Source organism: Streptomyces sp. WM6386 (genome assembly GCF_000972385.1).
GTDB lineage: Bacteria > Actinomycetota > Actinomycetes > Streptomycetales > Streptomycetaceae > Streptomyces.
Genome location: NZ_JXTE01000026.1, coordinates 1 through 57,671, shown reverse-complemented (window position 1 = coordinate 57,671; position 57,671 = coordinate 1). Strand labels below are relative to the sequence as shown.

Annotated in this window: 46 protein-coding genes and 2 pseudogenes (1 of these 48 running past the window's edge); 25 read left to right on the top strand and 23 right to left on the bottom strand. The window is 70.8% G+C overall.

All coding sequences use genetic code 11. The features are described from left to right. Together TN53_RS18180 and TN53_RS18175 are read right to left on the bottom strand one after the other, a co-directional pair. Positions 1–479, bottom strand: the 5' portion of a protein-coding gene (locus TN53_RS18180; protein WP_046259576.1) for a pyridoxamine 5'-phosphate oxidase family protein. Its footprint begins 406 nt before the window's first position; the window shows 479 of its 885 coding nt (coding positions 1–479); its start codon is at positions 477–479; the stop codon falls past the left edge of the window. A 2-nt stretch (positions 480–481) separates the two neighbouring features. Further along, a complete protein-coding gene (locus tag TN53_RS18175) occupies positions 482–925 on the bottom strand; it encodes a VOC family protein (RefSeq protein ID WP_046259575.1) in 444 nt (147 codons plus the stop codon). 110 nt (positions 926–1,035) lie between these two features. On the opposite strand from TN53_RS18175, the gene TN53_RS18170 reads away from it, so the two are divergent. Both TN53_RS18170 and TN53_RS18165 read left to right on the top strand, forming a co-directional pair. After that, positions 1,036–1,563 carry a CGNR zinc finger domain-containing protein gene (locus TN53_RS18170; protein WP_046259574.1) on the top strand — a complete coding sequence of 176 codons (528 nt, stop codon included), beginning with the start codon at positions 1,036–1,038 and terminating at the stop codon, positions 1,561–1,563. A 239-nt stretch (positions 1,564–1,802) separates the two neighbouring features. Then, entirely contained in the window at positions 1,803–5,120 is a 3,318-nt protein-coding gene (locus TN53_RS18165; RefSeq protein WP_046259573.1) for a S8 family serine peptidase, read from the top strand. Between the two features lie 68 nt (positions 5,121–5,188). Here TN53_RS18165 and TN53_RS18160 read toward each other — a convergent pair whose 3' ends face one another. The 3 genes from TN53_RS18160 to TN53_RS45180 form a co-directional block, all read right to left on the bottom strand. After that, positions 5,189–5,941 (bottom strand): hypothetical protein, encoded by a 753-nt coding sequence (locus tag TN53_RS18160; protein WP_052745243.1) that lies wholly within the window; start codon positions 5,939–5,941, stop codon positions 5,189–5,191. Position 5,942: 1 nt separating this feature from the next. Beyond that, positions 5,943–6,488, bottom strand: a complete 546-nt coding sequence (locus tag TN53_RS18155) for a sigma-70 family RNA polymerase sigma factor (RefSeq protein WP_199924600.1) — start codon at positions 6,486–6,488, stop codon at positions 5,943–5,945. Between the two features lie 395 nt (positions 6,489–6,883). Beyond that, entirely contained in the window at positions 6,884–7,087 is a 204-nt protein-coding gene (locus tag TN53_RS45180) for a toxin-antitoxin system HicB family antitoxin (protein ID WP_095046566.1), read from the bottom strand. Between the two features lie 73 nt (positions 7,088–7,160). On the opposite strand from TN53_RS45180, the gene TN53_RS18150 reads away from it, so the two are divergent. Continuing rightward, the gene (locus tag TN53_RS18150; RefSeq protein WP_234441624.1) at positions 7,161–8,417 is read left to right on the top strand and encodes an RNA-guided endonuclease InsQ/TnpB family protein; all 1,257 of its coding nucleotides are present in this window, start codon (positions 7,161–7,163) and stop codon (positions 8,415–8,417) included. Between the two features lie 387 nt (positions 8,418–8,804). Continuing rightward, positions 8,805–9,821, top strand: a complete 1,017-nt coding sequence (locus TN53_RS18145; protein WP_046259570.1) for an aspartate-semialdehyde dehydrogenase — start codon at positions 8,805–8,807, stop codon at positions 9,819–9,821. Here the strand turns inward: TN53_RS18145 and TN53_RS18140 are convergent. Next, positions 9,818–10,291 (bottom strand): DUF1203 domain-containing protein, encoded by a 474-nt coding sequence (locus tag TN53_RS18140; RefSeq protein ID WP_046259569.1) that lies wholly within the window; start codon positions 10,289–10,291, stop codon positions 9,818–9,820. The two genes, TN53_RS18145 and TN53_RS18140, sit on opposite strands and share 4 nt — an antisense overlap. A gap of 260 nt (positions 10,292–10,551) precedes the next feature. On the opposite strand from TN53_RS18140, the gene pepN reads away from it, so the two are divergent. Further along, the gene (gene pepN, locus TN53_RS18135) at positions 10,552–13,161 is read left to right on the top strand and encodes an aminopeptidase N (RefSeq protein WP_046259568.1); all 2,610 of its coding nucleotides are present in this window, start codon (positions 10,552–10,554) and stop codon (positions 13,159–13,161) included. Positions 13,162–13,347: 186 nt separating this feature from the next. Here the strand turns inward: pepN and TN53_RS18130 are convergent, their stop codons facing one another. From TN53_RS18130 to TN53_RS18120, 3 genes are read right to left on the bottom strand one after another with little or no spacing between them, the layout of a single operon-like run. Beyond that, complete coding sequence (locus tag TN53_RS18130; RefSeq protein WP_046259615.1) at positions 13,348–14,256, bottom strand: LysR family transcriptional regulator; 909 nt, start codon at positions 14,254–14,256, stop codon at positions 13,348–13,350. A gap of 10 nt (positions 14,257–14,266) precedes the next feature. Next, positions 14,267–15,166: a DMT family transporter gene (locus TN53_RS18125; protein ID WP_046259567.1), complete on the bottom strand. Its 900-nt coding sequence runs from the start codon at positions 15,164–15,166 to the stop codon at positions 14,267–14,269. Between the two features lie 35 nt (positions 15,167–15,201). Beyond that, a complete protein-coding gene (locus TN53_RS18120) occupies positions 15,202–16,143 on the bottom strand; it encodes an EamA family transporter (protein ID WP_046259566.1) in 942 nt (313 codons plus the stop codon). 138 nt (positions 16,144–16,281) lie between these two features. On the opposite strand from TN53_RS18120, the gene TN53_RS18115 reads away from it, so the two are divergent. Continuing rightward, positions 16,282–16,803: a MarR family winged helix-turn-helix transcriptional regulator gene (locus tag TN53_RS18115; protein ID WP_046259565.1), complete on the top strand. Its 522-nt coding sequence runs from the start codon at positions 16,282–16,284 to the stop codon at positions 16,801–16,803. A 260-nt stretch (positions 16,804–17,063) separates the two neighbouring features. Here TN53_RS18115 and TN53_RS18110 read toward each other — a convergent pair whose 3' ends face one another. Continuing rightward, positions 17,064–18,515 carry an FAD-dependent monooxygenase gene (locus TN53_RS18110; protein ID WP_046259564.1) on the bottom strand — a complete coding sequence of 484 codons (1,452 nt, stop codon included), beginning with the start codon at positions 18,513–18,515 and terminating at the stop codon, positions 17,064–17,066. A gap of 127 nt (positions 18,516–18,642) precedes the next feature. Between TN53_RS18110 and TN53_RS18105 the strand changes: the two genes are divergently transcribed. After that, on the top strand, positions 18,643–19,263 hold the full coding sequence (locus tag TN53_RS18105; protein ID WP_046259563.1) for a TetR family transcriptional regulator: 621 nt from the start codon (positions 18,643–18,645) through the stop codon (positions 19,261–19,263). 79 nt (positions 19,264–19,342) lie between these two features. Here the strand turns inward: TN53_RS18105 and TN53_RS18100 are convergent, their stop codons facing one another. From TN53_RS18100 to TN53_RS18055, 10 genes and pseudogenes are all read right to left on the bottom strand, one after another. Further along, positions 19,343–19,609 (bottom strand): hypothetical protein, encoded by a 267-nt coding sequence (locus TN53_RS18100; protein WP_046259562.1) that lies wholly within the window; start codon positions 19,607–19,609, stop codon positions 19,343–19,345. Between the two features lie 97 nt (positions 19,610–19,706). Continuing rightward, on the bottom strand, positions 19,707–21,794 hold the full coding sequence (malQ, locus tag TN53_RS18095) for a 4-alpha-glucanotransferase (protein ID WP_046259561.1): 2,088 nt from the start codon (positions 21,792–21,794) through the stop codon (positions 19,707–19,709). Next, positions 21,795–21,992 carry a hypothetical protein gene (locus tag TN53_RS18090; protein WP_199924603.1) on the bottom strand — a complete coding sequence of 66 codons (198 nt, stop codon included), beginning with the start codon at positions 21,990–21,992 and terminating at the stop codon, positions 21,795–21,797. It abuts the gene before it with no gap. 229 nt (positions 21,993–22,221) lie between these two features. Next, complete coding sequence (locus TN53_RS18085; RefSeq protein WP_052745242.1) at positions 22,222–23,493, bottom strand: MFS transporter; 1,272 nt, start codon at positions 23,491–23,493, stop codon at positions 22,222–22,224. 50 nt (positions 23,494–23,543) lie between these two features. Then, positions 23,544–24,803: an ATP-grasp domain-containing protein gene (locus tag TN53_RS18080; RefSeq protein ID WP_046259559.1), complete on the bottom strand. Its 1,260-nt coding sequence runs from the start codon at positions 24,801–24,803 to the stop codon at positions 23,544–23,546. Positions 24,804–24,867: 64 nt separating this feature from the next. Next, positions 24,868–26,124: an ATP-grasp domain-containing protein gene (locus TN53_RS18075; RefSeq protein ID WP_234441623.1), complete on the bottom strand. Its 1,257-nt coding sequence runs from the start codon at positions 26,122–26,124 to the stop codon at positions 24,868–24,870. An 8-nt stretch (positions 26,125–26,132) separates the two neighbouring features. After that, entirely contained in the window at positions 26,133–27,374 is a 1,242-nt protein-coding gene (locus TN53_RS48360; RefSeq protein ID WP_420719108.1) for a cysteine synthase, read from the bottom strand. A gap of 3 nt (positions 27,375–27,377) precedes the next feature. Then, positions 27,378–28,001 (bottom strand): annotated as a pseudogene (locus TN53_RS48355) (ATP-grasp domain-containing protein); the annotation flags it as partial. Between the two features lie 454 nt (positions 28,002–28,455). Then, positions 28,456–29,064 carry a serine O-acetyltransferase EpsC gene (epsC, locus tag TN53_RS18060; RefSeq protein ID WP_046259558.1) on the bottom strand — a complete coding sequence of 203 codons (609 nt, stop codon included), beginning with the start codon at positions 29,062–29,064 and terminating at the stop codon, positions 28,456–28,458. 60 nt (positions 29,065–29,124) lie between these two features. Next, positions 29,125–33,210: an amino acid adenylation domain-containing protein gene (locus tag TN53_RS18055; protein WP_234441622.1), complete on the bottom strand. Its 4,086-nt coding sequence runs from the start codon at positions 33,208–33,210 to the stop codon at positions 29,125–29,127. 650 nt (positions 33,211–33,860) lie between these two features. Here TN53_RS18055 and TN53_RS18050 point away from each other — a divergent pair. From TN53_RS18050 to TN53_RS18040, 3 genes are read left to right on the top strand one after another with little or no spacing between them, the layout of a single operon-like run. Beyond that, complete coding sequence (locus TN53_RS18050) at positions 33,861–34,394, top strand: PadR family transcriptional regulator (protein ID WP_046259610.1); 534 nt, start codon at positions 33,861–33,863, stop codon at positions 34,392–34,394. Further along, a complete protein-coding gene (locus tag TN53_RS18045; protein WP_046259556.1) occupies positions 34,391–35,077 on the top strand; it encodes an ABC transporter ATP-binding protein in 687 nt (228 codons plus the stop codon). The genes TN53_RS18050 and TN53_RS18045 overlap by 4 nt, the downstream gene beginning before the upstream one ends. Then, a complete protein-coding gene (locus TN53_RS18040; RefSeq protein WP_420719107.1) occupies positions 35,074–36,489 on the top strand; it encodes an FtsX-like permease family protein in 1,416 nt (471 codons plus the stop codon). The genes TN53_RS18045 and TN53_RS18040 overlap by 4 nt, the downstream gene beginning before the upstream one ends. Positions 36,490–36,575: 86 nt before the next feature. Here TN53_RS18040 and TN53_RS18035 read toward each other — a convergent pair whose 3' ends face one another. Further along, complete coding sequence (locus TN53_RS18035; RefSeq protein WP_046259555.1) at positions 36,576–37,112, bottom strand: HNH endonuclease; 537 nt, start codon at positions 37,110–37,112, stop codon at positions 36,576–36,578. Between the two features lie 291 nt (positions 37,113–37,403). Here TN53_RS18035 and TN53_RS18030 point away from each other — a divergent pair, with 291 nt between their 5' ends. Further along, entirely contained in the window at positions 37,404–38,498 is a 1,095-nt protein-coding gene (locus TN53_RS18030; protein ID WP_046259608.1) for a mechanosensitive ion channel family protein, read from the top strand. Between the two features lie 296 nt (positions 38,499–38,794). Here TN53_RS18030 and TN53_RS18025 read toward each other — a convergent pair whose 3' ends face one another. Further along, positions 38,795–39,367, bottom strand: coding sequence for a hypothetical protein (locus TN53_RS18025; RefSeq protein ID WP_159038148.1), 573 nt, complete (start codon positions 39,365–39,367; stop codon positions 38,795–38,797). Beyond that, a complete protein-coding gene (locus TN53_RS18020) occupies positions 39,364–39,957 on the bottom strand; it encodes a hypothetical protein (RefSeq protein ID WP_046259553.1) in 594 nt (197 codons plus the stop codon). Before TN53_RS18020 ends, TN53_RS18025 begins: the two co-directional genes overlap by 4 nt. Before the next feature lie 240 nt (positions 39,958–40,197). On the opposite strand from TN53_RS18020, the gene TN53_RS18015 reads away from it, so the two are divergent. The 14 genes and pseudogenes from TN53_RS18015 to TN53_RS49565 form a co-directional block, all read left to right on the top strand. Then, entirely contained in the window at positions 40,198–41,031 is an 834-nt protein-coding gene (locus TN53_RS18015) for a hypothetical protein (RefSeq protein ID WP_046259552.1), read from the top strand. A 185-nt stretch (positions 41,032–41,216) separates the two neighbouring features. After that, positions 41,217–42,410: an ROK family transcriptional regulator gene (locus TN53_RS18010; RefSeq protein ID WP_046259551.1), complete on the top strand. Its 1,194-nt coding sequence runs from the start codon at positions 41,217–41,219 to the stop codon at positions 42,408–42,410. A 72-nt stretch (positions 42,411–42,482) separates the two neighbouring features. Continuing rightward, the gene (locus TN53_RS18005; protein ID WP_046259550.1) at positions 42,483–43,817 is read left to right on the top strand and encodes an ABC transporter substrate-binding protein; all 1,335 of its coding nucleotides are present in this window, start codon (positions 42,483–42,485) and stop codon (positions 43,815–43,817) included. A 2-nt stretch (positions 43,818–43,819) separates the two neighbouring features. Further along, complete coding sequence (locus tag TN53_RS18000) at positions 43,820–44,761, top strand: carbohydrate ABC transporter permease (protein WP_046259549.1); 942 nt, start codon at positions 43,820–43,822, stop codon at positions 44,759–44,761. 3 nt (positions 44,762–44,764) lie between these two features. Continuing rightward, entirely contained in the window at positions 44,765–45,658 is an 894-nt protein-coding gene (locus TN53_RS17995; protein ID WP_046259548.1) for a carbohydrate ABC transporter permease, read from the top strand. Between the two features lie 87 nt (positions 45,659–45,745). After that, positions 45,746–47,011 (top strand): 6-phospho-beta-glucosidase, encoded by a 1,266-nt coding sequence (locus TN53_RS17990; RefSeq protein ID WP_046259547.1) that lies wholly within the window; start codon positions 45,746–45,748, stop codon positions 47,009–47,011. Next, positions 47,002–47,973: an N-acetylglucosamine kinase gene (locus tag TN53_RS17985; RefSeq protein ID WP_046259546.1), complete on the top strand. Its 972-nt coding sequence runs from the start codon at positions 47,002–47,004 to the stop codon at positions 47,971–47,973. Before TN53_RS17990 ends, TN53_RS17985 begins: the two co-directional genes overlap by 10 nt. A 256-nt stretch (positions 47,974–48,229) precedes the next feature. Further along, entirely contained in the window at positions 48,230–49,651 is a 1,422-nt protein-coding gene (locus TN53_RS17980; protein WP_046259607.1) for a hypothetical protein, read from the top strand. Between the two features lie 14 nt (positions 49,652–49,665). Beyond that, positions 49,666–50,763, top strand: coding sequence for a glutamate ABC transporter substrate-binding protein (locus TN53_RS17975; RefSeq protein ID WP_046259545.1), 1,098 nt, complete (start codon positions 49,666–49,668; stop codon positions 50,761–50,763). A gap of 62 nt (positions 50,764–50,825) precedes the next feature. Next, on the top strand, positions 50,826–52,160 hold the full coding sequence (locus TN53_RS17970; RefSeq protein WP_046259544.1) for a hypothetical protein: 1,335 nt from the start codon (positions 50,826–50,828) through the stop codon (positions 52,158–52,160). Then, positions 52,157–54,685 carry a serine/threonine-protein kinase gene (locus TN53_RS17960; protein ID WP_095046564.1) on the top strand — a complete coding sequence of 843 codons (2,529 nt, stop codon included), beginning with the start codon at positions 52,157–52,159 and terminating at the stop codon, positions 54,683–54,685. Before TN53_RS17970 ends, TN53_RS17960 begins: the two co-directional genes overlap by 4 nt. Continuing rightward, positions 54,686–56,038: a PP2C family serine/threonine-protein phosphatase gene (locus TN53_RS17955; protein ID WP_046259542.1), complete on the top strand. Its 1,353-nt coding sequence runs from the start codon at positions 54,686–54,688 to the stop codon at positions 56,036–56,038. Between the two features lie 100 nt (positions 56,039–56,138). Then, positions 56,139–57,485 carry a vWA domain-containing protein gene (locus tag TN53_RS17950; RefSeq protein WP_046259541.1) on the top strand — a complete coding sequence of 449 codons (1,347 nt, stop codon included), beginning with the start codon at positions 56,139–56,141 and terminating at the stop codon, positions 57,483–57,485. A 58-nt stretch (positions 57,486–57,543) separates the two neighbouring features. After that, positions 57,544–57,671 (top strand): annotated as a pseudogene (locus tag TN53_RS49565) (phosphopeptide-binding protein); the annotation flags it as partial.

Sequence of the window (57,671 nt, the reverse complement as noted above, 5' to 3'; positions counted from 1 at the left end):
TGCGGCGCGCCGCCGCTCCGCGCGTCCACCACCTCGTACGACTCTCTCCTCTGCAGGTATTTGGGGCAGTTGGCGAACACCTTCTCCGCCGCCACCGCGAACCCCCGTTCGGTCGGCCGGAGTCGGCCGTTCAGGCGCATACGGCGGCGGGTGCGGGGGTCCAGGGCGATCGTGCCGACGGGTGTGCCGGGGGTGGCGAGGGCGGTGGCGAGCGGGTCGGTTCCCGGGACGCCGCCCGTCACCGACATCTGGTGGGGGCCGGTGGCGCGCACGAAGCCCGGCGGGCCGGTCAGCACCGACGCCCACACCCTGCCCGTCGCCGGGTCGCCGGCCCCCGCCACCAGGAACGGCTGCATCTCCAGGAAGGCCGCGGCGACCGGCTTGATGCCCTCGCCGATCGCCCGCCCCACATGGTCCGCGGTCCCCCGCACGCCGACCCGGTCCTGCACGGCCCGCGAACCCGCGTGATAGACGCCCATGACTAGAAGAAGCCGCAGGTCGGCGCCGACTCGACCGGCGCCGGCGCGCCCTGGGCGCCACTCGGCACGGAGATCTCCAGGCGCGTGCCGTCCGGGTCGTGGAAGAAGATGCCGCCCGAGGCAGCGCCCTCTCGATGGGCGACGAGCCCCTCGTAGGCGAAGTCCACTCCGTACGTCCGCAGCGCCTGCTCGTACTCCCTGACCCGGTCGATCGAGTCCGCTTCGAAGGCGAGGTGGTGCAGTCCGGCGCGGTCGCCCTCGAAGCCCTTTGCGGCCTGTTGCCAGAGCGTGAGGACGAGGCTCTCGCCGTCGCCCAGGAAGGCGTAGCGCCGGTCCTCGTCCTTGCCCTCGCCGATCGCCGCGAAGCCCAGGACGTCTCGGTAGAAGGCGAGCGAGCGGTCGAGGTCGGTGACGTTCAGACCGATGTGGCCGGTGCGCAAGGTCATGGCTGTCCCCTTCAGCAGATCTAACCTGTCAAAACAACATTAAGGGTTATATGCAGTCGGTGCAACCAGTCACGTAGTCTTGAGCGGTTAGCACGGAAGGGAGCCCTCACATGTCCGCCGACCCCCGCCCCCTCATCGGCGAGCCCCTCGCGCTCGACCTGCTCAACACGCGGTGGATGCGGGAGGGGGCCGTGCAGGACCTGCTGACCGGCATCGACGGGCTGGCGGTGTGGCTCGGAGCCAACGCGCTCGACGGGCGGTTCGAGGCGGACGCACCCACTCTGCGGCATGCGCTCCAGGCGCGGGACGCGCTGCACAAGGCCGTCCACGAAGCCGCCGCGGCACCCCTCGACGCCGTCCTCGAGCACGGCCGGATCCGGGCCACCCTCACCACGGAAGGACCCGGCGAGGTTCCGGAGTTCCGCGACCCCGCCTGGGGGCCCGCCTGGCTCGCCGCACGCAACTACCTGGAGCTTCTCAGCACCGCGCCCGACCGGATCCGCGGCTGCGCCCACGAGGCGTGCATCCTGCACTTCTTCGACACCTCACGGAACGGCACGCGCCGCTGGTGCTCGATGGCGGCCTGCGGAAACCGGGCGAAGGCGTCGCGGCACTACGCGCGCACCAAGGAAAGTTGAGGGCTCTACCAGAGGAACCTGGGAGACGGCAGGGCGAGTTGTCCCTTTAGTCACTCATATCCCTAAAGGGGATCGCGGGTTTTCCCCATCTGCCCATATCGATTCGGTCAACTCTCCCTAAACATCCTTCCCATGCGTAAAGCTGTGCGATCGTCCGGGGTCGCATTTCCGGACCTTCGCGGTCAGGACCGATCGGCCCCGGCCGCTACCGCACGTTCCTTTACCTACAAGGGATGCCGATGACCCTCACCCCCCAGCGCGAACCGATATCGGGCGGCGCGAGACGCGTGGTGCGTATAGCCGTGGCCGCCGGTCTCGTGGCCGCGCTCTCCGCGGCCGGGCCGATTCCCATGGCCGTCGCCGCTGCCGACGCGCCCGCCGCGGCCGACCCGGGCGTCAAGTCCGCTCACGAGAAGCTCGGTTCGGACGACGCGGACCTGCTCGCCGAGGCGAAGGCCGACGGCGACAAGAACATCTCGATGATGATCGCGACCGCTCCGGGGCAGACCGAGCAGGTCGCCAAGCAGCTGGACGCCGTGGCCGGCGGCCTCGTGGGCCGCACCTTCGACAAGGTCGGCTACGTCCGCGCCACCGTCCCCACCGCGAAGGCGGACTCGGCCATCGCCGCCGCCGTCAAGCTCTCCTCCGTGCACGGCATCGACCTGCGCCAGGAGATCCCGCTGGACGACCCGACGCCGAGCGCGGACACCTCCAAGGGCGCAGCCGTGAGCAAGGCGGCCACGCCCGCGGCGCCCGGCAAGAAGACCCCTGCCGAGAACCCGTACAACCCGTCCTTCGAGACGGGCGCCGTCGACTTCGTCGAGGACCACCCGAAGGCGGACGGCCGCGGCATCACCATCGGCATCCTCGACTCGGGCATCGACCTCGGCCACCCGTCGCTGCAGAAGACCACCACCGGTGAGCGCAAGGTCGTCGACTGGGTCACCTCCACCGACCCGGTCTCCGACGGCGACCTCTCCTGGCGGCGGATGCTCACCTCCGTGGCGGGCCCGACGTTCTCGGCGACCCCCGCGGGCGGCGCCGCCGAGACCTTCAAGGCGCCCGACGGCTCGTACAAGTTCAACTACTTCTACGAGTCCGTGACCGCCGGCGGCGACCAGCTGGGCGACGTCAACCGTGACGGCGACACCACCGACGCCTGGGGCGTGCTCTACGACGCCGCGGCCGGCACCATGCGCGTCGACCTCGACGACGACCACGACTTCACCGACGAAGAGGCCCTGAAGCCGTACAAGGACGGTCACCAGATCGCCTACTTCGGCACGGACAACCCGGCGACCGAGGTCTCCGAGCGCATCCCCTTCGTCGCCGAGATCCGCAAGGACGTCGTCTACAACGCCTCCGGCGCCAGGGCCGACTACGTCAACATCGGCATGATCTCCAGCGAGCACGGCACGCACGTCGCCGGCATCACCGCCGCGAACAGCCTGTTCGGCGGCAAGATGAACGGTGCCGCCCCGGGCGCGAAGCTCGTGTCGTCCCGCGCCTGTGTGTTCGGCCCGGGCTGCACCAACATCGCGCTCACCGAGGGCATGATCGACCTCGTCGCCAACCGTGGTGTCGACATCGTCAACATGTCCATCGGCGGTCTGCCCGCGCTCAACGACGGCAACAACGCCCGCGCCGAGCTCTACACGCGCCTCATCGACACCTACGGCGTCCAGCTGGTCATCTCGGCCGGCAACTCCGGCCCGGGTGCCAACACCATCGGCGACCCCGGTCTGGCCGACAAGGTGATCTCCGTCGGCGCCTCGATCTCCAAGGCGACGTGGTACTCCAACTACGGCTCGGCCGTGACGAAGTCGTACGCGATGATGCCGTTCTCCTCGCGCGGCCCGCGTGAGGACGGCGGCTTCACGCCGACCCTGGTCGCCCCGGGTGCCGCGATCAACACGATCCAGACCTGGATGCCGGGCGCCCCGGTCGCCGAGGCGGGCTACTCGCTGCCGGCCGGCTACGGCATGCTCCAGGGCACCTCGATGGCGTCCCCGCAGGCCGCGGGCGCCTCGGCGCTGCTGCTGTCCGCCGCCAAGGCGAAGGGCCTCGCGCTCACCCCGCAGAGCCTGCGCACCGCGCTGACCTCGACCGCCGACCACATCAAGGGTGTGCAGGCGTACGAGGAGGGCGCGGGCCTCATCAACATCGAGGACGCCTGGGACTCCATCAAGGACGGCGCGACCGCCCACGACTACACCGTCAAGGCGCCGGTCGACACCGCGATCGACCAGTTCCTGAAGACGCCGGGCTTCGGCACCGGCATCTACGACCGTGAGGGCGGCCTGAAGGCCGGCGTCAAGAAGTCGTACGAGGTCACCATCACCCGTACGTCCGGCGCCGACAAGGCGATACGTCACGAGCTGCACCTCGAGAACAACGCCTCCGGCACCTTCTCGATCGTCGGCTCGGACGAGGTCAAGCTGGAGCTGAACAAGCCGGTCACCGTCAAGATCGCCGCGAAGTCGCCGACCGCCGGTCTCAAGAGCGCGATCCTCGAGGTCGACGATCCGAGGACCGAGGGCGTCGACAAGCAGATCCTTAACACGGTCGTGGTCTCGACGCCGCTGAAGTACACCTACTCGGCGTCCGACACGGTCCAGCGCAACGGCACGCAGCACTACTTCGTGACCGTCCCCGAGGGCGCCACGTCCCTCGAGGTCGCCATCGGCGGGCTGAAGGGCCAGAGCCAGACCCGGTTCATGTCGATCCACCCGTACGGTGTGTCCGCGGAGAACTCCGCGTTCGCCGGTACTCCGTTCTGCTACAGCAACTACCTCGACGGCAACGGCTGCCGCCCCGACGTGCGGTCGTACCCGAACCCGACGCCGGGCGTGTGGGAGATCGAGCTCGAGTCGCGCCGTACGTCGCCGCTGCTCGACAACCCGTACAAGCTGGACGTCACCGTCCTCGGCGCCGCCTTCGACCCGGAGGTCGTGACCGTGCCCGAGGCCAAGGTCGGCACCCCGACCGCCGCCTCCTGGAAGGTGACGAACAACTTCGCCGCGCTCGACGGCAAGCTCGTCGGCGGCCCGCTCGGCTCGGCCAAGTCGGCCCGCCCGACCATCGCCGACGGCGAGACCCAGGTCACCACCGTCGAGGTCCCCGAGGGCGCCAAGTCGCTGGACGTCGCCATCGGCAACGTCTCCGACGCGGCCGCCGACCTCGACCTGGTCGTCCTGGACGGCAACGGCGAGGAGGCCGGTACCTCCGCCGACGGTGACTCGGAGGAGTCCGTCTCGGTGGCGAACCCCGCCGCCGGTACCTACACCGTCCAGGTCATCGGCTACGCGATCCCGGCCGGTTCGACGGCCTACGACTACCGGGACGTGTTCTTCTCCGCCGCCCTGGGCGCCGTCTCGGTCGACGACTCGGCCGCGGTGAAGCTGGGAACGGGTGGCACCGCGGACGTCTCCGCGAACGTCACCGCCCTGGCGGCCGCTCCTGAGGGCCGTGAGTTCTTCGGTCAGGTCCAGCTGGTGAACGCGCGCGGCACGGTCGCGGGCATCGGCAGCGTGAAGATCGAGAAGGTCACCCCGTAGGTTGCCGGTACGACAAAGGAGGGGCGGGCGTCCATCGGGCGCCCGCCCCTTCGTCGTGCCCGCCTCCGTCAGCAGGTCAGCTTGCGCGACTCCGGCAACGAGGCCGTGATCCACGCCCGTTCCCGGGCGACCGCCTTCTCTCCGACCACCCAGTGGTCGGGCACCGCGTCGCCCTTGGGGACCCCGAACAGCACCTGGTCGCCCTTGACGAGACCGCGACTGAACGTGTCCTCGATGACGTAGGTGAGCGTGTCCGGCTGCTGCCCGTCCTGCTTGTAGTAACGGCTCACCTCCACGGTGATCCGCAACTGCACCCCGTCCACGAGCCGTTCGACCGAGGTGACCGTGCCTTCGACCACGAGACGGGTGCAGGCGAGGTAGTACGGGCTGCCGAAGCGGGTGCCTGCGTCCGCGTCGGCCCCGGACTTCTGGGCGCTGGAGCCGCTGTCCTCCGACCCGGACATGGCGTCGGGCCCGCCCGTGGCGATCAGCCAGCCCAGACCGGCGACCACGGAGGCCGCCGCGGCCACCGCCAGGCCACCGAGGGCGAGTTTGGGGACCCATCGGCGGGTGCGTGAGGGACCCACCCGAGCCGGCTTCGGGGCCGGAACCAGGGACGGAGCCGGAGCCGGGGCCGGGGCCTGGACCGGCTCGGCGAGGGCGTGGCCGATGACGCCCAGTTGCTCGCGCAGCAGCGCCAGGTCGGCGCTCGCCGACCGGTGTTCGGCCATGAAGGCGGAGTCCCCGCGGGCTTCCTCGGACAGTGGTTCGTCGGTGATCGCGGCCATCAGCGCGTCGATGCCGTCGTGTTCGGCGGTCACGTCACACCACCTCACCCTCGTGCAGGCGGGTGCGCAGTGCGCGGACCGCCGTGTGCAGCCTGCTCTTGACCGTGCCCTCGGGGACGCCGAGCTCGTGCGCGATGTCGCGTACCGGCAGGTCCGCGAAGAAACGCAGGACGAGGACCTGGCGCTGGGAGTCGGGCAGTTCATCGAGTCCCTGGGCGACGGCGAGGGAGAGCACGCTGGTGTCCTCGCCCGAGGGGTGCTCCAACTGGCGCAGGGAGGCGAGGCGTTCGCCGATCCGCTCCTGACGGCGCTTGGCGCGGTGCCAGTCCATGGCGAGGTTGGAGGCGACGACGGCTGCCCACGCCGAGACGTCGCGCGGCGCCTCGTACCCCTTCGCCGCCCGCTCCAGCAACCGTAGGCGGACCTGCTGCACCCCGTCCGGCAGGTCCGCCTGCGGTACGCCGCCGAGCGCGAGCACGGCTCGCACCCGACGTTCCTGGGCCGCGTCGAGGGGGTCGTCCGGCCCGTCATGGACGCCGTCCCCCTCGCCGCGGCGGGCCTTTCTGCGCAGCACAGCCACCCCCTCCCCTAGGCCCTGTCGTCAAATTCCCGCCTGCCCCGCGACGCCATGCACGCACTCTCGCCGCACCGGTCACAGACCCACGTACAACCAGTACGAGGGCCTGTGCCCGGCACGCCGAGAGCACGCACCTGACGCCGCGGGGCCCGCCCTTCGGGCGGACGACGGGAATTTGACGACAGGGCCTAGCCGCGTTTCCTCTATGACGCCGGTGGGCGCGGAAACGTTCGGTCCGATTCCCGGATATCTCTTCACTCCGTCTCCGTCTGCCGCTGAGGGGCGCCGGGGACGCCCGCCGTGGGCGTGTCCCCGCAAGGCCGCTGGACCGGTGGGCAAGATGCGCGGGCACCGCCGACCTCGTCCTCCGCCTCACTTCCGGTCCATGCACCTGCCACTCAGGGTCGGCGTGAATGTCCGTTCCCGTGCGGCGGGACAGCGGCAGCCTGACCGTCTCCTGGTCGGTCCTGCGCCGAACCTGGGGTGACAGCGCGCCGCACGACGGCGACCAGCCACGAGTTCAAGGAACGATCGTCATCGGCAGCGGCAGCCACGGCCTGTTCGTGCAGATCGTCGGGGAGTCTGAGGTTTACATGCTTCATGGGACCATATTTGAGCTAGATTGGTCCCATGGCAAGGTTTCACGCGTACCCGACGGTCGAGCAGGAGCAGCAGATGCTGCTGCACTGCGCGCACGCCCGATACGTGTGGAACCTCGCTGTCGAGCAGCATTCGCACTGGCAGCCGGAGCGAAAATCCGCGCCCGGGTTCGCCGAGCAGTGCCGTCAACTCACCGAGGCCTGGTATGAGAACGAGTGGCTCCGGGCAGGGAACGCGGACGTGCAGCAGCAGGCTCTGAAGGACTTCGCCAAAGCCAGGGCCGCCCGCTTCACCTCTGGATTCGGCCAGCCGACCTGGCGCCGGAAACACGAACATGAGGGTTTCCGTGTCATCGGTACCGACCGGGTACCTGAATTCGAGCCGGACGGCCGCCCAAGGCTTAACCCGAAGACCGGCAAGCAGGTCATGGGCCGCTCCGTCGTCGTACAGAAGCTGAACCGGCGGTGGGCACAGGTCAAGGTACCGGGCTGTGGCTGGGTTCGCTTCAGGCTGTCCCGCAAGGGCAAGGGCGCCGCTCCGCCTGCCGCGAAAACGTTCCGTGTCACCTTCCGGAACGGCCGGTGGCACATCGCCTTCGCTGTCATCCCCGAGCCGCTCGACGCGCCTGCGACAAGCGACGTCATCGGTGTCGACCGGGGGGTGACGATCACCGCCGCCCTCTCCGACGGCCGGAAACTGAAGTGCCCGCAGCTCACAGTGAAAGAGCGCGCACGGATCCGCAAGCACCAGCGGCGGGCAGCGCGGGCCCCGAAGGGCAGCAAGGCCAAGGCCTCCGAGCACGCCAAGATCGCCGGGTTGAAGATCCGCGAGGCGAACCGGCGCAAGGACTGGTGTGAGAAGACCAGCACCATGCTCGCCAGGACGTACGGTCTGGTGCGGTTCGAGAGACTGAACATCAAGAACATGACCCGCTCGGCCAGGGGCACCCTCGCGGAGCCGGGCAGGAACGTGGCGCAGAAGGCCGGGCTGAACCGGGCTGTCCTCGCGCAGGGGTGGGGTCTGCTCCGGCAGCGTACCGAGCACAAGGCTCCGGGCCGGGTCGAGGACGTTCCCGCACCCTTTACGTCGCTGCGTTGCTCGGCCTGCGGATGGATCGAGAAGAAGTCGCGCAAGAGCCAAGCCGACTTCGTCTGTGTGTCCTGCGGGTTCACCTGCAACGCGGATGAGAACGCGAGTATCAATGTCGCGGCAGGACAGGGCGGGATTGCTCGCCCCCGGCGAACAGCCGGTGCCGGAGGGGTGACAACGGCTACCGGCCGTTCGAGCGCCCGTGAACCTCAACCCGCCCGGGTTGGAATCCCCCTCTTCTGAGAGGGGGAGGATGTCAAAACCAGCCCGCGCATCCAGCCACACCGCGCAAACACAGCCGCGGTGTCCGGCCTCAGAACTTCGGATCTGGAGTCGTACATCACACCTGGTCGAAAACTGAACCGGTAGCTGCCCAGACGATGCGGCCCTCAACGTCTACGAACTGGACGAAAGCCTGTTCCAGAGAGGCAGGCTCACCGATTCTTTCGGTCCATACCGTGTATCGGGCGCGATCCTGTAGGTAAGGGCGTTGTGCGAATGGATCCTCGAACTGCGCCCCTGACAGGAGTGCCGTCCCATTCCTCGGGCAAAGGATTGGACACGACGGCCCGGATGAGACGCATGATGGAAACGTCCAGGCCACGTAAACGCCACGCAAAGGGAGTCGCTGTGAGGGTCGGAATCGTCGGAGCCACCGGTCAGGTCGGCACGGTCATGCGCAGGATCCTCAAGGAGCGGTCCTTCCCGGTCACCGAGCTGCGCCTGTTCGCCTCGGCCCGCTCCGCGGGGTCGGTCCTGGACGGCGTGACGATCGAGGACGCTTCGACGGCGGACTACACGGGCCTGGACATCGTGCTGTTCTCCGCGGGCGGCGCGACCTCGAAGGCGCTGGCCGAGAAGGTCGCCTCGCAGGGCGCCGTGGTGATCGACAACTCCTCGGCGTGGCGCAAGGACCCCGAGGTCCCCCTGGTCGTCTCCGAGGTGAACCCGCACGCCATCGCGGACCGCCCCAAGGGCATCATCGCCAACCCGAACTGCACCACGATGGCCGCGATGCCGGTCCTGAAGGTCCTGGACGCCGAGGCGGGCCTTCAGGCCCTCGTCGCCACCACCTACCAGGCGGTCTCCGGCTCGGGCCTCGCGGGCGTGGCCGAGCTGCACGGCCAGGTCCAGAAGGTCGTCGCCGACGCGGACAAGCTGACCCACGACGGCGAGGCGGTCGACTTCCCGGAGCCGCAGGTCTACAAGCGGCCCATCGCCTTCAACGTGCTGCCCTTCGCCGGCAACCTCGTCGAGGACGGCCTGAACGAGACGGACGAGGAGCAGAAGCTCCGCAACGAGTCCCGCAAGATCCTGGAGCTCCCCGAGCTCAAGGTCTCCGGCACCTGCGTCCGGGTCCCGGTCTTCTCCGGCCACTCCCTTCAGATCAACGCCCGCTTCGAGCGCCCGATCTCCCCGGAGCGCGCGACGGAGCTGCTGGCCGGGGCGCCGGGTGTGGCCCTTTCCGAGATCCCGACCCCGCTCCAGGCGGCCGGCAAGGACGCCTCGTACGTCGGCCGTATCCGCAACGACGAGACCGTCGACAACGGCCTCGCCCTGTTCATCTCCAACGACAACCTCCGCAAGGGCGCGGCCCTGAACGCGGTCCAGATCGCGGAGCTGGTGGCGGCGGAGCTGACGGGCTAAGGCCGCCTGACCTCGTAGTAGAAGCAGCCGTACTCGACGGCCCGGACGTGGACGAGCGCCACGGCCGGGTCGTCGAACGCGTTGTGGAAGGCGGCGTCGTCGAGGACGTCGACCAGCTGCCCGCCGAGGATGTGCCCGTCGGTGGAGTACCGCCGGACGGTCCGGTGCGCGTTGCCGAAGGCGTACCCCTCCTTCTCCTGCGGCCCCGCGCACTCCTCGGCGTGGATGAAGACGGGTCCCTGCTCGTCGTACGCCCTCGGCTCGGCCCCCGTTTCCGCGGCCCAGCGCCGCAGCGGGGCGTAGGAGACCAGGGCGAGAAGCTCTCCCGGGCGGCTGTGCCGCAGACAGCAGCGCAGCGGCGACCCGCCCTCCTCGTCGGTCGCGGGAACCATCTCGCGTCCCGCGTCGTCAGCAGAACGCAGCTCCTTCAGGACGGACGGGGGGATGGGCAGTGCGGTGTACGTAGTCATGGATCCCAGGCTGGCGCGGAACCGGCCGGATGACTGGCGGGATACGGACGTGACCCTTGGAGCGGCGGTCCCCAGGGACGCCCGCCGGGACGGATCGCGGGATCTCGGGGGTGATGGGGCGTGCGGTGCAGGTGGTCATGTCTCCCGCGCTCTCGCGTGTCCGCCCCGGTCACCGGCGGGTTGTGAACATCGCGTTCGGTACGGGACCCGTGGAAGGATGGCCGAACCGCCGAACCCACACATAACGAGGAGATGACCGCGTGCCTGGCACAAACCTGACTCGCGAAGAGGCGCAACAGCGGGCGAAGCTGCTCAGCGTCGACTCGTACGAGATCGATCTCGACCTCTCCGGCGCGCAAGAGGGCGGTACCTACCGGTCCGTGACCACGGTGCGCTTCGACGTCGCCGGTGGGGGCACCTCCCGCTCGAGCGGAGCCGAGAGTGGGGGAGGCGCCGAGACCTTCATCGACCTGGTGGCCCCGGCCGTCCACGAGGTGACGCTCAACGGGGACCCGCTCGACCCGGCCGAGGTCTTCAAGGACTCCCGCATCGCGCTCCCCGGCCTGCTGGAGGGCCGCAATGTGCTCCGCGTGGTCGCGGATGCCGCGTACACCAACACCGGCGAGGGTCTGCACCGCTTCGTCGACCCCGTCGACCAGCAGGCTTACCTGTACACCCAGTTCGAGGTGCCGGACGCCCGCCGCGTCTTCGCCTCCTTCGAGCAGCCCGACCTGAAGGCCACCTTCCAGTTCACCGTGAAGGCTCCCTCCGGCTGGACGGTCATCTCCAACTCCCCGACGCCGGAGCCGAAGGACGACATCTGGGTCTTCGAGCCGACCCCGCGGATCTCGTCGTACATCACGGCGCTCATCGTCGGCCCGTACCACTCGGTCCACAGCGTGTACGAGAAGGACGGCCAGTCCGTGCCGCTCGGCATCTACTGCCGCCCCTCCCTCGCCGAGTTCCTCGACTCGGACGCGATCTTCGAGGTGACACGGCAGGGCTTCGACTGGTTCCAGGAGAAGTTCGACTACGCGTACCCGTTCAAGAAGTACGACCAGCTGTTCGTGCCGGAGTTCAACGCGGGCGCGATGGAGAACGCGGGCGCGGTCACCATCCGCGACCAGTACGTCTTCCGCTCGAAGGTCACCGACGCCGCGTACGAGATGCGCGCCGAGACGATCCTGCACGAGCTGGCGCACATGTGGTTCGGCGACCTGGTCACCATGGAGTGGTGGAACGACCTGTGGCTGAACGAGTCGTTCGCCACGTACACGTCGATCGCCTGCCAGGCGTACGCCCCGGACAGCCGCTGGCCGCACTCGTGGACGACGTTCGCCAACTCCATGAAGACATGGGCGTACCGCCAGGACCAGCTCCCGTCGACGCACCCGATCATGGCCGAGATCCGCGACCTCGACGACGTGCTGGTCAACTTCGACGGCATCACCTACGCCAAGGGCGCCTCCGTCCTGAAGCAGCTCGTCGCCTACGTCGGCATGGACGAGTTCTTCGGCGGCGTGCAGGCGTACTTCAAGCGCCACGCGTTCGGCAACACCCGGCTGTCCGACCTGCTGGGCGCGCTGGAGGAGACCTCCGGCCGTGACCTGAAGCACTGGTCGGAGAAGTGGCTCCAGACGGCCGGCATCAACATCCTGCGTCCCGAGATCGAGACGGACGAGCACGGTGTCATCACCTCCTTCGCGATCCGCCAGGAGGCCCCTGCGCTGCCGGCGGGCGCGCAGGGTGAGCCGACGCTGCGTCCGCACCGCATCGCGGTGGGCCTGTACGAACTGGACGACACCAGCGGCAAGCTGGTCCGCGACGAGCGTGTCGAGCTGGACGTGGACGGCGAACTGACCGCCGTACCGCAGCTGGTGGGCAAGCGCCGTCCGGCGGTGGTCCTGCTCAACGACGACGACCTGTCGTACGCGAAGGTCCGCCTGGACGAGCAGTCCCTGGCCTTCGTGACGGAGCACCTGGGCGACTTCGAGTCCTCGCTGCCGCGCGCGCTGTGCTGGGCCTCGGCGTGGGACATGACCCGCGACGCGGAACTGGCCACCCGCGACTACCTCTCCCTCGTCCTGTCCGGCATCGGCAAGGAGTCGGACATCGGTGTCGTGCAGTCCCTGCACCGCCAGGTGAAGCTGGCGATCGAGCTGTACGCCGACCCGGCCGCCCGCGAAGCCCTGCTGACCCGCTGGACGGACGCCACGCTGGCGCATCTGCGCTCGGCGGCCGCGGGCAGCGACCACCAGCTGGCGTGGGCGCGCGCGTTCGCGGCCACGGCCCGTACGCCGGAGCAGCTGGACCTCCTGGACGCCCTGCTGGAGGGCTCGCAGACGATCGAGGGCCTGGCCGTCGACACCGAGCTGCGCTGGGCGTTCGTGGAGCGTCTGGCGTCGGTCGGCCGTTTCGACGAGACGGAGATCGCGGGCGAGTACGAGCGTGACAGGACGGCGGCCGGCGAGCGCCACGCGGCCACCGCCCGTGCCGCCCGTCCGACCGAGGAGGCCAAGGCCGAGGCCTGGGCCCAGGTCATCGAGTCCGACAAGCTCCCGAACGCGGTTCAGGAGGCCGTCATCGGAGGCTTCGTCCAGACCGGGCAGCGGGAGCTGCTGGCGTCGTACACGGACAAGTACTTCGAGGTGGTCAAGGGCATCTGGGACGCCCGCTCGCACGAGATCGCCCAGCAGATCGCGGTCGGCCTCTACCCGACGATCCAGGTCTCCCAGGAGACCCTGGACAAGACGGACGCCTGGCTGGCCTCCGCCGAGCCCAACGCGGCCCTGCGCCGCCTGGTCTCGGAGTCCCGCGCGGGCGTGGAGCGCGCGTTGAAGGCACAGGCGGCGGACGCGGCGGCGTCATAGTCGCCGGTACGACGATGAGGGGCGCCCGGTGAGCCATCGGGCGCCCCTTGCCGTACCGGGGCAGGGCCGCAAAGGGGGGTGGGGTGCGAGGCCGTGTCGCGAGTGCGGCCGAGCGGGGGCTGGTCGCGCAGTTCCCCGCGCCCCTTGGGTGCGTGCAGTTGCCGCCGGCTCACATGCCACCCCGGCTCACCACCGAGCAAGCCTCCCGGCAACGCTTTCCAAGGCCGACAGCACCCTCCCCACCGCAACCCCCGCCTCGCTCCCCCTCCGCACCGCGGCCACGACGTGCCGCACCGGCCGGTCCGCCCCCAGCTCCCGCATGACCACCCCGTCCCGCCGCACCGCCGCCATCCGCGGCACCAGCGCCACCCCCATGCCCGCCTCGACCATGGCGAGGATCGCCGTCCACCCCGCCGCGGAATGCCCCTGCCGCGGGCTGAACCCGGCCGCCTCGCACGCCCCGCGCGTGATGTCGGACCAGGGCCCGCTGCCCCCGAAGATCCAGGACTCCCCGGCGAGATCGGCCAGCCGCAGCCCCTCGACGGTCGCGAGCGCGTGACCGGGCGGCAGGGCGACGTCCAGCGGGTCCGCGAGCAGCTCGACCCGTGTGAACCGCCCGTCCCCCACCTCCGGCGCCTGCGCGGCCAGCGACAGCGCGAGGTCGACCTCACCGCCGGCCAGCAGCTCGTACGCCTCCCCGGCCTCCGCCTCGCGCACCCGCACGCTCACCCCCGGGTGCGTCGCCCGCAGGGCCCGTACCGCAGGCACCGCCAGCGCGGGCACGGCCGTGGAGAAGGCGGCGACCCGCACCTCACCGACCTCGCCGTGCACATACGCCGACAGTTCGGCATCCGCCCGCTCCAGTTGCTCGAACACCGCCTCGGCGTGCCGCAGCACCAGCCGTGCCGCGTCCGTGAGCCGTACCCGCCGGCCCCGCGCCTCCAGCAACGGCACGCCCAACTGCTTGGCGAGGTTGGTCAGCTGCTGCGACACCGCGGACGGCGTCATCCGCAGCGCCTCGGCCGTCGCGGTCACGGTGCCCTGCTCCCGCAGCGTCCGCAGGATCTGCAGTTTCCGGATGTCCCACTCGAGCATGGCGGCCAACCTATCCGGCGGCACCCAGCATCACCCCGCCGAGGATCAGCGCCATGCACAGCGCCTGCGCCGCGGAGACCGTCTCGCCGAGCAGGGCCCAGGACAGCAGGGCCACGCAGAGGGGCTGGAGGTAGTACACGACTCCGGCCCGGGACGGACCGACCAGGGCGATGGCCCGGTTCCAGGCGAAGAAGGCGACGGCCGAGGAGAAGACCCCGACGTACAGCAGGGGCAACACCGTGCCGGCCGTCGGCTCGAACCCGCCCTGGACGGCGAGGCTCACCCCCTGCGCGGGCAGCAGCAGGACGGTGCCGAACAGAAAGGTCGTGAACAGGAAGGCCGTACCGCCGAGTTCCGCGGGCTTTCGGCGCAGCAGCGCGCTGTACGACCCGAAGCAGCAGGCCGCGGCGATCATCCACAGGTCACCCGCGGCGAGCCCCGCTCCGCCCCCGACGAGCAGCACCACGCCCCCGCACGCGACCAGCAGCCCACCGACCCGGCGCGCCCCGATCCGTACGCCGCTCATCCGCTCGAACACCGCCATCAGCACCGGCGAGGCGGCCATGATCATGCCCATGTTGGCGGCCGGGGTGGTCGAACCGGCCTGGTTGACCAGGGTGTTGTAGACGGCCACCCCGAGCAGCGAGGCGAGCACCACGAAACCGGGATGCCGCCTGATCACCTTCCGCTGCCGCCAAGCCTGTCGGGCCCCGAAGGGGGCGACCGCGACGAGCGCGACGATCCAGCGCCAGAAGGCCTGCTGGACGGGCGGCACGCTGTCGTGCAGCGCACGGGAGGTGATGAAGCTGCCGGACCAGACGACGGTCGCGACGGCGGCGAGCAGAACCCCGAGGGCGGCGGCCCTCGGGGCGGAGGTGGTACGGGCGGTCCTTTCGAGGACGGCGGTCACTGGGGTCCTTCCACTGGGCGGTGATCTCGGTGGATCTACCGTCGCAGCGCCGCATCTGTCACGTCCATCGAATCTTTACGACTGTTCCTTTCAGTAAAACTGAACGATCGACCGGCCGTGCGCGTCTTCCGCTGCCCCAGCTGCCCCGCCACCGTCGCCCCGAACGCCACCGCCATCCCCGCCAGTTGGACCGGCGTCAGCGCCTGGCCGAGCGCCGCCCAGCCGACGATCGCGGCGGTCAGCGGGGAGAGCGGGCCGAGGAGGGTGACCTGCGTGGCGCTGAGCCGGCCGATCCCACGGAACCAGAGCCAGTACGAGACCGCCGTGTTCGCCAGCGCCAGATAGAGGTAGCCGCCCACCGCCCGTCCGTCGAGCGCGGGCGGGGCGCCTTCGACCAGGAGCGCGAGCGGCGCGATGAGCAGTCCGCCCGCGGTCAGCTGCCACCCGGTGAGCGCGAGCGGACCCACTCCGTCGGGCCGCCCCCACCGCTTGGTCAGCACGGTCCCGGCGGACATGGAGGCGGCCGAGGCGAAGGCCGCCAGTACACCTACGGGGTCGAGAGCTCCGGCCGCCTTCAGTACGACGAGACTGACCCCAAACGCCGCGACGACCCCGGTGACCACACTCCGCACGGTCGGCCGCTGCCCCAGCAGCAGCGCCGACAGCCCGACGACGAGCAGCGGCCCCACCGACCCGACGACCGCGGCCATACCGCCGGGCAGCCGGTACGCCGACAGGAACAGCAGCGGGAAGAACGCACCGATGTTCAGCGCCCCGAGCACCGTCGCCTTCCACCACCAGGCCCCCTTCGGCAGCACCCGCGCAACCCCGAGCAGCAGCAGCCCGGCGGGCAGGGCGCGCGCCAGCCCGGTGAACAGGGGGCGGTCGGCCGGGAGGAACTCGGTGGTGACGGCGTAGGTGGTGCCCCAGGAGATGGGAGCGAGGGCGGTGAGGAGGATGGTCGCGGACCGCGTCATGACGGTTCCCTTCATGCGGTGGCACGCCAGAAATTAACTTACTCGGAAGCAGCTTAGCGCTAAGCAACTTTCCTGCAAGCCACTTTTTCGCAAGCTACTTTCTTGCGGCCGACCGGCTCGCGGGCGGATACTCACCCCATGAACGCCACGTCGCAGCAGCCCCCCAGGGATCCCGTCGACGCGATCGTCGAGCAGTGGGGCACCGTGCGGCCCGACCTCGACACCCGGGCGATGGAGGTCTTCGGGCGGATCTTCCGGCTGTCACGGGCGATGGGCGACCGGATGGAGAAGGCGTACGCCCCCTACGGGATCTCCCGCGGCGAGTTCGACGTCCTGGCCACCCTGCGCCGCGCCGGCGAGCCCTACGCCCTCTCGCCTCGCGAGCTCTCCGCGACGCTGATGCTCACGACGGGCGGCATGACCGGCCGGCTCGACAAGCTGGAACGCGCGGGCCTGCTCCGCCGCTCCCCCGACCCGCACGACCGCCGGGGCCTCCAAGTCACCCTCACCGACAAGGGGTTGAACGTCCTCGACGAGGCGGTCGGCGCGGGCCTCGCCACCGAGACGCAGGCGATGTCCGTCCTCACCGACGAACAGGCCGACCAACTGGCCGACCTGCTCCGCCACTTGCTGGCAGGAACCCAGACGCCTCCGCACTGAGCGCTCCGCGGGAAGTGCCGCGATGTGCCGTCGGCCGTCCGCGGCGCCGTCGTGGCTGGCGGCGCCCCGCGGCGGAGCCGCACATAGATACGCCCCGCGCCCCTTCAGGGCACTGCCGAACCGTAGAGGACTTCACCCGACCCGCTTCAGACACCGCTGGGCCGGCCCTTCACCTGGCGGGGCGGCGCAAGACACCACTCAGACCGCCCCCTCATCAGGCGAGGCGGCACAAGGCCTTCTCGGGCCGCCCCACCCCCCGTTCACCCGACGGCGGCGGCGACCGCGTTCTCGATCGCCGTGGCGTCCGGTGCGTCCGCCGCCCAGGCCACGTATCCGTCGGGGCGCACCAGGACGGTCGTACGACGGTCGCTCGCCCAGCGCTTCACGGTCAGCCGGTCCTTGCGGGTGCCCGGGTCCTCGTACGCTTGCGAGTCCGGGGTGATCAGGACGAACCCGCCGCCGCGCAGGGCCTCGTACAGGCGGCCGCCCGCCAGGGCGACGTCGGGGACACGGGTGCCGGTGAGACGGTGGGCGCCGCGAGGGGCGGGGTACTTGTAGCCGATGCCGGAGATCTGGCCCAGGGCCTTGCGCCGGGCGGGACCGACCGCGTTGCCGACGGCGGAGACGAGGGCGCGGACGGCGCGCAGTGCCGGGCTCTGCGCGCGGGCCAGCCGGACGAGTCCGCCGCTGCTGCGCAGCACCGCCCTGCCGACCGGGTGCCGCTCGCTCTCGTAGGTGTCGAGGAGCCCGCCGGGCGCCCACCCCTGCACGGCCGCGGCGAGCTTCCAGCTCAGGTTGGCCGCGTCCTGGAGGCCGGTGTTCATACCCTGGCCGCCGGCCGGGGAGTGGATGTGCGCGGCGTCGCCGGCGAGGAAGACCCGCCCGACCCGGTACCGCGGCGCCTGGCGTTCGTCGCTGTGGAAGCGGGAGAGCCAGCGGGCGTCGTGCATGCCGTAGTCGGCGCCCAGGGCGCGGCGCGTGACGTCCCTGACCTCGTCGAGGTCGATCGGGACGTCGTCGGGGACCTCGTGGCGGCGGTCCCAGCCCATGACCCGGTACCAGCCGTCACCGAAGGAGGCGATCATCGCGAAGCAGTCGCCCACGCCGTTGACGGTGAGCACGTCCTCGGGCCGCTCGGCGAGCCGTACGTCCGCGAGGAACAGCGACTTGATGACGGAGACCCCGGGGAAGTCCAGGCCGATCGCCCGGCGTACGGCGCTGTGGTGTCCGTCGGCGCCGACGACATAGGCCGCGCGGCGGACGGCGACCGTCCCGTCCGCGCCCCGCACCTCCAGTTCCACCCCGTCGGCGTCCTGTCGCAGCCCCACGACCTCGCTCTCGTACGCGAACTCGACCCCGGCCTCCCTCGCCCGCCGCTCCAGCAGCCGCTCGACCTCGTACTGCGGGGTGATGAGCATGAACGGGAAGCGGGACTGAAGCGTGGTCAGGTCGAGGGTGAGGCGGTCGAAGGCGCGCAGGCCGGTGATGGTGTCGCCGGTGGCGAGCAGCTGGTCGGCGAGCCCCCGGGCGTCGAGCTGCTCCAGGGTGCGGGCGTGCACACCGAAGGCACGGGAGAGGTTGCTGATCTCGTGGGGGCGCTTTTCGAGGAGGGTGACCGGGACACCCGCGGTGGCGAGGTCGCCGGCGAGGAACAGGCCGGTGGGCCCGGAGCCGACGACGATCACGGTGCGGTGGGTGGCGGTGCCGTTCATGGTGGCCTCCTGTTGCCAACGCTTGTTTGCCGACGCTTGTTGACGAAGCTAGCGAGGACTCCGAAGAGAGTCAACAGTTGTTGGCAAACACTTGTTGGCAAACATATGTTGGCCTACGCTCGTAGACATGAACGGCAGCAACAGCGACACCAAGACCACGCCTCCCGGCCTCGGTCCCGGCCCCGGCCCCGGCGCCCCCCGCCGCTCCGACGCCACCCGTGGCGCGATCCTCACCGCGGCCCGCGAACGCTTCGCCGCCGACGGCTACGAGCGGGCCACCATCCGCGCGATCGCCAAGGACGCGGGCATCGATCCGTCCATGGTGATGCGCTACTACGGCAACAAGGAGGGCCTCTTCGCGGCGGCGGTCGCCATCGATCTGCGGCTGCCGGACGTGGGCGCGCTGCCCCGCAAGGACGTCGGCAGGGCGCTCGTCACGCACTTCCTGGCCACCTGGGAGGAGAACGAGGTACTCAGGGCGCTGCTGCGGGTGGGCGCGACGAACGCGGCCGGGGCCGAGCGGATGCAGGGCATCTTCCGGGACCAGTTGCTGCCGATCGCCGAGCGGGCGTGCCCGGACCCCCAGCAGGTCCCGGCGCGGGCCGCGCTCGTGTCGTCGCAGCTGCTGGGCCTCGCGCTGACCCGTTATGTGCTGCGGATCCCGTCCGCGGTGGCGCTGGCGCCCGAGGAGATCGTGGCGTGGCTGGCGCCGACGGTGCAGCGGTATCTGACCGCGCCGAGCCCCTGAGCGGGCGCGCGGGAGAACACACCGAGGGCGCCGGCCTCGCCCCGTGCGGGGCGGGGCCGGCGCCCCTGGAAGCGTGCGGTCAGGCCTTCGAGGCGGCCTTGGGCTTGGCGCTCACCCGGTGCTCCGGGTGGGACTTGTCCAGGACCATCACCAGACCGGCGATGACCGCGAAGATCGCGAGCGGGGCCACGACGTAGAGACCCAGCGTCTCCATGACGCTCAGGCCCGGACCGGGGTCGTCGCCGTCGTCGCGGGTGACTGCGAGCGCGGGAGACGTCATGAGCAGCATCATCAGCGTCGTACCGGCAGCCAGGGCACCGGCGCGCAGGGCGTTCTTCTTGTCCACGATCCCAAAAGTATCGAATGCCTTATGGCCCCGCGCGCCCGGGGTGCCATACGTGAGCGACGCGAGGGGGACGGCATGGATCCGCCGATCCCCCGCGTCAACCCGGCCCGACCGTGCGAGGCCCGCGCAGTACCTCCACCAGACCGTGCAGGCGCGGCGAACCCGCCAGCCCCTCCAGCGTCACGGGCCTTCCCTCCGCGTCCGCGATCGGCAGGCGCCAGTTCGGGTACTGGTCCCATGTGCCCGGCAGGTTCTGGGGCCGTCGGTCACCCACCGCGTCCGGTAGCCACACCCCCACCAGCCTCGCCGGCGTACGCAGCAGGAACCGGTGCACCGCCTGGATCTCGGCCTCCTCCGTCGATGTGCTGTGGCCGCCGCCGGTGCCGTGCAGCAATCCCAGTCGTGCCAGTACCTCCAGCCACTCCCCGGTGTCCGCCGCCGCCTCCGTCCGTTCCTCCGCCAGTTCCCGGGTCAGCAGGCCCAGCCGGTAGCGGAGTTCGACGTGTTCGCCCGTCAGTCGGGCCGCGGTGGAGGGCAGGTCGTGGGTGGTCGCGGTGGCGAGGCAGTCGGCACGCCAGCGTTCCGGCGGCAGGGGCCGGCCGTCGCCCTCCCAGTCCCGCTCGAACCAGAGCACCGACGTACCGAGCACCCCGCGTTCGCGCAGCGTCTCGCGCACCCCGGGCTCCACCGTGCCCAGGTCCTCGCCGATCACCACCGCCCCGGCGCGCGTGGCCTCCAGGACCAGGATCGCGAGCATCGCCTCGGCGTCGTAGCGGATATAGGTGCCCTCGGTCGGCGGGTGTCCCTGCGGGACCCACCAGAGGCGGAACAGGCCCATCACATGGTCGATGCGCAGGGCGCCGGCATAGCGGAAGAGGGCTTTCAGCAGGCGTCGGTAGGGGGCGTAGCCCGATGCGGCCAGGCGGTCCGGGCGCCACGGCGGCAGTCCCCAGTCCTGCCCGCGCGCGTTGAAGGCGTCCGGCGGTGCGCCGACCGACATCCCGGCCGCGAAGTAGTCCTGCTGTGCCCAGGCGTCGGCGCCCCCGGGGTGCACGCCCACCGCCAGGTCGTGGACGATCCCGACCGGCATCCCGGCCTCCCGCGCCGCCCGCTGCGAGGCGATGAGCTGGGCGTCGGTGAGCCAGGCGAGCCGGCAGTGGAAGTCGACGCGGTCCATCAACTCGGCGCGGGCGCGGGCCGTTTCCGGCGAGCGGGGGTCCCGCAGCCCGGCCGGCCACCGGCTCCAGTCCGAGCCGTGCACCTCCGCCAGCGCACACCACGTGGCGTGGTCCTCCAGGGCCTCGCCCTCCTCGGCGAGGAAGTCGACGTAAGCGGCCCGCCGGCCGGGGCCGAGCGGCACCTCGCGCACCAGCTCCAGCGCCTCCCGCTTGAGCTCCCACACGGCGTCCCGGTCGATCAACGCGCCCTTGTCCAGCACCGCTTCGCGCAGCCTCCCGGCCCGTTCGGCGAGCGAGCGCACCGCCTCGCGGTCGGTGACATGGGCGTACTCGGGCACGTCCTCGACCCGCAGATGCACCGGGTCCGGGAAGCGCCGCGAGGAGGGCCGGTACGGCGAGGGGTCCGTGGGGGCGCCGGGCACCGCCGCGTGCAACGGGTTGACCTGCACGAACCCGGCGCCGAGCGCCCGCCCGGCCCAGGCGGTCAGTTCGGTGAGGTCGCCGAGGTCGCCCATGCCCCAGGAGTGCTGGGAGAGCAGGGAGTAGAGCTGGACGAGGAGTCCGTAGGAGCGTCCGGTGGCCGCGGGGAGCCGGGCGGGGGCGACCACCAGGTGGGACTCGGCCACCCGGCCGTCCGGCGCCGTGGCGGTCAACCGGTGGATGCCGGGCGGGAGTTGGTCGGCGGCGGCCCGAGTCTCGCCCTGTTCGGTCTCGATCCGCAGCCGAGTGCCCCTGGGCAGTTTCCCCAGGGACGCGGGCGGGCTGCCTCCCCAGCAGACCACCGTCGGTGGCAGCAGCCGGTCGCGCAGCTCACGCTCGCGGGCGGCCAGCGCGGCCGCGGGGCGGCCGGTGTCGACGCCGAGGGCTGCCAGGGCGAGGGTGACGGCGGTGGCCGAAGCGGCGACCGTACGGTCCGGGGAGGGGCTGTACGAGGTGGCGACGCCATGCAGCTCGGCGAGGCGTGACAGGTCCTCGGAAGGCGGTTCGGCCGACCCCTGCGCCGCCATCTACAGCCTCGCGAGGTCCGGCTCGAAGACCGCCGACTCGCTGGTCAGGTGTGCGGCTTCGGCGAGTGGCGGCTCGCTGGTGAGGGGCTCCGCGTCGGGCAGCGGCGCCTCACTGGTCAGCGGGATCTCGGCGCAGGCGCCCTCCGCGCTGAACACGCAGAAGTGCGGCTCGGGTTCGAGGGACGACGGCTGCGCCACGGGTTTGGAGCGGGGTTGTGCGGGAGCGACCACGAGGGGCCTCCTTGTCGAGTACGGCGACCTTGCGGGTTATCGCAGCCCTACCCAGTGGGCGCCGTGGCAGACGTACGAATGGCTACAACGTGCATCTCCTCACATTCTGTTGCGTACGTCCCGATCCCGCTGCGGCCACGACACGACCGGGCCCGGCGGGGGCGACCGCCGGGCCTCGATCCGCGGAGCGCTATGGCTATACCGCCTCGGCCGGCGTCGGCTCGGGCTCCGGCTGCGGCCTGCTGTCCGCCCGTTTCTGCGCCCACCGGCACAGGGGCGGTGCCGCCAGACCGCAGACGGCGAACAGGGCGGCCAGGACGACCCAGCCCGTGGTGCCGGTCGTGACGACCAGGCTGACCAGGATCGGCGCCGCGATCTGCTGGACGGCCACGCCGAGCCAGAAGACCGACAGATAGACGCCCTCCTGCTGGGGCGCCGCCAGCAGATAGGAGCCGCCCCAACCGCCGGCGGACTGGAACAGCTCACCGCCGGTCAGCGCGATCATGGCCAGCAGCAGCACGCCGACGGCCAGGACGACCGGCAGCTTCGGTGCCGCGACGAGCAGCACACAGCACAGCGCGAGGGAGAGCCCCGCCCGCGTCAGGGCGCGTGCCACGCCGGCCATGGTGTCCGTGTCGCGGCTGGCCCGCACCTGGAGGGCGACCGCGAGCACGGTGTTGACGGCGACCAGCGGGGCGATCACCGCGGACGGCACGTCGGTGTGCCCGACGATCCACAGCGGGATGCCGATGCTCAGCAGGGTCATGTGCATGGTGAGCACGGCGTTGATCCCCGTGAACGACAGGAACGACACATCGCGCAGCACGCTCACCGAGAACCGTCGGCGCAGGCTCTTCGCCGGCGCGCTGAGGATCGGCAGCCGGGCGGCCAGCATCGCGAGCACGGCGAACGAGGCGGCGTTGAGCAGCAGGATCGCCGCGTAGCCCGCCCGGTTGTCGATGAGCAGCCCGATGCCGCCCAGCAGGGCGCCGACGGTGAAGCCGACGTTGCGCAGCGACCGCAGGATCGCGACGGCCCTGACCCGGTCCTCGGCCTTCGTCACCTGGCCGACCAGGGCCTGTGACATCGGCGCGGACGCCTTGTCGACCAGGCCGAGCAGGCACACCACGGTGAGGAACTGCCACAGGTTCTGGACGAACGGGTACGCCACGAACCAGGCGCAGCGCCACACGCTCAGCCAGACCAGGACCTTCTTGGGGCCGATCCGGTCGGCGAGGACGCCGATCGGGATCGCCGTGGCCAGGGCGATGGCGGCGGACACGGTCAGACCGAGTCCGAGCTGCCCCTCCGACAGGCCGACGGACCGGGTGATGAAGGGCACGGAGACGGCCAGAAAGGCGCCGGTGCCGACGGCGTCGATCGACGTCAGCACGGCCAGCCGGATGCCGGCCGTCCCTCCCGGGACGGACCCGCGCCAGCCGCGGACGCGCTGCCAGAGGTCGGACATGTGCTTCCTCAATCAGTGGTGATACGGACTCGGTCGGCGGTGCCGCGGACTCAGCCGGTGGTGGCGATACGGACCGCCGCGTCCGCGTCCAGCACGCGTCGGCGTGTGGTGTCCGCGTCCGGCCCGGTGGCGATGACATGGCCTGCGCGGTCCCAGGAGGACGCCCACGGCCGGACCTCGTCGCCGGTCCCGACGCCCACTTCCACGACCTCGACGCCGGGCAGGTCCCGGGCCACGTCCACGCCGGAGACCTCTGTGACGGTGCCCGGCTCGGCGGCCAGGAACCGGATCGCCGAGGTCTGCTCCGACACCTGGGGCAGCGTGACCGGACGTCCGGCCAGCAGGTCGATCAGGGTCAGCCTGATCGTCGTGCCGTAGGCCAGGTCGATGAGGTCGATCAGATGGTCGCCGGGGCAGCGGCCGGCGCATTCGACCAGCGTCGGACCGGACTCGGTGAGGATCCACTCGGCGTGCAGGATGCCGGTCTGATAGCCGGTGGCGGCGACCAGCGCCCGCATGGCCGTGGTGAACGCGGCCTGCGTGTCCTCGTCGAGCGGAGCGGGCAGCAGATGGCCGAGCTCGACCGGGTAGGGCCCTGGGATCACGGTCTTGGCCGTGACGTTCTGGAAGACGATCTCGCCCCGCTGCACCAGCGCCTCGACGCTGAACTCGGGCCCCTGAAGGCGTTCTTCGGCCAGGTACCGCCACGCCAGCTCCCGGTCGGGCACCGACACCCGCTCGGTCGCGGAGGAGGTCCGCTCCCAGGCCTGCGCCGCGCTCTCGGCGTCGACCGAGTCCAGCAGCTGTACGCCGACGCTGGCCTGCCGGTTCGCCGGCTTGACCACGACCGGGCCGTCGCCCGCGAACTCGAGGATGTCCTCGGGCCCGAACACCTCGCGCCAGCGCGGGTTGCGGACACCGGCGGCGCCGGAGACCTCGCGCAGCCGGACCTTGTCCCGCAGCGCCTGCGCGGCCTGTTCGGTCGCGCCGGGCAGCCCGAGCTTCTCGGCCAGCGCGGCCGCCGCGGGCACCGCGTACTCCAGGCCCGGGACCACCGCGGCCACGGGGCGCACGGCCGTCAGTTCGGCCGCCAGGTCGAGGGCCTCGGTCGACTGGTGGTAGTTGGCCGGCACGATGCGGTCCACGCAGTCGAAGCGTCCCGCGGCGCCTGCCAGGTCCCGCTTGCGAAGGATGTCGGGTTCCTCGATCACCACGACGGACCCGCTCGGGACGTTGCCCTCGATCGCGTGCAGGTAGGCCATGTTGAAGCCGATGAACACCACCTGGGCGTCGCTGGCGGGGGCGGTCATGACGAGCTCCTGAGTGCGGGTACGGACTGCATGGGCACTGCCTTCCTGCGGGGTGGGGGGAGAGTCATACGGGCGTCCCGAGCACTCCGGCCCGGCCGTCCGCGCGTACGGGCGTTCCGTCGATGACGAGCTCGATGGCGGCGAGCACCTCCGCGACCCGGTCCCGGGCCTGCTCGGCGGTGGCGCCGGCGACGATGACGTGTCCGTGCCGGCTCTTGGAGTCGCGGACCTCCGCCACCGTGTCGCCGGGGCTCGGCCGGAGGTTCAGCTCGTCGACGTACCCGAGCCCGGCGACCGTGTCGAGGCCGCGGATCTCGTCTACGTGGCCGGGCGGGAAGGCGAAGAACCGCACGACCGCCGTCGCGGTCGCCGCGGCGGGCCCGGCCGGGGTGCCCGCCAGGCCGGCGAAGATCGCCTGCTCGATGTCGAGGCCGGTGGCCAGCTCGATGAGGCGTGGGATCCGGTCCCCGCCGAGCCGGGCCTGCGACTCGACGACGCGGGGACCGGCCTCGGTCCAGATCACCTCGGTGTGCGCGGGACCGAACCGGTAGCCGCACGCGGTGAGCAGTTCGGTCGTCAGGTCCTCGACGGCCCGCCGGCGCTCCGGGGGCAGCGGCGCCGGATGGACGTGCCCCACCTCCACGAACAGCGGCGGCGCGCCGAGCAGCTTCTCGGTGATCCCGACGATCCGGTGCTCACCGTCCCGGCTCAGTGTCTCCACGCTGTACTCGGGACCGCGCAGATACTCCTCGACCAGGAACGGACCGTCGTAGCCGTACTGCTCGACGAGCGCTGTCCAGACCGCGAGATCCGCCTCCTCCTGCCACAGGAACACGCCCCGGCTGCCGGCCAGTGCGGTCGGCTTGACCACGGCCGGGCGGCCGATGCGCCGGACCGCGTCCGGTACCTCGCGCCGGGTCGCCACCGCCTCGAAGGACACCGGGGACAGTCCGCGTGCGGCGAGCAGGTCCCGCATGGCGTGCTTGTCGGTGAGGAGCCGCACCGCCTCGGCCGGGTTGACCTCGATGTGCAGTTCCTCGGCCACCTCGTAGGCGGCGGCCATCGTCTCCTCGCGGCCGATGTGGTAGATCACCGAGGCGCGGTGCTCCTCGGCCACCTCACGGATGGTGCGGCGCAGCAGCTCCTCGTCCCCGAAGTCGGCCGTGACGAACACGTCCGCCAGTGCGCGTACGTCGTCCAGGTACTCCGGCGACTCCAGCCGCGGGTCCCAGATCGCGCCGACCCAGAACCCCTCGGCCTGTGCCTTGCGGACGAACTGGCGGTACGGCATCACCATCAGCAGGCGGGGCCTGTCGTCCACGGGCGCCGTCACCGGGTGCCCCCGGCCGCCTGCTCCTCGGCGACGCGGCTGAGCAGGCTCAGGTAGCGCTCGCCGGTGTCGGGGAGCAGGGTCACGATGCGCTTGCCCCGGTTCTCGGGACGGGCGGCCACGACACCCGAGGCGTGGACGACCGCGCCGGAGGAGACGCCGACGGTGAGGCCGGCGTGCACGGCGAGCCGCCGGGTGGTGTCGAGGGCGTCGGCGTCGGCGACCGCGATCACCTCGTCGATGAGTTCGCGTTCCGTGGTCGGTGCGATGAAGCCGCCGTTGAAGCCGGGGATGGTGTGCGTGCCGGGCTCGCCGCCGGACAGCAGCGGCGAGCCGGCCGGCTCGACGGCCACGATCCGTACGTCGGGGTTGCGCTCCAGCAGGTAGCGGCCCGCGCCGCTGAGGGTGCCGCCGGTGCCCACTCCGCAGACGAAGACGTCGATACGACCCTCGGCGTCGGCCCAGATCTCCGGGCCGGTCGACTCGTAGTGCGCCCGGGTGTTGTCGGGATTGTCGTGCTGGCGGCAGAACCAGGAGCCGGGGGTCCGGTGGTGGAGTTCCTCGGCCTTGTCGACGGCCGCCTGGTAGCCGCCGGTGTGCGGGGTGCGCACCACCTCGGCGCCGAGCGACTGGAGCATGGCGACGCGCTCCTGGGTCGCGTTGTCGGGCAGCACGATGACGCAGCGGTAGCCGCGGGCGGCGGCGAGGGCGGCCAGCGAGATGCCGGTGTTTCCGGAGGTCGCCTCGATCACGGTGCCGTTGCCGGGGGTGAGCAGTCCGCGCTCCTCGGCGCCGCGCAGCATCGACAGTGCGGCCCGGTCCTTGCTGCTGGACCAGGGGTTGAACAGCTCCAGCTTCGCCAGGACCTCGGTCTCGGCCGGGACCCCGTCCAGGACGCGGTCCACGGGGAGCCGCAGCAGCGGGGTGCGGCCGATCAGATCGACGAGGGAGTCGGCGACCGGGCGGGCGGTGACCGGCTCGGTCCGGATGTCGATCTCCTCGACGGCGGCCTCGGCGGTCCGCGCCGCGAGCTGGGCGGTCTCGGCGATCACGAGGACATGGCCGGCGCGGTCGCCGTTGCGGCGCGGCTCGCGCAGCACGGCGCCGGGCTTCGGCTTGACGACGACCTCCTCCACGCCGGGCAGCGCGGCGGCGCGTTCCTGGCCGGAGACCGACACCACCCGGCCCGGCCGGGCGACCAGGTAGCGGATGGCGGCGCCGGCGACGGGGTGCTCGGGCACGACCCGGGCCGGCAGCGGCCGGCCGAGGTACTGCTGGGCCACCAGCTCCAGTGACTTGATGCCGAGGGCGCGGTCGACCAGGTAGGTGATCTTGCCGCCGGCGGGCCGGGGGTTGATCTCGATGAGCTTGGGGCCGGAGTCGGTGACCTTGATCTCGACGTGGGCCATGCCCAGGTCGAACCCGCAGGCGCGCAGCGCCTCCACGGCCAGGTCGCCGATGGCGCGGACCGTCTTGTCGGGCAGGCCGGAGGGGAAGCTGTGGGCCAGTTCGACGAAGTAGCCCTGGCCGATGACCGACTTGTCGGTGACCCCGAGGACCTCGTAGCGGTCGCCGTCGGCGAGGACCTCCACGCTGACCTCGGGGCCGCTCAGGTACTCCTCGACCATCAGCTCGTGGTAGCGGCTCTGGCCGCGGGTGTTCTCCACCCGGGAGCGGATCAGCTCGACGTGCTCGGCGGCCTGTTCCGCGGTCTCCACCAGCCGGACATCGGCGCTGGAGGTCTCGTCGGCCGGCTTGACCACGCAGGGCAGGCCGATCTCGGCCGCGGCGGCCGCCGCCTCGGCGGGCGTCTGCACGGTGCGGAACGCCGGTATCGCGACGCCGAGTTCGGCGCAGCGCCGGCGCATCAGCGCCTTGTTGCGGGCGGTGGCGACGCCGTCGACGCTGACGGTGGGGAGCCCGAGGAGGACGGCGACCTCGGCGGCCACGACCACGTCGTACTCGGCCAGGGTCAGGAAGGCGTCGAAGGGGTGCTCGGCGCCGGCCCGGTGCACATGCGGCAGGAGTTCCCCGAGGACGTTCGTCTCGCAGTGGACGATCTCGTCGACGTACTTCTCGAAGTAGGCCGGACCGCCCGGCACTTCGAGGTACCGGTCCAGGTCGCGGGTGAAGAAGGTGACCCGGCAGTCGAGTTCCTTGATGATCTGCAGGCCCTCGAAGCCGGAACCGGAGAGGTTGCTCTCCAGTACACCGACGTGAATCATCTGTGCCTCCGATGGCGTGCCGACACGTGGTCGGGTCGATATGCGGTGAACGTTGCGGGGTACTGCGACGAATGGGGTGGGGCCGGTGGCCTGGGCGTCACCAGCACCCGGAGGTGGCCAGGGCGCGCAGCAGCTGGTCCGCGTCCTCGCGGTCCGCGGCCGAGGGCCGGGACACGATCTCGGCGGCGGGGGCCATCACGCGGGCCTTCGGGGGCACATCGCCCAGGACGAGCGCCCCGGCGCCGATCAGCGCGTCGTGGCCGACGGTGACCGGGCCGAGCACGATCGCGTTGGTGCCGAGGACCACGCGGTCGCCGACGACGGGGTGGCGGCGGGCGCCGGGTTCGCGCCGTCCGTCCTTCCACCAGCCGACGGCGCCGAGCGTGACCTGGTGGAAGATCGTGACGTCGTCGCCGACCTCGGCGGTCTCCCCGATGACCACGGCGGCCCCGTGGTCGATGAAGACACGCCGGCCGAGCCGCGCGCCCGGGTGGATCTCGATGCCACCGGTGCAGGCGCGCGCCAGGTAGGCGAGGAGCCGGGCGCTGTGACGGTGCCCACGGGTGAACAGGACGTGCGCCACCCGGTGGGTCCACAGCGCCGGCAGCGCGGGGTGCAGCAGGGCCTCCGCGCGCGTGCGGATCGACGGGTCTCGCGCGACGATCACGGAGAGGTCCTCCCTCATCCTGGTGATCACTGTGCGCATCGCGGTCCTCCGTGGTTCATGTCCTGGTGGGGTGGGCACCGTCGGATTCGGGCGCCGGGCTCAGTAGTTGGGGGCCTTGACCAGGTTTCCGGCGCCGTTCTCGATCTCCGGGACGTACACCCGCTCGTTCCAGACGTCCTGGGCCACCGGTTCGAGTGCGATCGAGACCGCGCCCTCGTCGACCGCGAAGGCGGCCTGGACGGCGCTGGTGATCGCGTCGACCAGGGCGGTGACCCGCTCGGCCTCGAGGTTGTTGGGGAAATGCTTGATGCTGACGTGCGGCACTCCGGTGACCTTTCTGGTGAGTCGTGCGGTCTTTATGGCGGTGACGAGTTCGTCTATTCCGTTCGCGCGCAGCAACTCGTAGTGGTCGGCCTCGAGTCGGTGGAGCGCGGGGGGTGTGGTGGTAAGCGCTTCACCGGAGTCGATGAACGATTCCTGGTCGCCGGTGGCCCGGAACACGGTGACCGGTGCGGCGATGGTGCGCTCGGCGAGTTCGCGGGGGTCGTACTCGAAGAGGAATGTCCGCCGCACCACGCCGACGATCCTGCAGACCCATTCACGGTCCAGGTGCTCGAACCGGTCGCTGACGAAGGCGATGAAGGATTCCTCGTCGTGTGTCGCGGCAAGGCATTCCTCGACCGCCGACTTCTCCAGGTTTCCGGCGAACACCGAATACAGGATGGAGACGAACGTGGAGTCGTCGAAGCCGGTCGAGGTCCGGCCGGCCGCGTCGCCGAGGAATTCCACGGGTGGTTTGCCGGGCGCGATGAGGATCACCTCGTCGACCTGCTCGCCGGCCAGCTCCAGCTGGTGGGCGGCCTCGAAGGCGAGCCGGGCCCCGAAGGAGTAGCCCCACAGGGTGTACGGGCCGGTCGGCTGGACCTGCCGGACCAGTTCGAGGTCCTTGGCGACCATCTCGGCGAACGTCTCGTACGGGGTCTCGTCCTGGTTGATGCCGTAGGACTGGACGCCGAGGAACGGCCGGTCCAGGTCGAGGCGCCCGGCCAGCAGCCGCAGGCTCATCGGGTAGCCGCCGAGACCGGGCCAGCAGAAGACCGGCCGGCCGCCGTCCGCGGCGCGCAGCCGCACCAGCCGGGAGGCCCCGGTGGCGGGTGCGCGGTCGACGCGCCGGGCCAGTTCGGCGATGGTCGGCGCGTCGAACAGCACCTGGAGCGGCAGGGCGGCACCCAGCTCCCGGTTGATCCGGTTGACCAGGGAGACCGCGGTCAGCGAATGGCCGCCCAGGGCGAAGAAGTTGTCGCGGATGGAGACCCGCTCCTGCTTCAGCACCTTCGCCCACAGTGCGGCGACGGCCTCCTCGGTGGGGGTGCGCGGCGGGACGACCGGTGCCTCGGTGTCGTCGACGGCGGCCTTGTCCAGCTCGCGCAGGGCCTGGTGGTCGACCTTGCCGTTGGGGGTGAGCGGGAAGGCGTCGAGGACGGTGACCCGGTTGGGCACCATGTACGGCGGCAGGGCCGCGGCGAGGTTGTCCTTGATGATCTCTGCGGGACCCCGCATGTGCACGGAGTCCTCCTTCATGCCCTCGCTGAGCCGCTGCTGGGCGCTGATGCGGCCGCCGACGGCGAAGTAGGACGCGGTGTCCGGGCCGAGGCCGACGAGGTCCGCGATACGCCGGGCCGAGGGCAGCGGGTTACCGGTCTCGGAGCTGTACCCGGAGGACATCAGCCCCAGGTCGAGACCGTTCATCTGAAGGCGCTGGAGCTCCCGGCCGAGGTCGACGTAGCGCTGCCACGCCTCGGCGGCGCCGCCGATCATGCTGACCCCGAAGCTCGAACGCGCGTAGACCTCCTGGTTGATGGCGATGACGTCCTGTTTGCGGACCAACTCGTCGGACACCCGAACCAGTTCGCCGGCGTCGTAGCGGTACTGGCCGTCGGCGAGATCGGCGATACGGCCCGGGTTGGCCTGCACATACAGGTCGACCGCGGTGGGCTCGGCCGCTGACGCGGCCGTGCGGATCTCGTACGAGGCCAGGTAGTAGTCCTCGTCCGGGCAGCGCAGGACGTCCTTGACCGCCGGCTCCGCCGGGCGCGCGGAGATCCGCAGTCCGTAGGCGGGCAGGACGTGGTCGAAGAGGCCGACCATGTGACCGGCTTCGAACTGGAGGACTTCCTGGATGTTGTTGCGGTAGACGGGCTCGATGGCCGAGCGGCGCCCGATGAAGTGGGCCCGCAGCCTCGGCTCCCCGGCCGGGGCCGGGCCGATCAGCGTGAGCCGGTGTTCGACCGGGTGGTAGTAGTAGTGGCCCGCCTCAAGGCCCGCGATGCCGGACAGCTCCAGGTAGAGCTGGGTGGCGTACAGGGATCCGGGTGAGGCGTAGCCGTACTTGGACAGCAGCCGCTCGCCGCTGGTGAACCGGCCGAACCAGCGCAGCAGCGTGCCGAGTTCGGTCAGGGTGAGGGTGTCCGGGTCCCGGGGCGCGGCCACCTGCTGCGTCGCGGGGGCGAGCAGGCGCAGGAGGTCCTGCCGGGTGACGTCGCCGCCCTCGTAGAAGCGGTACGTCTTGCGGGCGAACACCGTGCGCCGCTGCTCGGCCGTCGCGGTCCGCCCGGGCAGCTCGATGAACGGGAGGCCGTACTCCTGACGGACGCCCAGATCGGCGAGCTGGGCCTTGAGCTGGAGTTTGCTCTGCTTGGACTGGTGGTGGGCGCCGTGGTTGCCCTGGTCCATGACCGCGGCCCGGTGCGGATCGAGTTCGACGAAGGCGATGAGGTTGGCGCCGACTCTCGTGTCGTCGCGGACCACGACCGCGGCCCGCTTGACCCAGTCGTGCTTCTCGATGGACACCTTGATCTCGTCCAGTTCCACGCGGAAGCCGCGCAGTTTGACCTGGCTGTCGGTGCGGCCGAGGAACTGCACGGTGCCGTCGTCGTTCCAGCGGGTCAGGTCGCCGGTGCGGTAGAGGCGCGTGGAGTCCGGGTCGGTGGCGAACGGGTTGGGGATGAACCGTTCGGCCGTCATGTCGGGGTTGTTGAGGTAGCCGCGGGCGAGCTGCCGCCCGGCTATGTGGAGTTCACCCGACTCGCCGGGCGCCACGGGCCGCCGGGCGGAGTCGAGGATGTGGAAGCTCATGCCGTGCACGGGCCGGCCGATGGAGAGGTGGTCGGGTCCGTGCTGGACGGTCTCGCGGTCCACGGTGAGGGACGAGGCGTTGATCGTGGTCTCGCTCGGGCCGTAGAGGTTGACCAGTTCGACGTCCGGCAGCGCGTCGAGCAGCTCGATCGCCAGGCTCTTGGTGAGCGCCTCGCCGCCACTGAAGAGCTGGGTGAGCGAGGTGCACTGCGTCAGCCGTCCGGAGTCGACGAGCGCCTGGAGCAGGGTCGGCACGCCCTGGAGCGTGGTCACCCGGTGCGTCTGGATCAGGTCGAGGAGCCCGCCGGGGTCGGCGTAGACGCCCCGTTCACTCATCACCACGCTGCTGCCGCAGGCCGGGGCGAGGATCTCCCACTGGGCGGCGTCGAAGCTCAGCGGGGTCTTCTGCAGCACCGTCCGGCGTTCGTCCAGGCCCTGTTCACCGGCCAGCCAGCGCATCTGGCTGACGATGCTGCGGTGTTCGACGCCGATGCCCTTCGGGTTGCCCGTGCTCCCGGAGGTGTAGATGACATACGCGAGGGTGTCGCCGTGCGCGGCGTCCAGTGGGCCCGCGAGGGCACCGCCGCGCGCGGAAGCCGGGCCAGCGGGAACGACCCCGTGGTCGGCGTCGACGGCGTCGCGGGAGGCCTGTGCCCCGGCGACGGTGACGATCCGCGTGTGCGCGGGAGTGAGCGCGGCCAGCCGGGAGACCAGGGACTCGTCGGTGAGGATGAGCCTGGTCCGGGAGTCCGCGATCATGTAGCGGACGCGCTCGTCCGGGTACTCCGGCGACAGCGGCAGGTAGGGAGCGCCCGAGTACAGGACGCCCCAGACGCTCGCCATGAGGTCGACGGACGGATCCATGAAGATCCCGACGGGTTCGTCCGTCGTCGCACCGAGCCGACACAGATGGTCGGCCAGGACCTCGGCGCGTTCACCGAGCTGCTGGAAGGTCAGGCGCTGCGTGCCGCACGAGACGGCGGTCCGGTCGGGCCGGGTGAGCGCGGCCGCGCGCAGCATGTCTGGCAGGGACAATTCCTCGGACCCCATGGTTTTCGCCATCATCCTCGAACCTGGAATTGGTCACTTTGTGAGTGCGTTGGAAAAAGGCAAAGAAATGGCATGGTCATGCCAAGGGTGAGGCAAAACCATGTCAGTGCCGGCAGCCGGAGCCGACCGTCGATCAGCGCGCGGGAAAAGCCCCTGTCTCAGAACGAGAAGGGCGCGGCAGAAGACGGTTCTCTGGCTTTACGTCAGACAGAAAGCGCTTGAACTGGGATGAACGGTCGCCGACGGTCGAGGAAACTCTCTGCGACCACGGGGCGCCACTTAGGCGCTCAGACCGTCTCAGCACATCGCGAACAGAAGCTCAGTGCTATACCACTGGGTTTCGCGAACATACCTTTCAATACCCCCCGATTGCTGGGTCGGCTGGTTGGCGCCGACCGTGATCATCATGCGATCGGTGCTTACTTTAAATCGAGTCGACCCTCGTTGTAAAACCCTGATTTCGTCACAGGGCAGGACTCTTGGCTGAATCCCGGTGCCTGAGCGGACGTCATATGGGGGCACTTCGGGAACAGTTCGGGCGCTCCCCCACCGGGGGCAGTGGCCGGTTCCAGCCACCGCTGACCGGTCGTCGGTGACCGATAACCGACCACTATTCACTCAGTACATGTAGCGAGTGCATAATGATCGCCATGAGCACCCGCCACATCCTGCTGGGGCTGCTCGCCACGGGGCCGAGCCATGGCTACGACCTCAAGCGACGCCACGACGAACGTTTCCCGCAGGCCCGTCCGCTGGCCTACGGGCAGGTCTACACAACCCTTCAACGACTGGTCCGCGACGGACTGGCCGAGGTCGAGGGCACCGACTCCGACGGCGGACCGGAGCGCACGATGTACCGCTCCACCACCGACGGACAGCGAGAACTCGCCACGTGGGCCGGGGAGATCACCCCGCCCGCGCCCTTCGTGACCAACGAGATCTTCGCCAAGGTCGTCGTCGCGATCCTCGCCGACGGCGACCCGGAGGCCTATCTCAGCGCGCAACGCACCGCCCACATGGCGCGGATGCGTGAACTCACCCAGGTCAAGACGGGCAAGGGCGCGGACCTCGCGACCGTGCTCTCGGCGGACTACGCCCTCAACCACCTCGACGCCGACCTCCGTTGGATGACCACCACGGCGGGCCGGCTGACCACCCTGACCGCGGAGGTCGACACAGTATGAGCAACGAAGTGCCGCTTCTGGCGGCCCGTGACCTCGTCAAGGCGCACGGCAGGACCGAGGCCCTGCGCGGCGCCTCGGTCGAGCTGCGGGCCGGCGAGATCCTGGCCGTCACCGGCGCCAGCGGCAGTGGGAAGTCGACGCTGCTGCACTGCCTGGCGGGCATCGTCCGCCCGGACGGCGGCTCGGTCTCCTACGCGGGTGAGCGGCTCGACACCCTGCCCGAGAAGCGGCTGAGCGAGCTGCGCCGGACCGAGTTCGGGGTGGTCTTCCAGTTCGGCCAGCTGATCCCCGAGCTGACCGCGCTCGACAACGTCGCCCTGCCGCTGATGCTGGCGGGCGCCGCCCGGGTCGAGGCCCACGAGAAGGCCGGGGAGTGGCTGGAGCGTTTCGGGGTGCGCGGGCAGGAAGGGCTGCGGCCCGGCGAGATGAGCGGCGGCCAGGCCCAGCGGACCTCGCTGGCCCGGGCCCTGGTCACCCAGCCGAAGGTGGTCTTCGCCGACGAGCCCACCGGCGCGCTGGACTCACTCGCCGGCGAGCAGGTGATGACGGCCCTGGTGCACACGGCCCGCGAGCAGGGCACCGCGGTCCTCCTCATCACCCACGACGCCCAGGTGGCGGCCTACGCGGACCGCGAGGTACGCCTGAGCGACGGCGCGCTGCTGCCGCAGGGGGTGGCGGCGTGAGGACGGCGTACACCAAGCACCTCACCAAGCGGATCGGGGCCGCGGGCGACCGGCTGCGAGCCGATCTGCGGCTGGCCTGGCTGCTCACCCGGGGTTCGGACCGGCGGGAGTGGTGGCGGGTGCTGCTGACCGGGGTCGGGGCGGCGCTGGCGACGGAGTTCGGGCTGGTGATCGCCGTGCTGCTGACCATGGACGGTCAGTACAGCGTGTCGGTCGGCGCCGGGCTGCTCGACCAGCCCGGGACCCGCGCCGGGGTCATCGTCGCGCTGCTGCTCCTGTTCATTCCGGTGCTGGGGTTCCTCGGCCAGTGTGCCCGGATCGGTGCGGTGCACCGCGACCGGCGGCTGGCCGGGCTGCGGCTCGCCGGGGCCACGCCCGGGCAGGTGCGGCGGATCGCGGCGCTGGAGTCCGGGCTGGCCTGTCTGGCGGGCTCGGCCGTGGCGACCGTGTTCTCGGCGCTGTCCCTGCTGCGCCTGTGGAGCCGGCCCACCCCGCTCGCCTGGGCGCTCGTCGCGCTGGTGGCCGTGGGGGTGCCGGTGCTCGGCGCGGCGGTCAGCGCGCTCGCGCTGCGCCGGGTGGTCGCCTCGCCGTTGGGCTGGATCCGGCGGGTGCGGCCGGCCCGGAGGCCGGGGCGGATCTTCCGGCTGGCGACCGCGCTGCTCGCGCTCGTGGTGCTGGAGGCCCTGACGACGCCCTTCCACCGCGCGCCGTTCGAGCCCACGCTCGTCCCGCTCACGGTCTTCGCCGCGTGTCTGCTGGTCGGCGCCGCGGCGGTGTGGCTGTCCGGCGCCTCGGCCCGGCAGCTGGGCGAGGGTCTCACCGGCCGTGCCACAAGCCCGGCGGTGCTGATCGCGGCAGCCCGGCTACGGGACGACCCGTGGGCGTCGGCCCGCACGCATGCGGCGGTGCTGCTGGTGACTGTCGTCGGCTCGGGCTTCATGGGGGTGCGGGCGGTGTTTCTGACGGCTCTGTACGCCCAGGACCGCGCGGGGCGCCTCGGCATGGGCGTGTCGTACTACACCACCGGCATCGACCTGACGGGCGCCGCGATCCTCGTCGCCCTCGGCCTCGTCCTGGTGGGTCTCGCCGTCGGCACCGCGGAGTCCCTGGCCACCCGGCGCCGGGGGCTGGCCGCCCAGACCGCCGCCGGGGTGCCGCGTGCGGTGCTGATCCGGGCCACGCTGCTGGAGACCGCGCTACCGCTGGCCCCCGCGCTCGCGGTGGCGGGCATCGGCGGCATGGCGATCAGTGCCTGGTACGCCTCGGTCGACACGGAGTACGGGACACACGACGTGCCGTACTCCGCGCTCCTGGTCCCGCCCGCGGTGTACGCCTGCTGTCTGCTCGCCGCCGCCACCTCGCTCCCGCTGCTGCGCCGCTCTCTGAACCCCGCGGAGCTGCGCTACGCGTGAGCGCATGGACGACCGGCGCCGGGGGCACGGGGGACCCCCGGGGCCGGTGCGCAACCGTCCGCGGCTGCACAAAGGCCCGGATCGTGTCAGGCAGAGATGCCGTCGATCCGGGCCATCGCGTCTTCCGCGCCGTACGGCTGCAAGTACGGCAGCCAGCGCGGGTCCCTGTGTCCGGTCCCGATGATGCGCCAGGCCAGACCGGTGGGCGGGGCGGGTTTGTGGCGCAGCCGCCATCCGATCTCGAACAGGTGTCGGTCGGCCTTCACGTGGTTGCAGCGGCGGCAGGACGCCACCACGTTGTCCCAGACGTGCTTGCCCCCGCGGCTGCGCGGGATGACGTGGTCGACGCTGGTTGCGACGCCACCGCAGTACATGCACCGGCCCCCGTCGCGCGCGAAGAGCGCCCTGCGGGTCAGAGGAACGGGCCCCCGATAGGGAACCCGGACGAATCGCTTGAGCCGGACCACGCTTGGTGCGGGGACTGTGACGGTTGCGCTGTGCATGAAGGCGCCGGATTCCTCGAGGGAGACCGCTTTGTTCTCCAGGACGAGGATGAGCGCGCGGCGGAGCGGTACGACGCCCAGTGGCTCGTACGACGCGTTCAGGACCAGGACATGCGGCACGGATGCCTCCTCGGGCGTCGGCGGCGCGTGGCTCGCGCCGGGACGATCTGTAGTCAGTCTCCCCTCATGCCTGGTGGTAACGCCACCATCTCCCGGTAACGGGCTGAGAGTGTTTTCGACCACACCTTTCTTCATCCCCAGGTGAGGAGGGTCTCTCCCCCGAACATTGCAACGATCCACACACGATGCACCGTTAGTGTGGTGGGTCTGCCGCCCGGTGACCTTTCCGTGACCTTCACGATCTTTGACCGCCGTACCGGGAGGCAGGGGCTGCACCTGGAGGTACCTGCCGTGTCGTTGTCCGCCGTCCTACTGGCCGCCGCGGCGTCGCCGTCCCCGTCCCCCTCGGGCACGTCGACGCCCGCCGTCCCCTCGCTCCAGGACGCCCAGGAGAGCGCGACGAACGCCGCCAGCTGGGTCGAGCAGAACTGGTCGACCTGGCTGGCGATCGGTCTGCGCGTCCTGCTGATCCTGGTGATCGCGGCGGTGCTGAGAGTGGTGGTGCGGCGGGCGATCACCAAGCTCATAGATCGCATGAACCGCACGGTCCAGGCGGTCGACGGCACGGCCCTCGGCGGCCTCCTGGTCAACGTCGAGCGCCGCCGTCAGCGCTCCCAGGCGATCGGCTCGGTGCTCCGCTCGGTGGCGAGCTTCATCATCATGGGCACCGCGGCCCTGATGATCCTCGGCACCTTCGAGATCAACCTGGCCCCGCTCCTCGCCTCCGCGGGTGTGGCGGGCGTGGCGATCGGTTTCGGCGCCCGCAACCTGGTCACCGACTTCCTCTCCGGTGTCTTCATGATCCTGGAGGACCAGTACGGCGTCGGGGACACCGTCGACGCGGGCGTGGCCTCAGGCGAGGTCATCGAGGTCGGCCTGCGCGTGACGAAGCTCCGCGGTGACAACGGCGAGATCTGGTACGTCCGCAACGGCGAGGTCAAGCGCATCGGCAACCTCTCCCAGGGCTGGGCGACGGCCGGCGTGGACGTCACGGTCCGTGCGGACGAGGACCTGGACAAGGTGAAGGGGACCATCGACGACGTCGCCGAGCGGATGAGCAAGGACGAGCCCTGGAACGAGCTCCTCTGGGGCCCGATCGAGGTCCTGGGCCTCGACAACGTCCTGCTGGACTCGATGGTCGTCCGCGTCTCGGCGAAGACCATGCCGGGCAAGGCCCTGACGGTCGAGCGCGAACTCCGCTGGCGCATCAAGCGAGCCTTCGACGCGGCCCAGATCCCCATCGTGGGCGGCCCTGTCGTCCTCACGGACGCCACCCCGGACACCGACCCGACGGCGGGCATGTCGGCCCCGTCGGCCTACGCGAACACCTCCTCCCCGCAGGCCCAGGCAGCGACACCGATAACGCCGCCGAGCGTGACGAAGTAAGACGCCCCCGGTACGAAGAGGCGGCGCCCGGGATCCCGGGCGCCGCCTCTTCGCGTAGGGCCGAGCGAACCTGGCGAAGGCGACCGCGAAACCGCGCCCGGTAAGGGGCGCGGGGAACTGCGCGACCAGCCCCCACCGGCCCGCGGGCTTGTCACCACCTCGCCGACGGAGCACTCGGCGCCGGCGCGCCCAGGATCATGAGCGTCGAGTTCGCCGTACCGCCCGGACCCAGCTGAGGCAGATGCCGCCACGCCCCCGTCAGCAGCAGCCCGCACTCCAGCGCCACCAAGCTCGCGTCACACCAGTCCAATACGGCTGTCTTTCGCCCCCACCAGCCCCAGCGTCCGCGCGATCTGGCACACCGCGAGGAAGGCCGTGCCCTTGCGCAGCCCCGCCACCCCCGTGTGCCCGTCGCCGCCCTTCACGTCGACCAGGACCGTCCCCGCGACCGCGTCGAGGGTCAGCGAAGCCCGCACGGAGTGATCCGAGCGACGGCCCGGCCGCCAGCGGAAGGTGACCTCGTCCGCGGCCGGTTCGAGGACGAGGAACGCCCGCTCGCAGGCCGGCAGCCGCACGCGGACCTGGTCCTTCCCCCCCTCGTCCGACCGGAGCAGATGCGTCTGCCGCTCCTCGAACGCCCCCGAGTCGAGCCGGATCCCCGCCGCCCGCGCCCGCCGCTTCAGCAGCAGCCAGGCCACCACCGCCCAGGCGAAGCTGACGGCGCCCCAGGCCGCGAGCGAGGCCAGCACCCCCTGCCCCACGGCGGACCAGGAGGAGTGGTCGTCCCAGAGCGACAGGAGCACCGGGAGGATCATCAGCGGGCCGAAGAAGGTCGCACTGGCCCGCCAGCACACCGCCGCCGCACTCATGAGCCGCACCCCAACTCGTAGGCCTCCGCGATCCACGGCTCGTCCGCACCCTCCACGGACGGCTCCACGCCGCACGCGAGCGACGCCCCGGAGCTGCCGTGCCACGACGAGACACTGCCGTAGACCGGCGTACCGGAGCAGTCCGCGGTGAAGCTCGCCTCGACGGACCGGACGGCCCGGGCGAAGACGAACGTGCCCCCGCCCTCGAAGTCGGCGACGTCGTCCCGCTCCCTGACGGCGGACGACCTGCCCGGCCTGGCCAGGGTGTCCGCCTCCCACCCCAGGCGCTTGCCGAGCGACGCGAACAGCCGCCCCGCCGACGGCCCTTCGCCGCTCATCTCCACCCTCGGCTCCAACTCCCGCACCCGAACGGGAGAAAACCGGACCTTCCCGTCCTTCTCGCCGACCTCGACCGGCCGGGACACCGCGATGAGTCTGCGCTCCTCGCTCACCCCGGCCCACCGGATCTCCCCGTCCGAGCACGCCGTACCGGCCGGGGTACGCGTGACCGCCGCCGAGTCGTTCCCGCCCACCCGGCACCCGGCCACGAGGAACACGGCCGCACACAGCAGGACCGCCGAGGTCTTCACACCGCGCCCCCTCCACTTTCACGTTCGCAGGCGGATGAAAGTACAGGAAGCCGTCCAGGCGACACCCGTTCACCTGCGGAAAGCTGGATCGTGATGAAGGTGTGACGCCTCCGGAATTAATCTTGCTCACACGTTCTCCGCATTCCCAACACCACCCTCCCTCGCTTAGGTTCAAGCCATCAGCGGGCCCTTGCTCTGGAGCGCAACGCCCAGGGGTCCGCCCTGAATGTGGGGAAACACATGAGAAAGCTCGCCATAGGCACCGTCGTCTGCGGTGCCCTGGCTCTGTCCGCGCTGGCCGTGCCCGCCGCCCAGGCCGCCACGCCGGACCTCGCCTTCGCGGACGTCGTCGTGAACAACGGCAAGACGATCGTCGTGGGCACCACCAGCGCGGTCACGGTCCCGGTGACGTACACCCTGACCCGTCCCGCCGACCTGACGATCGACTACAAGAACAACGCGGCGGGCGTCCTGCTCTACCGCGGCTCGCTCGCGTCCTTCGACAACGAGATCGAGAGCGACGCCTCGCCGGCCTGCACCACCACGGCGACGACGGACACCACGGTGACGGAGTCCTGCTCCGACACCCTCCACGTCGACCCGTCGTACGACCTCTTCGAGGCCGCGGACGCCACCACCTGGAAGGTCGGCGGCTTCTACGGCCAGACCGACTCCGACCTGGACGACTCGGACGACAAGATCAGCTTCGAGTACGGCTTCGCGGCCTGGGGCAACAAGGGCACCGCCAAGGTCCAGCGCGCCGCCAAGCTCACCGCCAACGCCTCGCCGGAGCCGGTGAAGAAGGGCAGGACCATCACGGTCAGCGGCAAGCTGACCCGCGCCAACTGGGAGACCGGCAGCTACACCGGCTACGTCTCCCAGAAGGCCACCCTGCAGTTCCGCGCCAAGGGCTCGGACACCTACAGCACCGTCAAGACGGCGACCTCCTCGACCGGCGGCCTTCTCAAGTCGACCGTGACGGCGTCGAAGGACGGCTACTACCGCTACGTCTTCGCGGGCACCACCACGACCGCCGCCGCGAAGGCCACCGGCGACTACATCGACGTCCAGTAGTCACCCCCGCACCGCCCCTGACCGCCCCCGCAGGTAACGACTCCGTTTCCTGCGGGGGCGGTTTGTTCGACCCCCCTTGACTCCCCCACGACCGGGACTTATGTTCCCTGCATCCGATAGGAAACCTTCCTAACAGTTGCCTTCCGTAAAGTCTGCTGCGGAACAGTCCCGGGAGAGGGGTACACATGGCCGGCACCCCGAGCACGCTGCGCGCCATGAACGATCGCGCCGCACTGGACCTCCTCCTGGAGCACGGCCCGCTGTCCCGCACCCGGATCGGCAAGCTCACCGGCCTCTCCAAGCCGACCGCCTCCCAGCTCCTGGCCCGCCTCGAAGCCGCGGGACTGGTCCTCGCCACCGGCACCACCGAGGGGCGACCCGGTCCCAACGCCCAGCTGTACGAGGTCAATCCGGCCGCCGGACACGCCGCCGGACTCGACGTCACCCCCGAACGCATCCTCGCCGCCGTCGCCGACATCACCGGCCGCACGGTGGGGTCGTACGAACTGCCCACCCCCGGCAGACGCCCCGCGCAGCCCGTCGTCCAGCAGGTCACCGACGCCCTCGACGGCGCCGTGAAGGCGGCGGGGCTGGCCCGCGCCGACGTCCACCGCCTCGTCATCGGCACCCCCGGCGCCTTCGACCCGGGCACCGGCCGGCTGCGCTACGCCTCCCACCTCCCTGGCTGGCACACGCCGACCCTGCTCGACGAACTCGCCGCCGCGCTGCCGATGCCGGTGGAGTACGAGAACGACGTCAACCTCGTCGCGGTCGCCGAACAGCGGCTCGGTGCCGCCCGCGGTCACGAGGACTTCGTGCTGCTGTGGAACGAGGGCGGTCTCGGCGCGGCCCTCGTCCTCGGCGGCCGGCTGCACCGCGGCTGGACCGGCGGCGCCGGCGAGGTCGGCTTCCTGCCCGTGCCCGGCACCCCCCTGGTCCGGCAGGTCACCAAGGCCAACAGCGGCGGCTACCAGGAACTCGCCGGCTCCCAGGCCATCCCGAAGCTCGCCCGCGAACTCGGCATCGACGGCATCCCCAGCGGCCCCTACGCCGAGGTCGCCGCCGCCCTCGTAGAGCGGGCGGCCCAGTCCGAAGAGCGAAGTCACCGCCACCTGTTGGAGACCTACGCAACCCGTCTCGCCACCGGTCTCGCCTCCCTCGTCTCCGTTCTCGACCCCGAACTCGTGGTCCTGAGCGGCGCCTCGCTCGCCTCCGGCGGCGAAGTGCTGCGTTCCCTCGTCCAGTCCGAGATGGAGGAGCTGGCCGCGGCCAGGCCCAAGCTCGTCCTCGGCGACGTACCCGAACACCCCGTGCTGCGCGGCGCGCTGGAGAGCGCGCTGGCGGCCACCCGCGACGAGGTCTTCGACACCTCGCGCTGAGCCCCCGCCCCCGGTAAGCCCCCCTCTCGTCAGGCCCCTCTCACCCATTCCCCGCTCCAGGGAGACCTCGCCATGCCCAAGCGCGCCCGAATAACGGCCTTTGCCCTGATCGCCTCCGCGGCCCTTCTCACCACCTCCGCCTGTACCGGCCAGTCGAGCTCCGGCGCCGACGACGACGCCTCGAAGGAGACGACCCTCAACTTCTGGCACGCCTGGAGCGCGCCCGCCGAGGTGAAGGCGGTCAAGTCCCTGATCGCCGGCTTCGAGAAGGCGCACCCCAACATCCACGTCAACGTCGTCGGCAACATGACCGACGACAAGATCAACCAGGCGCTGCGCGCGGGCGGTTCCAAGGCACCCGACGTGATCTCGTCCTTCACCACCAACGCCGTCGGCAAGTTCTGCTCCTCCGGCGCCCTGATCGACCTCAACCCGTACTTCGAGAAGTCCGGCATCGACCCGGCCAAGACGTTCCCGACGGCGATGAACGAGTACACCCAGTTCGAGGGCAACCGCTGCACGGCACCCCTGCTCGGTGACGCGTACGGCCTCTACTACAACAAGACCGCGTTCGAGAAGGCGGGCATCAGCGGTCCGCCCAAGACGTGGTCCGAGTTCGAGGCCGACGCCAAGAAGCTGACGATCACTCAGGGCGACAGCTACAAGCAGCTCGGCTTCATGCCGAACTACCACGGCTGGGAGACCACGACCGAGCACTACATGGGCCAGTTCTCCCCGACGTACTTCGACAAGAGCGGCAAGTCGACGGTCGCCACGGACCCGGCCGTGTCCTCGTCCTTCACCCTTCAGAAGAAGCTGGTCGACGAGCTCGGCGGCTACCAGAAGCTGGAGAAGTACCGCGCCAAGCTCGGTGACGAATGGGGCCCCAAGCACCCCTTCCACACCGGCCAGGTGGCCATGCAGCTGGACGGCGAATGGCGCCTGGGCATGGCCCTGGAGGCCAAGCCCGACTTCGAGATCGGCGTCGCCCCGCTGCCCGTCCCCGACGAGAAGGCCGACCAGTACGGCAAGGGCTACATCACCGGCACGATCACCGGCATCGCCGCCACCAGCAAGAAGCAGAACGCGGCCTGGGAGCTGGTCAAGTACATCACCACGGACACGGACGCGGTGGTCGACTTCTCCAACGCCATCCACAACGTGCCCTCCACGCTGGCAGCCCTGAAGTCCCCGAAGCTGAAGTACGACCCGCGCTTCAAGACGTTCCTGGAGATCGCGGCGAACCCGAACTCCACGACCAGCCCCGCCTCCCTCAACGGCGGCGTCTACCTCACCACGATCCAGAACTTCGGCTACGAGTACGAGAGCGGCAGGACCAAGGACCTCAAGTCCGGCCTCGCCGCCGCGGCCAAGCAGATCGACACGGACATCGCGCAGGCGAAGTAGCGATGAGCACCAACACACTGAGGTCGAAGCGCCGCCGCTCGGTACTTCGCACCGCCGCCTTCATGTCGCCCTGGCTGATCGGCTTCACGGTCTTCTTCGCGTACCCGATGATCTCGACGCTCTACTTCTCCTTCATGCACTACGACGGCTTCAAGCCGCCGACATGGAGCGGGACGAAGAACTGGACCTACGTCTTCGAGAGCTACCCCTACTTCTGGCCCGCCCTGCGCAACACCCTCTGGCTGGTGGTGATCACGGTGACCCTGCGGGTCCTCTTCGGACTCGGCATCGGTCTCCTCATCACGAAGATCAAGACCGGCACGGGTGTCTTCCGCACCCTCTTCTACCTGCCCTACCTGGCCCCGCCGGTCGCGGCCACGATGGCCTTCGCCTTCCTTCTCAACCCCGGTACGGGCCCGGTCAACTCGGTCCTGGAGAAGGCCGGCATCCCGGCCCCGGGCTGGTTCAACGACCCGAGCTGGTCCAAGCCGGCCCTCACCCTGCTGTTCCTGTGGGGCGTGGGCGACCTGATGGTCATCTTCATGGCCGCGCTGCTCGACGTACCGAAGGAGCAGTACGAGGCGGCTGAGCTGGACGGGGCCTCGGCGTGGCAGCGCTTCCGGTTCGTCACGATCCCCAACATCTCGCCGATCATCATGTTCGCGGTGGTCACCGGGGTGATCGCGGCGATGCAGTGCTACACCCAGCCGCTGGTCGCCGGGAAGGTCGCCTCGGGTGTGATCCAGGGCGCGGGCACCATGTTCGAGCCCGGCTACCCGGACAAGTCGACCCTGACACTCCCCCAACTCGTCTACAACCTGGGCTTCCAGCGCTTCGACTACGGCTCGGCCTGTGTCGTGGCCCTCGTCCTCTTCGCCCTTTCCATGGCCTTCACCGCGATCCTGATGCGGCGCCGCGGCGGTCTCATCCAGGCAGGTGACTGACAAATGACCCAAGTACTGGACCGGCCGGTGGAGTTGAAGACCCCGGCCTCCCCCGCCGAACGCACGGCCCGCCGCAAGGCGCTCCTGGAATGGATCGCGATCCACTCCCTCGGTATCGCCGCGGCCCTGTTCTTCACGCTCCCCTTCGTGTTCGTCTTCCTGACCTCGCTCATGAGCGACGACCAGGCCCTGAGCCGGGACCTGATCCCGCACACCTGGGAGTGGGCCAACTACCGCAAGGTCTTCGACACCCCGGGCTTTCTGACCTGGTGGAAGAACACACTTCTCTACGCCGGACTCGGCACCGTCCTCGTGGTCGTGTCGTCGGTCCCGGTGGCGTACGCGCTCGCCAAGTTCCGCTTCCGGGGCCGCAGCCTCTCCCTGATGCTGGTGATCTCGATGATGATGCTGCCGCCGCAGGTGGTCGTCATCCCGATGTACCTGTTCTGGGCGAAGCAGCTGGACCTCTCCGGCACCCTGTGGCCGATGATCATCCCGCTGGCCTTCGGGGACGCCTTCTCGATCTTCCTGCTGCGCCAGTTCCTGATGACGATCCCCAACGAGTATCTGGACGCGGCGAAGGTGGACGGCTGCGGAGACCTGCGCACCCTGCTGAAGGTCGTCCTCCCCATGGCGAAGCCGGGGATCGCCGCGGTGGCCCTCTTCCAGTTCTTCAACGCCTGGAACGACTACTTCGGCCCCCAGATCTACGCCTCGGAGAACCCGGGCGCCTGGACGCTGAGTTACGGCCTGGAGTCCTTCAAGGGCGCCCACCACACCGACTGGAACCTGACCATGGCCGCGACCGTGCTGGTCATGGCCCCCGTGATCCTCGTGTTCTTCTTCGCTCAGAAGGCGTTCGTGGAGGGTGTCACGCTCACCGGAGTAAAGGGCTGAACGCATGCTGCGTCTCCCCGGGGGACAACCCCCGGACCCCCGGCCGATCAAGACCATCCCCGGCGCCCGAAAGCGAGTGTCCCTCCAGTGAAACTCACCGTGGTCGGCGGAGGCTCGACCTATACACCCGAACTCATCGACGGCTTCGCCCGGTTGAGGGACACCCTCCCCATCGAGGAACTGGTCCTGGTCGACCCGTCGGCGGACCGTCTGGAGCTGGTGGGCGCCCTGGCCCGCCGTATCTTCGCGCGGCAGGGCCATCCGGGCCGGATCGTGACGACCTCCGACCTCGACGCGGGCGTGGACGGCGCCGACGCGGTGCTCCTCCAGCTCCGCGTCGGCGGCCAGGCCGCCCGCGCACAGGACGAGACCTGGCCGCTGGAGTGCGGCTGCGTGGGCCAGGAGACCACCGGCGCGGGCGGCCTTGCCAAGGCGCTGCGCACGGTCCCGGTGGTCCTGGACATCGCGGAACGGGTCCGCCGTACGAACCCGAACGCCTGGATCATCGACTTCACCAACCCGGTGGGCATCGTCACCCGGGCCCTTCTCCAGGCCGGCCACAAGGCGGTGGGGCTGTGCAACGTGGCGATCGGCTTCCAGCGCAAGTTCGCGGCCCTGCTCGACGTGGCGCCGCCGGAGATCTTCCTCGACCACGTGGGCCTCAACCACCTCACCTGGGAGACCGGCGTACGCCTGGGCGGCCCGGAGGGCAAGGACGTACTGCCCGACCTGCTGACCGGGCACGGCGAGGCGATCGCGGCCGATCTGCATCTGCCCCGCGCAATCCTGGACCGCCTCGGCGTGGTCCCGTCGTACTACCTGCGCTACTTCTACGCACACGACGAGGTCGTACGAGAACTGCGGACCAAGCCCTCCCGGGCGACCGAAGTGGCCTTGATGGAACAGGAGTTGCTCCGCCTGTACGCCGACCCGGCGCTGGACGAGAAGCCGGAGCTGCTGTCCCGGCGGGGCGGCGCCTTCTACTCGGAGGCGGCGGTGGACCTGGCGGCGGGCCTGCTCACCGGCACCGGAAGCCCGTACCAGGTGGTGAACACCCACAACCGCGGCACGCTGCCCTTCCTCCCCGACGACGCGGTGATCGAGGTGCAGGCTGCGGTGGGCCGGACGGGCCCGACCCCGCTGCCGGTACAGACCGTGGACCCCCTCTTCGCGGGACTGACGGCGGCGGTGACGGCCTACGAGGACCTGGCCCTGGAGGCGGCCCTGCACGGCGGCCGCGACCGTGTCTTCCGCGCCCTGCTCTCCCACCCCCTGATCGGCCAGTACGAGTACGCGGAAGAACTCACCGACCGACTGGTCGCACACAACCGGGAGCATCTCGCGTGGGCATGACCGCACGTGTCCTCGCCATAGACGCGGGCAACAGCAAGACCGACGTCGCGGTCGTGACAGCCGACGGAACCGTCCTGGCCACCGCGCGCGGCGGGGGCTTCCGGCCACCGGCGGTGGGGGTGCGGGCCGCGGTGGACGCACTCGCCGAACCCGTGGCCGAGGCCTTCACGGCGGCGGGGATCACCTCGGTGGACCATGTCTCGGCCTGTCTGGCCAACGCCGACTTCCCGGTCGAGGAGGAGCAGTTGGCCACGGCCCTGCACGCGCGCGTGTGGGGAACGACGGTGGAGGTCCGCAACGACACCTTCGCCATCCTGCGGGCAGGTGTCACCGAGCCCCGCGGTGTGGCGGTCGTCTGCGGCGCCGGCATCAACTGCGTGGGCATGCGCCCCGACGGCCGCACCGCCCGTTTCCCGGCGCTGGGCCGTATCTCCGGCGACTGGGGCGGCGGCTGGGGTCTGGCCGAGGAGGCCCTGTGGCACGCGGCGAGGGCGGAGGACGGCCGAGGGGAGCCGACGGCCCTCTCCCGCGCGCTGCCGTCCCACTTCGGCCACGACACCATGCTCGCCCTCATCGAGGCCCTCCACCTGGAGCACATCGAACCGAGCCGCCGCCACGAACTGACCCCGGTCCTGTTCACCACGGCGGCCAACGGCGACCCGGTGGCCCGCGCCCTGGTGGACCGCCTGGCGGAGGAGGTGGCGACGATGGCCACGGTGGCCCTGAGCCGCCTGGACCTGCTCGCGGAGGAGACCCCGGTACTGCTGGGCGGAGGCATCCTGGCGGCACGCCATCCCCAACTGGACGACGGCATACGGGAGCTCCTGGCATCCCGCGCCCCCAAGGCCGTACCGCAGGTGGTGACGGCGAGCCCGGTGCTGGGAGCGGCCCTGCTCGGGCTGGACGGGCTGGGGGCGACCATGGCGGCGCAGACCCGGGTACGGAGGTATTACGACGCCTGACGCGGCCCCCGAAACCCGAACCTGGAACCGAACAGATTCCCCCCGCGTGTGAATGGGCAGGGGGTGGTGCGGGGCGCCGAGCAATGCCGGAAACCCGCGCACCGCGCTGCAATCCGATCAAGATCCAGTGAAGGCCGGTGCGGATGTCGGTCCCGGCAGCGATACTTGCGGCGACGGATGACCACGGGGGAGGTCAACAGTGACACACCCGCCCAAAAGCAGCGCGGCGCCACCACCGGTACCAGGCATGCCCACCATGCCGGCGGTACCACCACAGCAGACGCATTCCCACGGCACACCCAACGGCTCACCCGGCGGCACCCCCACACCCGCCCCACCGCCGGAGCCCCGTCGTACCGCGTTCGCCGAGGGCGTCGACCGGCTGCGCGCCGCGGCCACCACCGAGCCCGGCCGGCTGCGCATCATCGGGGCCTTCCTCGCCGCCCTCGTGGTGGCCTTCGGCGCGGTCACCGCCTGGCAGATGACGGACCGCGCGGCGGCCGCCGACGACGTCCTGAACAAGAGCCAGCCGCTCAGCAGCGCCGCCGCCGACATCTACCGCAGCCTCGCCGACGCCAACACCGCCGCCTCCAGCGGCTTCCTGGCGGGCGGCCAGGAGACGGCCGAGTCCCGCGACCGCTACGAGAAGGACATCGACCGGGCCGCGGCCGGCCTCGTCAAGGCCGCCGCGAACTCCGACCCCGGCTCCGCCGCCGCCGCGACCGTCTCCGAGCTCAACCGTCTGCTGCCGCAGTACAAGGGCTATGTGGAGCGCGCGCGGACCAACAACCGCCAGGGCTTCCCCGTCGGCGGCGCCTGGCTGCGCTTCGCCAACGAGACCATGCAGAACGACATGCTCCCGGCGGCCGAGGAGCTGTACAAGAACGAGAACCAGCGGCTGCGGGCCGACTACGACGACGCGACGCCCTACCCCTGGGCCGCGATAGGCCTCGGCGTCCTCGCGCTGGCCGCGCTCGCCTGGGCCCAGCACCGCAACTACCAGCGCACCAACCGCCTGATGAACCACGGTCTGGTGGCCGCGACGGCCACCGCGACGGTCGTCCTGCTGTGGCTCGTCGTGGGTCACAGCGTCGCGCGCGCGGGCCTGAACGACTCCTACGACCACGGCGTCCGCTCGCTCAACGTGCTGCACGACGCCCGCATCGCCTCCCTCAAGGCGCGGGGCAACGAGAACCTGACCCTGGTGGCCCGCGGCGCCGAGACGAAGACGGTCAAGGACGCCAAGGGCGAAGAAATCACCGTGGACGCCTACGACGACGACTTCCAGACCGACATGGACAACCTCGGCAAGGGCCTGGCGAAGGCGGCCGAGCTCGCCGACGACGGCACCGGCAAGAAGCCCGTCACGGCCGCCGAGGGCAACATGACGGTGTGGAAGGAGCGGCACGCCGCGGCCCGTGAACAGGACGAGTTCGGCAACTACGAAGAGGCCCTGAACCGGGTCATCGGCGCCAAGGGCGCGACGGGCGAGTGCTTCGACAGCATCGACGACAACCTCGCCAAGGCGCTCAAGCACGAGGAGGCCGAGTTCGAGCAGTCGGCCGGCGACGGCCTGGGCGCGATGACGGGGCTCCCGGTGGGCGCCGCGGTGCTCGCCGTCCTGGGCGCGGCCGGCGCGGTCCTCGGCATCGGCCGCAGGCTGTCGGAGTACCGGTGAGAGGGGGCAATCCGATGCGAGCACCACATCCTCGACGTACGCGACCTGTGCGGGCACTGCGGTCCGGTCTGAAGGGCTGGGGCGGGGTCGCCGCGATGGCGGTCGTCTGCGCCCTCGCGGTCGCCTTCGTCCTGCTGCTGCCGCTGACCCAGTCGTCCGGCGAGGGCGGGAGCACCGGCGGCCCGGGCGTGGCCCACGGCGTCCAGGCGAAGGCCGAGGACGATCCCTGTCTGGACCCGCAGATCAAGAAGGCCCCGGAGAAGCAGACGCTGTCCCCGTCGAGCGCGGACGGCGACACCATCAAGAAGATCAAGGCCCGCGAGGGCGAGAAGCGCAAGCTGATCGTCGGCGTCGACCAGAACAGCTACCGCTGGGGCTACCGCGACCCCAACAACGACGAGGGCGGCAACACGCTGGAGGGCTTCGACATCGACCTGGTGCACCGGATCGCCCAGGAGATCCTCGGCGACCCGAACGCGGTGCAGTTCAAGGCGATCCCCACCAACCAGCGTATCCCGGCGATCCAGTCGGGCCGGGTCGACATGGTGGTCCGCACGATGACCATCAACTGCGACCGGACGGCCGACGTGGCCTTCTCCGCCCCGTACTTCAAGACAGGACAGCAGGTCCTCGCCCCCAAGTCCTCGCCGATCACCGGCCCCGACGGCTCACTCGCCGACAAGAAGGTCTGCACGGCCGCGAGTTCGACGGCCAACTCCGAGCTGAAGGCGCGCCAGAAGGCCGGCGAGCTCCCCAAGACCACCGACATCACCTCCACCGTCGTCCCCAACCAACTCGACTGCCTGGTGCGGATCCAGCTCGGTGAGGTCGACGCCGTGGTCACCGACGGCGCACTCGCCGCGAGCCAGGCCGCGCAGGATCCGACGGTCGAGCTCAAGGGCGACGCCCCCTTCACCACCGAGTACTACGGCGTGGCGATGAAGCTCGACGCCGACGATCTGGTACGCCGGGTCAACCAGATCCTGGTGGACTACCGCAAGGACACCGCGAACGGCTGGCAGGCGTCGTACGACAAGTGGCTGTCGGCGACACTGGGCACGGACTCGGCGAAGTCCGAGCCGCCCGCTCCGGAGTACCTGCGCAAGAGCTGACGCGGAGCGCACCACCCACAACACGAACCCAACCCCGACAACCCAGCAGCGAGAGGTGATCGATGGGCGTCACGGGACCCCCCGGGCCGGTGATGGACCGGGACGAGGTGGACCGTGCGCTGGCGCGGCTCGGCGCGGAGTACGAGGCCATCGAGACCTCGCTCCTCGCCCTGCAGGACCACTCGGGCCGCAGACTGCTCGAGGGCGCCGCGCTCACGGGTGTCACCAAGGACCGCTGGACGTCCGCGGAGGCGTCGATCACGCTGCTGTGGGCGTACTTCGACGCGTACACGGACGCGTTGCGCAGCGCCCGGGAGATCAGGTCCCGCCGCCGCTGGTCCAGCCAGGGCGACCTGGCGGAACTGACGGAGCTGCTGCGCGGCGAGTCGGTCACGGTGGCCGGCGGTGCCACGGCGACAGCGAACGCACCTACCCTGCACGGCAATTCAGGGAAGCTGAGCGAGCAGTTCAGCCTGGTCACACTCGTCGACCGGATGAACGAGCTGTACGCGACGAGCCTCGACATGGTCGTCGCCTCCGACGCGGTGTGGTCGGCGCTGCCCGCGCGCATAGATTTACTGGCCGCGGAGCTCCAGCGCACCCGCAAGCTCGCGCACTCCGTCGGCGTCCGCCCGGGCGAGCACCCGGCCGGCGACGACCTGGAGCGCATCACGCGCACGCTGACGCATCTGCGGGAACAGGTGGTGTCGGACCCGCTGGCGTACTGGCTGCCGACACAGGGGAGTTCGGCACCGGGCGGCGGCCGGCCCGACACCACGGTGTACGACCGCGAGGCACGCGCCCTGGAGGACGTGCGCCGGGAGATCGACGCGGTGCTGACGGTCCGCCAGGACGCCGAGCAGCGCCTGCTCAAGCTGCGTGACGTGCTGTCCCGCGCGGACCGTACGCTCGCCGAGGCCCGCATCGCGCGCGGCGAGGTGCTGGCGAAGATCGCCGCCACGGAGGTGCCTGTCGTCAGCGGACCGCCGACCGCGCTGCAGGAGCAGCTGGCGACGGCCGCCGAGTACCGCAGACAGGCCCAGTGGCACCGCCTCTCGCCGCTCCTGGAGTCCCTGGAGCAGAAGGCGGAGGACGAACTGCTGCGGGCCCGCGAGTCGTTGACCGCGGTCACCCAGCCACTGGCGGTCCGCGCGGAGCTGCGCGGCCGCCTCGACGCGTACAAGGCGAAGGTCGCCCGGCACGGCCTCGCCGAGGATCCGTTCCTCATCGAGCGCTACGACGCGGCGCGCCGCATGCTGTGGAGCGCGCCCTGCGATCTGCGCGTCGCCGAACAGGCCGTCCTGCGCTACCAGCAGGCGGCCGCCGACCTGTTCCGCACCCCGCGGGTGCCGGAGCAGAGCGGGCCCGAGGACCGTAGGGGGGAGGCCCAGTCATGAGTGAGGCACAGCAGACCTGTCAGCGGCCCGGCTGCGGCGGTTCGTACGAGGACGTGGGCGGCGGTGAACTGTACTGCGACACCTGCGGTCTCGCACCGGTGGTGTCCTCGAAGGGCATGGTGGGTTCCCCACCGACCGGCATCACCGGCGGCGGCAAGGGCTCCCGCGGTTCGGGCAGCAGCAGTTCGCGCTCCAGCAGCCGCACCAGTTCCCGTACGTCGTCGCAGTCGTCGAAGTCCCGGCGCTCGGTGTCGGGGCGCCTCTCGCGCGCCCTGTCGGGCCGTACGACGGGCCGCTCGGTGTCGGTGCGCAGCTCCGGTTCCAGCACCAACACCAGCGCCCGGGGCCGGCTCGGCGTGGGCCTGGTCCAGGTCCCGGACGTGCCGCGGCCAGACCCGCGCGCGATGGTCCTGGAGAACCCGGAGGTCCCCGAGCGCAAGCGGTTCTGCTCCCGCTCGGACTGCGGGGCGCAGGTGGGCCGCTCCCGCGGGGAGCGCCAGGGCCGCACCGAGGGCTTCTGCACGAAGTGCGGGAACCCGTACTCCTTCATCCCGAAGCTCAACGCCGGTGACATCGTGCACGGCCAGTACGAGGTCGTGGGCTGTCTGGCGCACGGCGGTCTGGGCTGGGTCTATCTCGCGGTGGACCGCGCGGTGTCCGACCGCTGGGTGGTGCTGAAGGGCCTGCTGGACACCGGTGACCAGGACGCGATGGCCGCGGCCATCTCGGAGCGGCGCTTCCTCGCGGAGATCGAGCACTCCAACATCGTGCGGATCTACAACTTCGTCGAGCACCTCGACCAGCGCACCGGTTCGCTCGACGGCTACATCGTCATGGAGTACGTCGGCGGCAAGTCGCTCAAGGAGATCGCCAACGACCGCCGCACGCCCACCGGCAAGCGCGACCCGCTGCCGGTGGAGCAGGCCTGCGCGTACGGCATCGAGGCCCTGGAGGCGCTCGGCCATCTGCACAGCCGCAATCTGCTGTACTGCGACTTCAAGGTCGACAACGCCATCCAGACCGAGGACCAGCTCAAGCTCATCGACATGGGCGCGGTGCGCAGGATGGACGACGACGAGTCGGCCATCTACGGCACGGTGGGCTACCAGGCGCCGGAGGTGGCGGAGGTCGGCCCGTCGCTGGCCTCCGACCTGTACACGGTGGCGCGGACGCTGGCGGTCCTGGCCTTCGACTTCCAGGGCTACACGAACGTCTTCGTGGACTCGCTGCCGGACCCCGACAACATCGAGGTCTTCCGTCAGTACGAGTCGTTCTACCGGCTGCTGGTCCGCGCGACCGATCCGGACCCGGCCCGCCGGTTCGCCTCCGCGCAGGAGATGGCCGAGCAGCTGACCGGCGTGCTGCGGGAGGTCGTGTCCCTCCAGACAGGGCGCGCCCGGCCCGCGCTGTCGACGCTGTTCGGTCCCGAACTGCGGGTGACCGACACGGAGTTGTTCCCGAAGCTGGACGGCGAGGTGTCCCGGCTGGGGGCGCGGGTGGTCGTCACCCGCCGCCGCTCCCCTGCTCCCCTTCCGCAGCTCTCGGCCGCCGGCGCGGTCGTCCCGATGCTCGGCAGCACCGGGTCCCTCGTCAAGACGGTGGGGACACCGGCCGCGGCCCTGGCCCTGCCCGTTCCCCGGGTCGACCCCTCCGATCCCAACGCCGGGTTCCTCGCCGGGCTCATGGCCACCGCGGCCGCCGAGCTGCTGGGGGCACTGGCCGCCGCCCCCGCGCCCTCCGTCGAGACGCGGCTGCGGCAGATCCGGGCGTGGCTGGAGAACGGGGACGCCCACACCGCGCTGGAGGCCCTGCGCCGGCTGGAGGAGGAGCGGCCCGACGACTGGCGGGTGGTCTGGTACCGCGGTGTCGCCTCGCTCGTCACCGGCGATCACGAGGCCGCCGCGCTCGCCTTCGACGCGATCTACGACGCCTTCCCGGGCGAGCCCGCGCCGAAGCTGGCGCTCGGCCTGTGCGCGGAGGTGCTGGGACAGCTCGACAACGCGGCCGAGTACTACCGTCTCGTGTGGTCGACCGACCCCAGCTACGTCAGCGCCGCCTTCGGTCTGGCCCGCGTCCAGCTCGCGAGCGGGGACCGCCCCAGCGCCGTACGGACACTGGAGTCGGTGCCGGAGTCGTCCATCCACTACACGGGCGCCCGCGTGGCCGCCGTACGGGCGCGACTGCGCGGACGCACGGCGGCCGCCGGTGACGTACCGTTCCTGGACGACCTGACCGCGGCCGCGGGGCAGGTCGAGGCGCTGGACGCGTACGGACTGGATCCGGCGCGCCGGGAGCAGTTGTCCGCTGAAGTCCTCGGCTCCGCGCTGGACTGGATACTCTCCGGTGGCCAGGGCGCCGCACCGTCCGCACGCCGGGTACTGCTCGGCAGCGAACTGGACGAGCGGGGACTCCGCTTCGGCCTGGAGCGTTCGTACCGCACGCTGGCCCGGCTGGCCCGAGGCGGCGAGGAGAGGATCGACCTGGTGGAACGTGCCAATCGTTACCGCCCCCGGACGTGGGTGTAGTTGATGTCGCAGATGCCCCAGCCGATCGCCCTGTCGAGGTGCCCGATCTGTGAGGAACCCCTCGAGTCGGGTGACCGCTTCTGCGGTGCGTGCGGATACGACCTGTCCGCGGTGCCCGCCCCGCCCGACGACGATCCGACGCTCGTCGTCAACGGCTCGGGTCCGGCCGAGGGGGTCCCCTGGCCGGTCGCCTCCGAGCCGGCCGGTTCCGACACCCCGCCGGCCACGCATGTGCCGACGGACCTGGCGGGCACCGACTCCGGCGGCCGTGAGCTGCCGGCCGCGCCCGCGGCGGGTGCCCATGAGCTCCCGCCCACCGGTTCCCCGGTCTCCCCCGTCACCGGCGTGCGCTTCGACCGCCCGCCGGAGCCGGACGAGTACCCGCTCCAGGCGCCCGACCCGCGCGTCGCCCAGGAGACGCCGACCCCTGCGGAGGGCGCCAAGGTGTGCGTCGCCTGCCGTGCAGGACGGGTCGACCACGACGGCTACTGCGAGAACTGCGGCCACGCCCAGCCGCGCGAACGCGACCACATGGAGCAGGAGTCCGGCCCGATCGCCGCAGTCAGCGACCGGGGCCTGCGCCACCACCGCAACGAGGACGCGTTCGCCATCGGCAACGTGACCCTGCCCGACGGCCGGCCCGCCGCCATGGCGATCGTCTGCGACGGCGTCTCCTCGGCGACCCGCCCCGACGACGCCTCGCTGGCCGCGTCCCGCGCGGCGAGCGAGGCGCTGCTCGCCGCCCTGCCGCGCGGCACCCACCCGCAGCAGGCCATGCACGACGCGATCGTCGCCGCCTCGCGCGCGGTCAACTCGCTGGCCGCGGAACCGGCCACGGCCCGTGAGCACGCCCCGCACCAGAACGCCCCGGCCTGCACGATCGTCGGCGCGATCGTGACGTCCGGACTGCTGGTGGTCGGCTGGGTCGGCGACAGCCGCGCCTACTGGGTCCCGGTCGACCGCAGCTCACTGCCGGCCCGGCTCACCGAGGACGACTCGTGGGCCGCGCAGATGGTCGCCGCGGGTCTGATGAACGAGGCGGAGGCCTACGCCGACGAGCGCGCCCACGCGATCACCGGCTGGCTCGGCGCGGACGCGTACGAACTGGAGCCGCACACCGCTTCCTTCAAGCCGGACCGTGCGGGTGTAGTGGTGGTGTGCACCGACGGACTGTGGAACTACGCCGAGGCGGCGCAGGAGATGGCCGAGGCCGTACCGCTCGACGCGGCGGTGCGCCCGCTGCACAGCGCACAGGTGCTCGTCGGTCACGCTCTGGACGGCGGGGGCCACGACAACGTAACAGTGGCCCTCGTCCCGTTCCCCGCCCCGCCGCAGGGGGCAGGATCGGCCTGAGGCCGATTACGGGGACGTCTCAGCGGACCGGAGGGGACCGGTCCGCACACAGTCATCACCTCACGACAACCGTGGGGTCTGCGAGGGGGATTCAGCAGGCATGGCCAATTTCTCGAAGTCCAACGTGCCGCAGTTCTCGATGGACGTGTACCAGAACGAGTACCTGCCGGAAGGCGCCCGCGAGGTCAACGGCATCGTCACGGTGACGGCGACCGGTGGCGGCACGATCGGAAGCGCCGTCGCGGCACCGCACCTGTTCACACCGGGGCAGGGACCGGACGCGGCGGTGGCGGTCATGGTCGACTGTTCGGGGTCGATGGACTATCCGCCGACCAAGATGCGCAACGCCCGGGACGCCACCGCCGCCGCCATCGACACCCTGCGCGACGGGGTGCACTTCGCGGTGATCGGCGGTACGCACGTGGCCAAGGAGGTGTATCCGGGCGGGGGCCGGCTCGCGGTCGCCGACGCCACCACCCGCGACCAGGCCAAGCAGGCCCTGCGCAAGCTCAGCGCGGGCGGCGGTACCGCCATCGGCACCTGGCTGCGGCTCGCCGACCGGCTGCTGTCCTCGGCGGACGTCACCATCCGCCACGGCATCCTGCTCACCGACGGCCGCAACGAACACGAGTCGGCGCAGGACCTCAAGGCCTCCCTCGACGCCTGCGCCGGACGCTTCACATGCGACGCCCGGGGCGTGGGCACCGACTGGGAAGTGAGTGAAGTCACAGGGATCGCCTCGGCCCTGCTCGGCACCGCGGACATCGTTGCCGACCCGGCCGCTCTCGCCGCCGACTTCACACAGATGATGGAGACGGCCATGGGCAAGGAGGTCGCGGACGTCTCCCTGCGGGTGTGGACACCGGTCGGCACCACCATCAAGTTCGTCAAGCAGGTCGCTCCCACCGTCGAGGAGCTGACCGGCCGCCGTACCGAGGCCGGGCCTCGCGCCGGGGACTATCCCACCGGTTCCTGGGGAGACGAGTCCCGTGACTACCACCTCTGCGTGGAGGTCCCGGCCGCCGACCTCGGCCAGGAGATGCTGGCGGCCCGGGTCTCCCTGGTCGTCCCCCAACCCGACGGCAGCGCACAGAACTTGGGCGCGCAAGGTCTCGTGCGGGCCGTGTGGACCGACGACATGGTCGCCTCGACGTCGATCAACCCTCAGGTCGCCCACTACACCGGCCAGGCCGAACTGGCGCAAGCCATCCAAGAAGGGCTAGATCGTCGCAAAGCGGGCGATATGGATGGAGCAACGGCCAAACTGGGCCGGGCCGTTCAGCTCGCGAGCGCCTCCGGGAACGCCGATACTGCGAAACTGCTTGCGAAGGTGGTGGACGTGGTCGATGCCGCGACAGGTACTGTGCGGTTGAAGGCGAAGGTCGCGGAAGCGGACGAGATGACTCTCGAGACCCGGTCCACAAAGACTGTTCGTGTAAAGAAGTGACCAGAAGTGACCTAGCAGGACCCTGGTAGGACAGAGAAGGAGAGGGGGACGCGCCGACATGCCGACCTGCCCGAACGGACACCAGTCGGGTTCCGACGACTGGTGCGAGGTCTGCGGTCACCGCATGGCTGGTGCCGTTCCTCCGCCCCCTCCCCCGCCGCCGCCCGGTGGCGGTTACGGCTTCCC

What these genes read in the sequence shown, in the direction of transcription:
- TN53_RS18010 (WP_046259551.1), top strand. Translation starts at nt 41,217, where the DNA reads ATGGCCGGCACCCCGAGCACGCTGCGCGCCATGAACGATCGCGCCGCA.
- TN53_RS18105 (WP_046259563.1), top strand. Translation starts at nt 18,643, where the DNA reads ATGAACGGCAGCAACAGCGACACCAAGACCACGCCTCCCGGCCTCGGT.
- malQ (WP_046259561.1), bottom strand. Translation starts at nt 21,794, where the DNA reads ATGGCGGCGCAGGGGTCGGCCGAACCGCCTTCCGAGGACCTGTCACGC.
- TN53_RS17980 (WP_046259607.1), top strand. Translation starts at nt 48,230, where the DNA reads ATGCCGGCGGTACCACCACAGCAGACGCATTCCCACGGCACACCCAAC.
- TN53_RS18080 (WP_046259559.1), bottom strand. Translation starts at nt 24,803, where the DNA reads ATGACCGCCCCCGCCAGCGACGCCCAGGTGGTGTTCATCGGCTTCAAC.
- TN53_RS18150 (WP_234441624.1), top strand. Translation starts at nt 7,161, where the DNA reads ATGCTGCTGCACTGCGCGCACGCCCGATACGTGTGGAACCTCGCTGTC.
- TN53_RS18025 (WP_159038148.1), bottom strand. Translation starts at nt 39,367, where the DNA reads ATGAGTGCGGCGGCGGTGTGCTGGCGGGCCAGTGCGACCTTCTTCGGC.
- TN53_RS17970 (WP_046259544.1), top strand. Translation starts at nt 50,826, where the DNA reads ATGGGCGTCACGGGACCCCCCGGGCCGGTGATGGACCGGGACGAGGTG.
- TN53_RS45180 (WP_095046566.1), bottom strand. Translation starts at nt 7,087, where the DNA reads ATGAAGCATGTAAACCTCAGACTCCCCGACGATCTGCACGAACAGGCC.
- TN53_RS18140 (WP_046259569.1), bottom strand. Translation starts at nt 10,291, where the DNA reads ATGACTACGTACACCGCACTGCCCATCCCCCCGTCCGTCCTGAAGGAG.
- TN53_RS18005 (WP_046259550.1), top strand. Translation starts at nt 42,483, where the DNA reads ATGCCCAAGCGCGCCCGAATAACGGCCTTTGCCCTGATCGCCTCCGCG.
- TN53_RS18120 (WP_046259566.1), bottom strand. Translation starts at nt 16,143, where the DNA reads ATGACGCGGTCCGCGACCATCCTCCTCACCGCCCTCGCTCCCATCTCC.
- TN53_RS18000 (WP_046259549.1), top strand. Translation starts at nt 43,820, where the DNA reads ATGAGCACCAACACACTGAGGTCGAAGCGCCGCCGCTCGGTACTTCGC.
- TN53_RS17975 (WP_046259545.1), top strand. Translation starts at nt 49,666, where the DNA reads ATGCGAGCACCACATCCTCGACGTACGCGACCTGTGCGGGCACTGCGG.
- TN53_RS17960 (WP_095046564.1), top strand. Translation starts at nt 52,157, where the DNA reads ATGAGTGAGGCACAGCAGACCTGTCAGCGGCCCGGCTGCGGCGGTTCG.
- TN53_RS17995 (WP_046259548.1), top strand. Translation starts at nt 44,765, where the DNA reads ATGACCCAAGTACTGGACCGGCCGGTGGAGTTGAAGACCCCGGCCTCC.
- epsC (WP_046259558.1), bottom strand. Translation starts at nt 29,064, where the DNA reads ATGCGCACAGTGATCACCAGGATGAGGGAGGACCTCTCCGTGATCGTC.
- TN53_RS18175 (WP_046259575.1), bottom strand. Translation starts at nt 925, where the DNA reads ATGACCTTGCGCACCGGCCACATCGGTCTGAACGTCACCGACCTCGAC.
- TN53_RS18015 (WP_046259552.1), top strand. Translation starts at nt 40,198, where the DNA reads ATGAGAAAGCTCGCCATAGGCACCGTCGTCTGCGGTGCCCTGGCTCTG.
- TN53_RS18110 (WP_046259564.1), bottom strand. Translation starts at nt 18,515, where the DNA reads ATGAACGGCACCGCCACCCACCGCACCGTGATCGTCGTCGGCTCCGGG.
- TN53_RS18115 (WP_046259565.1), top strand. Translation starts at nt 16,282, where the DNA reads ATGAACGCCACGTCGCAGCAGCCCCCCAGGGATCCCGTCGACGCGATC.
- TN53_RS18045 (WP_046259556.1), top strand. Translation starts at nt 34,391, where the DNA reads ATGAGCAACGAAGTGCCGCTTCTGGCGGCCCGTGACCTCGTCAAGGCG.
- TN53_RS18050 (WP_046259610.1), top strand. Translation starts at nt 33,861, where the DNA reads ATGAGCACCCGCCACATCCTGCTGGGGCTGCTCGCCACGGGGCCGAGC.
- TN53_RS18165 (WP_046259573.1), top strand. Translation starts at nt 1,803, where the DNA reads ATGACCCTCACCCCCCAGCGCGAACCGATATCGGGCGGCGCGAGACGC.
- TN53_RS18170 (WP_046259574.1), top strand. Translation starts at nt 1,036, where the DNA reads ATGTCCGCCGACCCCCGCCCCCTCATCGGCGAGCCCCTCGCGCTCGAC.
- TN53_RS18055 (WP_234441622.1), bottom strand. Translation starts at nt 33,210, where the DNA reads ATGGGGTCCGAGGAATTGTCCCTGCCAGACATGCTGCGCGCGGCCGCG.
- TN53_RS18130 (WP_046259615.1), bottom strand. Translation starts at nt 14,256, where the DNA reads ATGCTCGAGTGGGACATCCGGAAACTGCAGATCCTGCGGACGCTGCGG.
- TN53_RS18085 (WP_052745242.1), bottom strand. Translation starts at nt 23,493, where the DNA reads ATGTCCGACCTCTGGCAGCGCGTCCGCGGCTGGCGCGGGTCCGTCCCG.
- TN53_RS17950 (WP_046259541.1), top strand. Translation starts at nt 56,139, where the DNA reads ATGGCCAATTTCTCGAAGTCCAACGTGCCGCAGTTCTCGATGGACGTG.